45 protein-coding genes and 3 pseudogenes are annotated in these 40,785 nt (G+C 33.5%); 43 read left to right on the top strand and 5 right to left on the bottom strand.

Features of this window, described 5'->3' with window-relative positions:
- The first annotated feature begins 742 nt into the window (after positions 1–742).
- The 19 genes from ACQCT5_RS22015 (at position 743) to ACQCT5_RS22105 (ending at position 17,946) form a co-directional block, all read left to right on the top strand.
- Positions 743–1,510, top strand: a complete 768-nt coding sequence (locus tag ACQCT5_RS22015; protein ID WP_499645188.1) for a DeoR/GlpR family DNA-binding transcription regulator — start codon at positions 743–745, stop codon at positions 1,508–1,510.
- 87 nt (positions 1,511–1,597) lie between these two features.
- The gene (locus tag ACQCT5_RS22020; RefSeq protein WP_499645190.1) at positions 1,598–2,851 is read left to right on the top strand and encodes an MFS transporter; all 1,254 of its coding nucleotides are present in this window, start codon (positions 1,598–1,600) and stop codon (positions 2,849–2,851) included.
- Positions 2,852–3,160: 309 nt separating this feature from the next.
- Positions 3,161–3,577: a GNAT family N-acetyltransferase gene (locus ACQCT5_RS22025; RefSeq protein WP_499645192.1), complete on the top strand. Its 417-nt coding sequence runs from the start codon at positions 3,161–3,163 to the stop codon at positions 3,575–3,577.
- 773 nt (positions 3,578–4,350) lie between these two features.
- A complete protein-coding gene (locus ACQCT5_RS22030) occupies positions 4,351–4,530 on the top strand; it encodes a hypothetical protein (protein WP_499645194.1) in 180 nt (59 codons plus the stop codon).
- 176 nt (positions 4,531–4,706) lie between these two features.
- Positions 4,707–7,049 (top strand): AAA family ATPase, encoded by a 2,343-nt coding sequence (locus tag ACQCT5_RS22035; protein ID WP_499645196.1) that lies wholly within the window; start codon positions 4,707–4,709, stop codon positions 7,047–7,049.
- Between the two features lie 175 nt (positions 7,050–7,224).
- The gene (locus tag ACQCT5_RS22040; RefSeq protein ID WP_499645198.1) at positions 7,225–7,521 is read left to right on the top strand and encodes a hypothetical protein; all 297 of its coding nucleotides are present in this window, start codon (positions 7,225–7,227) and stop codon (positions 7,519–7,521) included.
- 301 nt (positions 7,522–7,822) lie between these two features.
- Positions 7,823–9,220 carry an HD domain-containing protein gene (locus ACQCT5_RS22045; RefSeq protein ID WP_499645200.1) on the top strand — a complete coding sequence of 466 codons (1,398 nt, stop codon included), beginning with the start codon at positions 7,823–7,825 and terminating at the stop codon, positions 9,218–9,220.
- Positions 9,221–9,379: 159 nt separating this feature from the next.
- Positions 9,380–9,715, top strand: a complete 336-nt coding sequence (locus ACQCT5_RS22050) for a DUF4406 domain-containing protein (RefSeq protein ID WP_499645202.1) — start codon at positions 9,380–9,382, stop codon at positions 9,713–9,715.
- Between the two features lie 63 nt (positions 9,716–9,778).
- Positions 9,779–10,333, top strand: coding sequence for a YdcF family protein (locus ACQCT5_RS22055; RefSeq protein ID WP_499645204.1), 555 nt, complete (start codon positions 9,779–9,781; stop codon positions 10,331–10,333).
- A gap of 216 nt (positions 10,334–10,549) precedes the next feature.
- Positions 10,550–10,837, top strand: a complete 288-nt coding sequence (locus ACQCT5_RS22060; RefSeq protein ID WP_499645206.1) for an NUDIX domain-containing protein — start codon at positions 10,550–10,552, stop codon at positions 10,835–10,837.
- Between the two features lie 301 nt (positions 10,838–11,138).
- Complete coding sequence (locus ACQCT5_RS22065) at positions 11,139–12,011, top strand: GNAT family N-acetyltransferase (protein ID WP_499645208.1); 873 nt, start codon at positions 11,139–11,141, stop codon at positions 12,009–12,011.
- Between the two features lie 123 nt (positions 12,012–12,134).
- Entirely contained in the window at positions 12,135–12,914 is a 780-nt protein-coding gene (locus tag ACQCT5_RS22070; RefSeq protein WP_499645210.1) for a class I SAM-dependent methyltransferase, read from the top strand.
- 489 nt (positions 12,915–13,403) lie between these two features.
- Positions 13,404–13,937, top strand: a complete 534-nt coding sequence (locus ACQCT5_RS22075) for a DinB family protein (protein WP_499645212.1) — start codon at positions 13,404–13,406, stop codon at positions 13,935–13,937.
- Positions 13,938–14,249: 312 nt separating this feature from the next.
- Positions 14,250–14,636, top strand: a complete 387-nt coding sequence (locus ACQCT5_RS22080; protein ID WP_499645214.1) for a GyrI-like domain-containing protein — start codon at positions 14,250–14,252, stop codon at positions 14,634–14,636.
- Between the two features lie 266 nt (positions 14,637–14,902).
- The gene (locus ACQCT5_RS22085; protein ID WP_499645216.1) at positions 14,903–15,469 is read left to right on the top strand and encodes a putative glycolipid-binding domain-containing protein; all 567 of its coding nucleotides are present in this window, start codon (positions 14,903–14,905) and stop codon (positions 15,467–15,469) included.
- Between the two features lie 184 nt (positions 15,470–15,653).
- Positions 15,654–15,905 carry a histidine kinase gene (locus ACQCT5_RS22090; protein ID WP_499645218.1) on the top strand — a complete coding sequence of 84 codons (252 nt, stop codon included), beginning with the start codon at positions 15,654–15,656 and terminating at the stop codon, positions 15,903–15,905.
- A gap of 226 nt (positions 15,906–16,131) precedes the next feature.
- The gene (locus ACQCT5_RS22095; RefSeq protein WP_499645220.1) at positions 16,132–16,515 is read left to right on the top strand and encodes a VOC family protein; all 384 of its coding nucleotides are present in this window, start codon (positions 16,132–16,134) and stop codon (positions 16,513–16,515) included.
- Between the two features lie 131 nt (positions 16,516–16,646).
- Entirely contained in the window at positions 16,647–17,348 is a 702-nt protein-coding gene (locus tag ACQCT5_RS22100) for a nucleotidyltransferase domain-containing protein (protein WP_499645222.1), read from the top strand.
- A 238-nt stretch (positions 17,349–17,586) separates the two neighbouring features.
- The gene (locus tag ACQCT5_RS22105; protein ID WP_499645224.1) at positions 17,587–17,946 is read left to right on the top strand and encodes a hypothetical protein; all 360 of its coding nucleotides are present in this window, start codon (positions 17,587–17,589) and stop codon (positions 17,944–17,946) included.
- 274 nt (positions 17,947–18,220) lie between these two features.
- Here ACQCT5_RS22105 and ACQCT5_RS22110 read toward each other — a convergent pair whose 3' ends face one another.
- Positions 18,221–18,550, bottom strand: a complete 330-nt coding sequence (locus tag ACQCT5_RS22110; RefSeq protein WP_499645226.1) for a hypothetical protein — start codon at positions 18,548–18,550, stop codon at positions 18,221–18,223.
- A 71-nt stretch (positions 18,551–18,621) separates the two neighbouring features.
- On the opposite strand from ACQCT5_RS22110, the gene ACQCT5_RS22115 reads away from it, so the two are divergent.
- From ACQCT5_RS22115 to ACQCT5_RS22130, 4 genes and pseudogenes are all read left to right on the top strand, one after another.
- A complete protein-coding gene (locus ACQCT5_RS22115; RefSeq protein WP_499645228.1) occupies positions 18,622–19,014 on the top strand; it encodes a MerR family DNA-binding transcriptional regulator in 393 nt (130 codons plus the stop codon).
- A 12-nt stretch (positions 19,015–19,026) separates the two neighbouring features.
- A pseudogene (locus ACQCT5_RS22120) lies at positions 19,027–19,125 on the top strand (YnfA family protein); the annotation flags it as partial.
- Positions 19,126–19,361: 236 nt separating this feature from the next.
- Positions 19,362–20,327, top strand: coding sequence for an ADP-ribosylglycohydrolase family protein (locus tag ACQCT5_RS22125; RefSeq protein ID WP_499645230.1), 966 nt, complete (start codon positions 19,362–19,364; stop codon positions 20,325–20,327).
- 176 nt (positions 20,328–20,503) lie between these two features.
- The gene (locus ACQCT5_RS22130; protein ID WP_499645232.1) at positions 20,504–20,962 is read left to right on the top strand and encodes a hypothetical protein; all 459 of its coding nucleotides are present in this window, start codon (positions 20,504–20,506) and stop codon (positions 20,960–20,962) included.
- A 112-nt stretch (positions 20,963–21,074) separates the two neighbouring features.
- Here ACQCT5_RS22130 and ACQCT5_RS22135 read toward each other — a convergent pair whose 3' ends face one another.
- Positions 21,075–21,872, bottom strand: coding sequence for a hypothetical protein (locus tag ACQCT5_RS22135; RefSeq protein WP_499645234.1), 798 nt, complete (start codon positions 21,870–21,872; stop codon positions 21,075–21,077).
- Positions 21,873–22,219: 347 nt separating this feature from the next.
- Between ACQCT5_RS22135 and ACQCT5_RS22140 the strand changes: the two genes are divergently transcribed.
- From ACQCT5_RS22140 to ACQCT5_RS22225, 18 genes and pseudogenes are all read left to right on the top strand, one after another.
- Positions 22,220–23,122: an alpha/beta hydrolase family protein gene (locus ACQCT5_RS22140; protein ID WP_499645236.1), complete on the top strand. Its 903-nt coding sequence runs from the start codon at positions 22,220–22,222 to the stop codon at positions 23,120–23,122.
- A 299-nt stretch (positions 23,123–23,421) separates the two neighbouring features.
- Positions 23,422–24,102: a YdcF family protein gene (locus ACQCT5_RS22145; protein WP_499645238.1), complete on the top strand. Its 681-nt coding sequence runs from the start codon at positions 23,422–23,424 to the stop codon at positions 24,100–24,102.
- A gap of 238 nt (positions 24,103–24,340) precedes the next feature.
- Complete coding sequence (locus tag ACQCT5_RS22150) at positions 24,341–24,757, top strand: bis(5'-nucleosyl)-tetraphosphatase (protein ID WP_499645241.1); 417 nt, start codon at positions 24,341–24,343, stop codon at positions 24,755–24,757.
- Positions 24,758–24,942: 185 nt separating this feature from the next.
- Positions 24,943–25,908, top strand: a complete 966-nt coding sequence (locus tag ACQCT5_RS22155; RefSeq protein ID WP_499645243.1) for a quinone oxidoreductase family protein — start codon at positions 24,943–24,945, stop codon at positions 25,906–25,908.
- Positions 25,909–26,180: 272 nt separating this feature from the next.
- Positions 26,181–26,378 (top strand): annotated as a pseudogene (locus tag ACQCT5_RS22160) (DUF4190 domain-containing protein); the annotation flags it as partial.
- Between the two features lie 149 nt (positions 26,379–26,527).
- Positions 26,528–26,968, top strand: a complete 441-nt coding sequence (locus tag ACQCT5_RS22165; RefSeq protein ID WP_499645245.1) for an NUDIX hydrolase — start codon at positions 26,528–26,530, stop codon at positions 26,966–26,968.
- A gap of 126 nt (positions 26,969–27,094) precedes the next feature.
- Positions 27,095–27,607, top strand: a complete 513-nt coding sequence (locus ACQCT5_RS22170; protein WP_499645247.1) for a nucleoside deaminase — start codon at positions 27,095–27,097, stop codon at positions 27,605–27,607.
- 147 nt (positions 27,608–27,754) lie between these two features.
- On the top strand, positions 27,755–28,303 hold the full coding sequence (locus ACQCT5_RS22175; RefSeq protein WP_499645249.1) for a nucleotidyltransferase domain-containing protein: 549 nt from the start codon (positions 27,755–27,757) through the stop codon (positions 28,301–28,303).
- Positions 28,304–28,527: 224 nt separating this feature from the next.
- The gene (locus tag ACQCT5_RS22180; protein WP_499639116.1) at positions 28,528–29,001 is read left to right on the top strand and encodes a DUF1203 domain-containing protein; all 474 of its coding nucleotides are present in this window, start codon (positions 28,528–28,530) and stop codon (positions 28,999–29,001) included.
- A 111-nt stretch (positions 29,002–29,112) separates the two neighbouring features.
- A pseudogene (locus ACQCT5_RS22185) lies at positions 29,113–29,628 on the top strand (nucleoside/nucleotide kinase family protein); the annotation flags it as partial.
- Between the two features lie 100 nt (positions 29,629–29,728).
- A complete protein-coding gene (locus ACQCT5_RS22190; RefSeq protein ID WP_499645251.1) occupies positions 29,729–30,643 on the top strand; it encodes a MazG nucleotide pyrophosphohydrolase domain-containing protein in 915 nt (304 codons plus the stop codon).
- A 273-nt stretch (positions 30,644–30,916) separates the two neighbouring features.
- A complete protein-coding gene (locus ACQCT5_RS22195; protein ID WP_499645253.1) occupies positions 30,917–31,534 on the top strand; it encodes a hypothetical protein in 618 nt (205 codons plus the stop codon).
- A gap of 132 nt (positions 31,535–31,666) precedes the next feature.
- A complete protein-coding gene (locus ACQCT5_RS22200) occupies positions 31,667–32,053 on the top strand; it encodes a DUF3888 domain-containing protein (protein ID WP_499645255.1) in 387 nt (128 codons plus the stop codon).
- Between the two features lie 265 nt (positions 32,054–32,318).
- On the top strand, positions 32,319–32,789 hold the full coding sequence (locus ACQCT5_RS22205; protein WP_499645257.1) for an RNA-binding protein: 471 nt from the start codon (positions 32,319–32,321) through the stop codon (positions 32,787–32,789).
- Positions 32,790–33,024: 235 nt separating this feature from the next.
- Positions 33,025–33,312 carry a TIGR04104 family putative zinc finger protein gene (locus ACQCT5_RS22210; protein ID WP_499645259.1) on the top strand — a complete coding sequence of 96 codons (288 nt, stop codon included), beginning with the start codon at positions 33,025–33,027 and terminating at the stop codon, positions 33,310–33,312.
- A gap of 237 nt (positions 33,313–33,549) precedes the next feature.
- Positions 33,550–34,365 (top strand): lipid II flippase Amj family protein, encoded by an 816-nt coding sequence (locus ACQCT5_RS22215; protein WP_499645261.1) that lies wholly within the window; start codon positions 33,550–33,552, stop codon positions 34,363–34,365.
- Between the two features lie 526 nt (positions 34,366–34,891).
- Positions 34,892–35,767 carry an aminoglycoside phosphotransferase family protein gene (locus ACQCT5_RS22220; RefSeq protein WP_499645263.1) on the top strand — a complete coding sequence of 292 codons (876 nt, stop codon included), beginning with the start codon at positions 34,892–34,894 and terminating at the stop codon, positions 35,765–35,767.
- A 307-nt stretch (positions 35,768–36,074) separates the two neighbouring features.
- Positions 36,075–36,920 carry an AraC family transcriptional regulator gene (locus tag ACQCT5_RS22225; RefSeq protein ID WP_499645265.1) on the top strand — a complete coding sequence of 282 codons (846 nt, stop codon included), beginning with the start codon at positions 36,075–36,077 and terminating at the stop codon, positions 36,918–36,920.
- A 204-nt stretch (positions 36,921–37,124) separates the two neighbouring features.
- Here ACQCT5_RS22225 and ACQCT5_RS22230 read toward each other — a convergent pair whose 3' ends face one another.
- The 3 genes from ACQCT5_RS22230 to ACQCT5_RS22240 form a co-directional block, all read right to left on the bottom strand.
- Positions 37,125–38,096 (bottom strand): arsenic resistance protein, encoded by a 972-nt coding sequence (locus tag ACQCT5_RS22230; RefSeq protein ID WP_499645267.1) that lies wholly within the window; start codon positions 38,094–38,096, stop codon positions 37,125–37,127.
- A 188-nt stretch (positions 38,097–38,284) separates the two neighbouring features.
- Positions 38,285–38,617, bottom strand: a complete 333-nt coding sequence (locus ACQCT5_RS22235) for a hypothetical protein (RefSeq protein ID WP_499645269.1) — start codon at positions 38,615–38,617, stop codon at positions 38,285–38,287.
- A 26-nt stretch (positions 38,618–38,643) separates the two neighbouring features.
- Complete coding sequence (locus ACQCT5_RS22240) at positions 38,644–38,877, bottom strand: hypothetical protein (RefSeq protein WP_499645272.1); 234 nt, start codon at positions 38,875–38,877, stop codon at positions 38,644–38,646.
- 72 nt (positions 38,878–38,949) lie between these two features.
- Between ACQCT5_RS22240 and ACQCT5_RS22245 the strand changes: the two genes are divergently transcribed.
- Positions 38,950–39,351, top strand: coding sequence for a MerR family transcriptional regulator (locus ACQCT5_RS22245; protein ID WP_499645274.1), 402 nt, complete (start codon positions 38,950–38,952; stop codon positions 39,349–39,351).
- Between the two features lie 175 nt (positions 39,352–39,526).
- Positions 39,527–40,561: a serine hydrolase domain-containing protein gene (locus tag ACQCT5_RS22250; RefSeq protein ID WP_499645276.1), complete on the top strand. Its 1,035-nt coding sequence runs from the start codon at positions 39,527–39,529 to the stop codon at positions 40,559–40,561.
- The last annotated feature ends 224 nt before the right edge of the window (positions 40,562–40,785 follow it).

Here is a 40,785-nt window from a genome sequence, read left to right on the forward strand (position 1 = left end):
GAAAACGGGAGAAAAAAGAGATGATCAAGGAAATATCACAGAAGAAAGCTTCGAAAATACAGCATCATCTGATTATCTGATTGAAGTAAATTTCGGTGAAGATTGATACAAATACAGATTTGACTTTCTGTAATGCGTTATTTAATATCCATCTTTAATCTATTTGAGTACGAATAAATACACTTAAAGTAACGGGTGCTTTTCTTGAATATCTATGCAGCATGGTTTTTCAAGTTCGATCTTCCATTAAAGGGAGCGATTATTGAGTAAAGCAAATAGGGAGAGTAATAAATAATGGAATATTTCCTCGTGTATATAACCCCAATAATAGCAATAATTTTCTTTGTCAACTGTGTTTCACTAGCGAAAAAAATACATAATGGTGATGGAAATACTGCTATCAATACAGGCTGTGGTGCCATTATGTTTGGTTATCTTATTTTTATCTTGATTACGGCAGGCTTACTCAATTAAATGGAGCTATTCTTCAAGAAGGAGAATAGCTCTTTCTTAAAAACATAAGAATTTAATACAAAGGTGAAGATTAAAAAAATGATCTTCATCTTTTATTTTTGTTCATATATAATATTTTTTCATTAAGTCAGTACTATCCTATAAACCATTAAACATTAATAAAACCTAATAAAGCTTAACAAAACAGAGATTTATATTGACAAAAGTAGAATAAACATGAAATAATATGGAAATTAATACCGCTTATTGATCTTATGAGGTGATGAATTTGTTTTCTGATGAAAGACGGAACGAAATATTTAAGATGTTGGAAGAAAACGGTCGAGTATTTGCAAAGGATTTAGCAAAGAAATTTGAAATGTCTATTGATTCGATTAGAAGAGATTTATCTATTATGGAGGAACAAGGAGTTTTAAAGAGAACGCACGGGGGAGCTATCCCAATTACTAATGTTAGAAATAAATCTCAACCACCTTCAATACGTTATGGTGAAGGAAGCGATTATCAAAATGCAATTTCAAAATTAGCTGTGTCCTACATTGAAGAAAATCAAACCGTTTTTATCGGTGGAGCTGGTATACACTATGTAATGCTAAAATATCTTCCAAGAGATTTTCAGTTTACTGTTGTTACAAATTCAGTTGAAGTTGCCTATTATTTAAGGGATTTAATCAATATACAAACTTATTTAATTGGTGGAAATGTAAAAGGTTCAGGGAATATTACTGATGCTTTAGCTAATGAATTTGCACGGCAATTTTATTTTGACTTGTGTTTTGCAACCGCTGGGGCCATATCATCTAACGGACTAAGTACTGCTACTCCAGAAGTATCAGTTTTTCATAAGACAATTTATGATAATTCAAGGAGTGTTATAGCTTTATTTGAACATCATAAAGTGGGCAAAAATATGTTTTCCAGTATGTATCCAATAAAGAAATTAAACAAAATAATTACTGATGAAGAGACTACGGATGAAATGATTGAAGTGTTAAAAGCTGAAGATGTAGAGATAATAGTAGCGAAAAAAACATAAAGTACAGGTATAAACCTAGTCGGGCAGCATGACTTACAGATATAAAACTTTTGAATTATTGAGAACAGGGAATTAAGGTGATGGTTGATGAAAACAAGAATTGAGGCAGATTTCCAATACCAAACAAATGCTAAATCGATCTGGTCAAATAAAGATTTTGTTTTTTTATTTATTGGTTCAAACGTTGGCCACTTAACATTTCATGTGTACTCTTTTATGTTGCCTATATATATTTACACGCTAACAAACTCTTCTCTAGCAATGAGTACAATGAGAGCAGTTGAAATTTTACCAACTATACTTTTAGGTATGCTTATAGGAGTTTTAGTCGACAGAGTCAATAGGAAAAATATAATGATATTAACTATCTCTGTACAAATTTTAGTAATATTTTTATTAATAATATTTATAATTTTTACATTAATAAATATTTGGATCCTTTATATTCTTGGATTCACACTCTATTTAAATAAATATTCGTTTGGTAATACGTCGCATACAATATTGCCACTTATTATAGAAAAGTCACAGCTTACTCAAGCCAACTCCGCTAAAACATTTATGAATACTTTTATAGGTATTATTGGTCCACCCCTTTCAAGTTTAATTTTCCTTAAACTTGGAACCAATTTTAGTCTCACTATAACCTTGATAGGGTTAACTATTCTTCTTTGTTTTGTCTTAAATGTCAACATACCTTCTAATTATAATGCAAAAATTCAACATATCGGTAAAAAGAAAAAAACTATACTATCAGATATTAAAGAAGGATGGATTGCGGTATTATCGAACAGAACAATAAAATTAGCCAGTTTAATTGTAATATGTGTTAATCTTGCCAGTTCTATGACTAGTGCCATTTTTATTTTTTATGCACTCGATAATTTAAAAATAAGTATATCTGAGTTGGCTTTAATATCCTCTTTTGGAGCCTTAGGTGGTCTTTTAGGAGCATTATCTGTAAAAAAGTCCTTACAATATATTAATCGAGGGGTTTTATTTATTCTATTTGTATTTATTATGAGTATAAGTAGTTATGTCTTTTACATTTCCGAAAATTGGATTATGCTGTCTTTTGGAATGTTGTTAACTCAATTTAGTTTATCTCAAGTAGTAATTCACTATAAAACAATAAGACAAGAAGAAACCCCTAATGAGTTATTAGGAAGAGTTTCAGGTACTACTTCAATGGCATTAAAGTTAATTGTTCCCATTTCATTTGTTTTAGCAGGGTGGGCAATAGAATACATAGACGGTAGTTATATCTTTTTAGTTAACGGTATTTACCTATTCGTATTAGGTACAGTAACGATATTTTCACCAATAGTTAGACTGAAATAAAAGGGATTTCCCAATTCCACGAGATCTTCAGATGATAAGTGGGGTAGTGCTGATTATCAATACCTTGATAAGGAACATGGAGTTATGAGAGAGAAGTTTAAAAATAAGATTAGAATTAGTCTGTGTAATAACAGCATAAGCCTAGCTCGATTCTTGGGTAATACAATTCATCTACATGGTCTTTAATAGCAGATCATATACAATTTATCTTGAAATCAAGTCTTCGGCTATCGGGCGCGATTGCAACATAGCGCCTCGCTCTTTACTTAGAAATGGACAGTATTTTGAAAACTAGAGGTGGAGATTCTTTTGCAAATAAGACTAAATAATGAACAATTGCTTGAGGTTAGAAATTATAGAGAAGAAGACTTTATACATATAAATAAGTTAAATTCAGAAGAAAAGTGGAATAACCTTGTGGGAAACAAAAGAAGTACAAAGGGAGCTTGGGATAGTTCAAATATTGCATATGTTGCAGAACTAAATGGACAGGTAATTGGATATGTTAGGGGACTTACAGACAAATCTATTACATTGTTCATTTGCGAAGTATTAATAAGTCAGAATTACCGTGGGTTAGGCATTGGAGAAGTATTGCTTAATTATGTCCATAGTTTATACCCAACGACAAGAATGGAAATGCTAGCAAACAGTACATCTCGTACTTATTATGAACAAAAAGGATTTAGAACGTTTTATGGTTTTAGAAAGACATATAAAGAGTAATTGAAAGTCAATCGATCACTTATCTGTCAAAAGGTAAGTGTCTTTTTAATTAATGAAAAAATGATTGAGTTTATTAATCTATTTTGAAATAATTGGTATTAAGTAATCGGGCAGGTTTGTAGAATAAGAATTTATGGTCAATTACATAGATGGAGAAGGTTAATATGAGGAAAATTTTTAGTGAAGTCAATTCATTTAGATGTTTGCACGTTAGGATGGTGGTGTAATTGAGAATTCCTGTTTGGGGGTTAATTTTACAATGCTTATTCATCTTATTTATTTCTGTGTTTAATAATTTTAGAATCTTTGTGATGGAACATTTCTCTATATATTCAGTAGCATTTTTTGAGTTATTCATTGGTATTGCCAGTTTTGTTTGTGGAATATATGGTGTTTTAAAAAGAATTAATCCAATACTTTCTGTATTCGTATTACTTTTTGGAATATTAATTTGTTTGTATTTCATCTTTATTTATCTTTTGCCCGAGGCAGGAATTCCACCAGCTATACCTTGGTTGTATTCTGAATAAATTTCTGACTGGAAAGTTTAAGTCTTAAAAAGGGATTATATGATTATAAGGCAAGGGAGACTGCACTTAGAAAGTTAAGGAGAAAAATAGAGTAAAATAACAAAAATGTATCTTCAACTAAATAGGAGCGATTGCAGCATAGCTTTTCGCTTCTTACCTAGGAATAGGGCAGAATAATTGAACAGTTGACATAGCTTTTTTGGAACGATGAATAGGAGCTCAGAAGATTCGGAGGTGATAAATATGAAACTCTGGTTTTTTATGCTTATTTCAGTTACATTCCTTGCCACACTAACAAAATATGTGTTAAATCACAGAAAAGATAGCAATAAAAAGTTTTTTGTGAACACATTTGGTCCAGCATTAGCATTAGGAATATTATTTGCTTCCCTGACGAGCTTAGCAATGTTTTTATTCAAGTAAAGGGCGCAATTCTGCAGCAAGAATTGTGCTCTTTCTTTATGTTAAGGGCCATTTAATGAAGCAAAAAGAAGATTAAAGCAACTATTTTATTGAAAGATTGTAATTTAAATTATGAAAAAAATGTAAAAGTGTGTAATGATAATAAATAAGTACATTTATTCAGGGGGGTATGATAAATGATAAAAAAAATAATTTCTATCAAAGGCGTAGGTAAATATGAAAATTTTAATGCTAGTGACATGAAAATTAATTCATTGTTAGAAAAATTAAATGTTATTTATGCTAATAACGGAAGTGGAAAAACTACTTTAACTGCAATCTTCAAATCCTTACAGAGTGGTAATCCAAATATTATAAATGATAGAAAAACTATTGGTTTTGCAAATAATCAAGAAATATCAATACTCGGTGATTCCAGATATGATTTTAAAAATAATAAGTGGAATAATACACTGGACAACTTAGAGGTTTTTGATACTTTCTTTATCAATAATAATATATTTTCTGGGTTCGAAGTCTCTTCTGACCATAAGAAAAAATTGCATCAATTTGTAATTGGTGAAAAGGGAGTCCAATTAGCGGAAGATATTAAACTAAATAAAGAAACACTAACTATAGAAAAAAAGAAACAAACAGATTCGGAATTAGAAATAACTAAAAATATTAAAGAATATAAAGTTAAAGATTATATTAAGATTCAGTCAGACGTAGGGCTAGAGCAAAAAATAGATTCCAAATGTAAAGAAATAGAACTGGCAAAAAAACAAACGGATATAAGACGTACAGAAAAGCCAAAATTGATTCCTTTAATAAATTTGCCAATAGATATTCAAGAATGTAAAACGATTATAAGTACTAGCGTAGAAGATATTGATAATGATTACATAAGAAAAGTTCAAAGTCATCTGCATGAATTGAAATTAAACAATATAGAGAATCCTGAAGGCTGGATAAGAGAAGGTTATTTTTCAATTGATCATGAGGATGAGAAATGTCCATTTTGTAGTCAAAATCTAACACATGTAGAAAACTTAATTACCTCTTATAGACAATTTTTTAATGAGGAATACAATAAAATAAAGGATAATTGCGAAAGAGTGCTTGAAAAAGCAAAAACTTATAATTTACAGTTTGAATTAGAGAAAACAAAGTCAAAACTGTCCAAAAATAAAGAGCTTTTCGATTTTTGGAGTCCTTTTATTGAAATTGAGTCCGCTGCTACTTTGTCTGTAGAAATTGATAAAGATTTAAATGAGTTATACAACCAAGCGCAGCAAGATTTACAAAAAAAATTGGCAAATCCTAATATTTATATACCAACTGAAAAATTTGATATGCTTGAAAAAGAAGTAGTTTCCTTTAACAACTATATTGGAGAAATCAATACTCTATTAGAATTTACTAATAATCAAGTTGATGACTTAAAAAATTCAAATAGAGATTTAGAAAGTCTAGAAAAACAATTAAGAGAACTAAAAGAAATTAGAAGTAGGTTTGAAGAGCCTATTTTAACATATTGTAATGAATACATAAGGTTAGAAGAACAAATAAAAGAATTAAATAAAAAAAATAAGAAGTTGCAAAAAGAATTGAATGATTACTCTAGTGAAACTTTTCGAAAATATGGTGCAAAGATAAATGAATATTTAAAGCAATTTTCCACCCAATTTAAAATAAAGGATATAAAAAGTTCAATTGTTGGTCGGAGTACAGAACCTTCTGTTCATTATATTTTAACATTGAATGATGTGGAGATTTCTTTTGAAGATGTTGAAGGGAAAATCCAAGCATCAAAGGCATTAAGTGATGGGGATAGAAGTACTCTAGCTTTAGCATTCTTTTTAGCAAAGTTAGATATAGAAGAAAATATGGAAGAGAAAATTATTATCTTTGATGATCCATTATCTAGTCTTGATAGCAATAGAAGGAATAAGACTGTTAATATTTTGATTGAGAAAAGCAAACAAGCGAAACAGACTTTTATCTTGAGCCATAATGATTCATTTGTGTTTACAATCTATGAAAAAGCCTCCCCCAAAATGCTTAGAATAACATTTGATGGGAAATTAGATGACCTTGATCAATTTGACATGGAAGATTTAATGGAGTACCGATATTTCACTCAGCTCAAGAAAATTGAATCCTTTTGTAAAAATCCGGATTTTAATGAGAGCATTAAAGAACTACAGGGGTCAGTTAGAATAGTCCTTGAAGACAGTCTTAAATTTAGGTACAGAAAATATTTGAAAAGCCAGTATTCTGACAATGTGGGTAAGTTAGTTGGACCATTAAGTAATAAAGAAGGTTTAGGGAAGATGATAAATATTTTGGAAGTTTCTGATTGTAAATTTAAAGGATCAAAAGAGTCAGTATTAGCTGAACTTAGGGAGCTAAATGAATTTTCCATGGCCCCTCATCATGGAAACATTGAAACCGCACATAGAGATGAACGATTAACCATTGATGAGTTAGTCACATTTTTAAATCAAACCTTACAAGTAATTTATGAAAAATTGTAAATTAATCACCAGGTGAATAGCATCTATTTCCTAATGGTTTTATAGCTCAGATTATTTAAACGTTTATTCCATTATCGGGCGCTTTCCTTGAACAAGGATATGCGCTTATCCTCATTTTTGGGCTAGATTGTCTAATAAAGTTACTAAATTAATGGGAAGCAATAAAGGAGTAATTATGAAAATAGTAAATTTAGGATTATCGTTGCAACTCATCTACATTTTGTTCTATTTATTACAAATAAGAACATTTGTCTTACAGCATTTTGGTATATATGCGGTTGCATACACAGAATTAACTTTAAGTATTATTAGTTTAATTTTGGGGATGATCGCTTTATTTCTTAAGGTCTGGTCAAAACGAACTATATTTGTAATTTCATTTGGTTTATTATCGTGCCTATGGTTTATAGTGATTTATTTATTGCCTGAAGCTGGTATTCCACCTGCCATTCCTTGGTTTTATTCAAATTAAGATAGATTAACTAAAACATTATTCGGCAATCGGGCGCTATCCTGGAACAAGGATTAGCGCTTATTTTAGTTAACCAGGGCGAAAAATAACATATTGTAGGAATTTTTAGATTATGAAATAATTGGTATTAAGCAATAGGGCAGCATTCCTGTAAATGAAGAAAAATTCTTTGTTATTAGAAAACCTTAAAAAGGTCTTAGAAATATGAAGTTGGTAACTTATGTCGGAGATATGGGATGGTATAGATTAGAGTTTTGTTATCTACACGTAACGAAGATATTAATAAAATAGGAGAAGATGTATGGAGAAACAGCTATTACAAAGAGCTTCTTATTTAAATAATCGAGATAAAGATTTATTACTTAAGGCTATTGTCACTGCAAAGAAAGCTCATGATGGACAGTTTCGCAAGTCGGGGGAGCCTTATATCGTACACCCTTTTGCTGTTACAGATATATTACTGGACTATAAAGTGGATGTCGCTACATTGATAGGTGCTCTTCTGCATGATGTTGTAGAGGACACAGAGTATACCCTAAAGGATATTCAACAGTTTTTTGGAGAACAAATAACAACTATTGTTCACGGACTAACCAAAATCGATAAGAATGAAGTACCTGAAAAAGATAAATATGAGGCAGTCAATTTCATGAACATGTTAGTGGCTGCACAGGAAGATATACGAGTTGTGGTTATTAAAGTGGCAGATCGTCTACATAACATGAGAACGTTACAAGTGAAAAAGATTAAGAAGCAAGTTCCGTATGCAAGTGAAACATTAAAAATATTTACCCCGTTTTGTCAAAGATTAGGTTTGCTCCGTATACTAGAAGAGTTGGAGGACCTATCTTATGCTTATCTTCACAATGGCCGCTATACACAAATAAAGTCTTTTCATCAAAATTGTAAAGAGTTGTTCAATTCCTATGCGAACAGGGTTCGGGAAGAATTCCATAAAGCTTCACAGGGTTATATAGATATAGACTCTTACACAATACATGATGAAGTAGAGCCCCTATACACCGCTATGACTTATCCTGACATTATCGATCATATTGGCCGGGTTGTCATTTCGGTTCCTGACAAAATGTCCTGCTACTCTGCAATGGGTATTGTCCATCAATTATATAAACCTGTTTCAGGAAAGTTTATAGATTATATATCGATTCAATCTCATCCATTTTATCGATATCTTAGGACAACAGTAGACATAGAAGGTAACGAAGTGGTCATATGCATACAAGATATGGAATCAAAAGAGATACGAGAAAAAGGAATTTGTTTCTTTCTAACAGAACATAGGGAACAAGAGTTACAAACCATTCTTCCAAAGATATTAGGTGAGGTTATTACCACTAATAAGGCAGCCACAGAAGATCCTTTAGAATTCTTAAACTTTGTTTCTCATGAGTTGCTTGGGAACCAAATAGCTGTGTTTACACCTAAGTTGGATGTTATACATTTACCGAATGGAGCAACTGCAATCGACTTTGCTTTTGCCGTAGATGCTGAGAAAGCGAAGCAAATGGTAGCTGTAAGGATTAATGGGAAAATCCATCCAGTTTCAGCTCCTCTATCCCAATGGGATATTGTAGAGATTTTAATAAGCCAATATCCAGGTGATAAGTCATATTGGCTAAATTTTGCATATACCTCTAAAGCACAATTGGCAATCCGAAAAGAGTTAGGAAAAGGATGACTGAAGTAAGAAGGTTATTCCATTAAAGGGCGCTTATCTGTAACAAGGTAAGCTTCTTTTTTATGTGAAAATATATATTGAGTTAATGGTCTATATTTGAAATAATTGGTATTAAGCAATAGGGCATGATTAATGAATAAGTGTAGATGGAGTGAATATATGAAGGTAATTACATTATGTGGATCTACTAAGTTTAAAAATCAGTTTAGAGAAGCAGAAGCATCACTTACTTTACAAGGTCACATAGTAATTAGTCTTGGTTTTTTTGAGCAAAGTGAAGGAATAAAAATTACCAAGGAACAAGAAAAGTTATTTGAAGATATGCATTACAGCAAAATTGATATGTCAGATGAAATATTTGTTATTGATTTAGATGGTTATATAGGCAATAGCACTAAGAAGGAAATAGAGTATGCCAAGAAAACAGAGAAAATCATTCGTTATTACTCTATGGGAATGGATACAAATAATCAAAGTAATACTCTACAAATATGATGGTTGAGGACACCGGTGAGCCCATTCCAATAGAAAACTATAAATATAAGGGGAATTTATCAGATGTCTAATCCGTTTGATTGTATTACTGAATTTATTTTTGTGGAAACCGCAGTTTCTCCAGCAGATGTAATCTTGGTTCCTGGTGCAAATCATCCTCAATTAATGGAGAAGGCGGCAGACTTGTATAAGCAAGGAATGGCTCCTTATGTACTTCCATCTGGCGGATATAAACCACACGTTGGAATCACTGAGTGGGAGTATTTACGAAAAATTGCCATTGAAAATGGAATACCTGAAGAAGCAATTTTAAAAGAAGACAAAGCACAACATACATTAGAAAATGCCCGTTTTTCGTTAGAAGTTCTTCATAGGAGGAGTATAGTTCCAAGAAAAGCGATTGTGGTCTGTAAAGCAGGGCATGCTCGACGTTCATTATTATGCTATCAAGCTGAATTCCCAATAGATTGTGAGTTCCTGGTTTCACCTTGTGATGATAGATATGGAATAACAAAGGAAAATTGGTTTTTATCAGAAGTGGGAATAAATCGTGTAATGAATGAAGTTAAGAAAATTGGTACATATTTCGGTGAAATTATTCCTAGTTGGATAAAATAATTATTTGGTTATTATTCCGTAATCGGGCGCTTTCCTGGAACAAGGATAAGCGCTCATTTTCTATATTTTAGGGACATATTTTGTAGTGATAAAGGAAATTAGATGGTTCCTCTTGAATTTGTAAGTTATACCAGAACAGGGCAGGATTAAGGCATAGGGATCTTAGAGTCTATTGAAGTATACTAAGTGTATTGCACTTACCGAGGAGGAAACCATTTGAACTTAACTAAGAATAATGGAATAGAATTTCTTGATTTCATTAGTATGTCTGAAGAAGATATGTTTAATTATCAACCATTAGCTGGTTCTTTTGCGGTAATTAAATGTGAAGGTAAATACCTTATGTGTTACAACGTATGGCGTAAACAATGGGAATTACCAGCTGGATGTAGAGAAGGTGATGAAACTCCAAAGGAATGTGCAATTAGAGAGTTATTTGAGGAAACTGGACAAATAGTTAGTGATTTAGAATTTAAGGGATTATTAAAGTCAAAAAAACAATAAGTTGCGAAGTTAGATACAATCCAGTTTATTTTACAGAAATGGAAAAACTACAACCATTTATAGAAAATGTAGAAACCTCTGAAATAAGACTTTGGGATTTAACAGAAGAATTAGGGTACTTAGATTCGGTGGATATCAGGATATTTGAATTTATTTAGTATATAACTGCTGAATGATTAATGATTACGAGTACATATGATTAACACAAGCTATATGAAGCTATTTAGTTATTTCATTATTGAGAGCGTTAATTCAAGAAGGATTAACGCCAATTGTATTAAAAATAACAGTATAGGAGCAAATGATGGTTGTTATCGATAAGAAATCATTAAGCTTGGTTCAACTTGAGAAAAATGATGTTTCAGATTTGATTGATCTATCCGGTTCTATTGGATGGGATTATGATGAAAATGAAATTGGAACAATTATGGCATCTGGTAAAATCTTTGGGCATAAAAATCGTGAAGGTAAAATTGTTTCAAGTGCTGCAATCATTCCGTACGACACTGAGGTAGCTTCAATAGGTATGGTAATCGTTGATGAAGTGTATAGAGGATTGGGATTAGGTAAAGATGCTACACAAAAGTGTATTGATTCTGTCCCCAACACCGTTTCAATTATGTTAATTGCTACTGAAGAAGGTAGACCTCTTTACGAAAAAATGGGTTTTAAGGCTGTCGACAGTGTACATAAGTATCTTTGTGAAAACTATAAAACTGCAATATCTTCAAATATCAGCGGTATTGTTATAGAAGATTTTAAGGATATTCATTTTAATAAAGTTATCAAAATTGATGAGACAGCCTTCGGAGCTAGGAGAAGCAACTTCCTTTATAATAGGATAATTCAATCGGAAAATTGTATTGTAGCGAAGGATAATAAAGACAATGTTATTGGCTACGGAGCAGCTATTTTAGGTCCTGTAAATTTGATATTGGGCCCTATTGTAGCACCAGACATCAAAGTAGCTGCCTTAATTGTAGATAGTCTGGCTTTTAGAAATCAAGGGAAAATAAGAATAGATGTACCTTCAGGTAATGAGGAGTTTATGATTTTGTTACAGCAGAGAGGATTTATTATGGTTAGTAATCCTCCAATAATGATTATTAATTCAGCCAATATGCTACCAAGAGATAATACATTATTCGGGATTGCAGCTCAGGTATTCGGATAGTTTTTGATATTCCGTAATAGGGAGCATTCCTTGAATAAAGTATGCGCTCTATTTGGACTTAAGGGCCATTTTAATTAGGTTAAAGGAAAGACTTAATTATTTGGATTGGAGGAATTTTGATATATGACTAGTTATAATAAGATCGGAACAACATACGATGTAACTCGCAAACCTGATTTCAGAATTACACAAAAGTTAATTATTGAACTGGATAAAAAGGCTCCAGCAACAATATTAGATGTTGGGGCCGGAACAGGAAATTACAGTTACGAGTTAGCTAAGAATGGCTACGATGTTATTGCGGTAGAACCGTCTGATGTCATGATACGTCAAGGGAAGCAACATAGTAATCTTACGTGGAGAAAAGGGAAAGCTGAACAACTCCCGATTGACGATCATTCAATAGATGGTATTGTTTGTACGTTAGCTACACATCATTTTAATGATCTAAGCAAAAGTTTTAATGAAATGAATCGAGTGTTGAAACATGATGGTAGAATTGTGATTTTCACATTGGATCCAAGACTTTGTTCTAAAAATACGTGGTTACTAGATTATTTTTCTGAATTAATGGAAGATGCTTTTAATATACATCCACCTATAGAAAGTTTTAAATCATTATTAGAAAAGCAGATAAAACGTCCAGTTAATACTAAGCCATTTCCTTTGCCACATGATTTAACAGATCTTTTTTTCTTTGGAGGGTGGGCTCGACCTGAATTATACTTAAACAAAAATTTTCAATCTGGGACATCTCCTCTTTCCAAAAACCCACCAGACATGGTTAATCGGTGCTTAGAACGGCTGAAAACCGATTTAGACAACGGAAATTGGGATGAAAAGTATGGTGAGTTGTTAAACAAAACAGAGTATGAGTGTGGCCACTTATTTGTAACTGTGTAATAAAGCATTAAATTCTTTTGATAGACTAATTCCGTAAAAGGGAGCGATTGCAGCATAGTGGGTCGCTCTTTACTTAAGAATTGGGCACAATAATCGAACAGTTGAAATGGCTTTTTTGGAACGATAAATAGAAGCTCAAAAGATACGGAGGTGATAAATATGAAGCTTTGGTTTGTTATTCTTATTTCAGTTACATTCCTTGCCACACTAACAAAATATGTGTTAAATCACAGAAAAGATTGCCATAAAAAGTTTTTTGTGAACACATTTGGTCCAGCATTAGCATTAGGAATTTTATTTGCTTCCCTGACGAGCTTAGCAGTCTATTTATTCAATTAAAGGGCGCTTATCTGTAACCAGGTAAGCTTCTTTTTTATATGAAAATATTTATTGTGTAAACATCCGATATTTGAAATAATTGGTATTAAGCAAACGGGCAGCATTGTGGAGGATAGAAAATATATGTAATTTAGGGGAGGATATTAATAATTGAAATTAACAGATGATAAAAGATATATCGTTGAAAGAAAAGTGGACTACACTCCAGAAATCGGAAGATTAGTATCCATGATGGAGTACACTCGTATGACTACGCTAGAAGCTGTAAATGGACTAGCAGAAGAACTTGATTACCGTATAGAAGGCAAGGGGAATTCGATAGGATGCTTGTTATATCATATAGCATGTGTTGAAGAAGTCTATCAAATTATGACATTTGAAAACCGGAATCCAACCGATGAAGAACTGCGAAGACTTGAGGTGGGACTGGGTCTTGGTGAAAAGGCTCATCAAGAAATCAATGGCAAAGGGGTTGATTTCTATAATGAACGCTTAAAGCAAGTTCGGGAAGGCACGTTAAAACGGTTCAAGCAAAAAGAGGACAACTGGTTAGATGAAGTGTCACCATTCGGTCCAAGTCATGAGGCTAATAACTATTTCCGCTGGTTTCATGTATTTGAAGATGAATTAAATCATCGCGGCCAAATCCGACTAATTCGTAGTCATATGCAAAGAAACAAATAGGTTAAAGTATTGGTGATATAAGAAAGAAAATACTCAATTAATGTTGCTTGCCAAATCACGGCTCAGATTGTATAAACGATCTTCTATTATCGGGCGCCATTCTTGAAGATGGTGTTCTTTTTGAATAGGGCAAATTAATGGAATAAGAAGGAAATTACTTCTGTTCATAGAATAGATAAATGAAATAGATGGGAAGGAGAAAAGTAGTCATGTCTAACACAATAACTAAAAGTAAACGGATAGAACGTAAAGGATTTAGTTTCCTTGGTAGTTCAATACGAACAAGTAATGAAATGGAGATGAAAGGGAAAGGTGGAATTTCCACAACTTTGGGAAAGTTTTTATGAAAATAAAGTATTAGATTCTATACCTAATAAAAAGGAATCAACTATTATAGCCTTATATACAAATTATGAATCAGATGAAACCGGCACCTATACATATGCTATTGGTACAGAAGTAATAGATAACGAAAAGACTTCTGAAGGTCTGGAGTCTTTTGAAATCGCTGATGATAATTATATTGTTTTTACTACCCGAAAGGGACCTATTCCAGAAGTAGTCATTGAGGCTTGGCGGGAGATATGGGATTGGTCAGAAGATAGAGAAAGAGTTTTTAAAACAGATTTTGAAGTATATGGTGAAAAGGCAATAGATCCTCAAAATAGTCAAGTTGATATTTATTTTTCTATTAAGTAGTACCGCAAATATAAATAAACATTATTAAAAAATGGCCCAAGAACTGAAGATTGACCTAAAAAAGCCTCAGTCTTATTATGAATTGAAAAGTCATCACATTATTGAAAAGTGCTGGTAAAAATTTCAATTCTACATTATGGAAGGGAAATTATTAAAAGGTGAATCTGGTTTAGTAAAAAGTTCTGGTTATGATATTATTTCACAATTGAAAAAAAAGTGGAGAGGCAGAAGGAAATGGCAGATATGTTATTAATAGGAGGGTATGCATGACTCTAAAAGTAGTTTGGAAAAATGAAGAAAAATATGGTTGCGAATATTTTATAATAGTTGAAACTGATAATAACACTTTGCTTGCAGAAGGAACAGTAATTTATGTTGAGGAAGAGGTACCTACTGCACATGAAGTAGAATATTCAATTGAGTTAGATAAAAATTGGATCACGAGAAAGTTAAGTATTTTGGTTGATAAACAGACTAGTTTGGAAATACATTCTGATGGTGAAGGAAACTGGTTTAACACGGAAGGAGATTTACTTGAATTTCTTAAAGGAGCAATAGATATAGATATATCAGCTACACCGTTTTCAAACTCTTTACCTGTTAATCGATTTAATTGGATTGTTAATCAAATAGAGCATATTGAAATAGTCTACATATCAGTACCATCACTAGAACTGAAAAAGGTTTCCCAATCGTATAGGTACATAGGGAATAATGCTAATCAAAGATACTTCAATTACTGCTGTAATGATTATGAAACAATCATTACCGTAGATTCAGATGGATTCGTGATCGATTATCCAAATGTATTTAGCAGGAAGTACAAACTTTAAGCTTGAGTCCAAAAATCACCTTGATTGCTGGAATTTTTAAAACTGTTTTAGAGATAGATTCGTATGATCCTCCCCTATAGACTGATTTAGATAAATATAGATTAATTCGTTTTTCAACTAAAGGCGCAATTTTGGAACAAGGATTGGCGTTCATTTTCAGATAGTTGAGCAAGGGAGGTGTCTTTTGGAAAAACTAAGAGGGTTATTGTATTTGAGTGCTGTATTATTGGTAGGTATTCCAACGCTAATCGTTATTGCATCCGATGACTCATTTAGTTCAACTTTTAGTAACATATTAATATCTATAGCCATTGTAAATGTAATGCTTGCTAAGCTGGTAACTGTATTCGAAAAGAGAAAAGAGAATAGAAGATTCTCCGTAGATATTGGAACAATTATCGGATTATCCATTGTATTAATCATTAGGTTTATTTAAGATTTTATGCCTACTTGTTAGACTAGGGGGGCAATTCAGTTTAGAATTGCGTCCGTTGTTCAAGAAAAGGGAGCTTATCTGGAACAAGGTAAGCTTCTTTTTTGTGAAATTATATATTGAGTAAATGGTCGAGATTTGAAATAATTGGTATTAAGCAATCGGGCAGTTTTTCTAAAGAAAGGCTATAAATTGTTGAGAAGTCAGCCTATAGTTAAGGAGAATGAAGATGAAGAACCTTTTAATAGAATCACACTGTATATTTCCAACACAGGATATAATAAAAACTGCAAGTTTTTATGAACAGAAATTGGGATTTAAGGCTGTTCATTATTTGAATACGAATGAACCACATATTTGTTTGTATCGTGATACAACAGAGATAATCTTAACCAAAACTAATGGCCAAAAGGTAATTCCGAATAGAGACTTATATGGTTATGGGTATGATGCTTACTTTATTACAAAAAATCAAGAGGAACTCCAAGAAGAATTGATCAGTTCAAATGTTAGGATAGTCCGTTCCTTAGATAATACAGATTATAATAATAAAGAATTCGTAGTTGAAGATATCGATGGAAGATGGCTAGCTTTTGGAATTAAAGTTGGTTGAAGGTAGTAGTGAAGGGTAAGAAGAAATGTACTTAAAGTAATGGGGTGTTTTCTGAACAAGCAGCCACCCTGTATTCAAGTAAAGGGCAGGATAGGGAAGTAGATACATAATGAGTTTGAGAGGAGATTTCAATGAGAAAGTCAGGAATTGATGCTGCAAAGAGCTTTGTCTCAGAAGAGTTTCCAAACTGTGATTTTGCAATATTAGCTGGTAGTGCATCTAGAGGTGAGGAAACACCTTCTTCCGATTTAGATATCGTTATTTTTCAAGGGAACTCTAAGGGTTATAGAAAAAGTTATGAACTATTTGATTGGAGAATTGAAGCATTTATTCATAATTATGAGTCTTACCTTATTGAGTTTGAACGTGAAAGAAATATTGGAAGACCCATTTTAGGGAATATGATTACAGAAGGAATACTTCTTAAAGAAAGTAATGACTATCAGAACGTTAAAGAGAATGCGTATTGCCACGTTACAAACGGTCCGACACCTTTAACTGATTCTTATATTACTGCTTCGAGATACTTTATTGGCGACTTATTAGATGATTTTATTGATGCCAAAAGTAATGAAGAAGCATTGCTCACTATAAATAACCTATCATTACAGGTTCCAGATTTTATTTTAAGACTAAATAATTATTGGTCTGGCAGGGGTAAGGGACTAACAAGAGCTTTACATTCTTTTGATGAGAAGACTTACAATAATTTTTTCAAATCTTTAGAAGAGTATTATAAGAATAATGATAAAGAGCCTTTTATAAAATTTGTAAAGGAAGTCTATGATCCCATTGGCGGTTTTTTATTTGAAGGATACACTACAGATAAATAAAGTTTTGTTCCAGAATAGGGGCAAAAACGGAAAATCATTATGAGTGTCTTTAGATTATCTCGATATCGAGTCTTCCAGAAAAGGGCGCAATCCTGTAACAAGGAGCTGCGCTCGTTTTATTTTTACCAGGGTGAAAACATATTGTAGGAATTTATAGATTATGAAATAATTGGTATTAAGCAATAGGGCAGTTTAATTGAGCAAGACTATATAAGGGGTGAGGAATATATACAAAAAAATGATATTGTTTGTATTAATTGCAATGTTTTCAACCAACTTTGTAGCTTGTTCTGGTTCCACAACATCGGAACAAGATGTAGGATGGAGTCTTTTAAAACCTAATATAGATGGCGAGGAAAATGACCCGTTGTCATTGTTTTCAGTGGGAAGACAAGTCACCTTCAAGGAATTATCTGAGGAAGGGATTGAATCCGTTATTAAGTTTATTTATCACACGGAATCATATAAAAGTGCGAATGAGACATATCCAATTCTTGAACTAGAAAAGGAGCCTGCTTTCGTCGTATTTGATAAAGATGGTATGGTGTATAAAGGTTATAGTTATGAGGAGTTATTAAAATTTTTAAAAGCAGATTAATGTAATTAAAAACTGGCGTGGCTAGCCTGCTTCTCAGCAATGGGAGGCTTTAATCGAAGTTACTTATTGAATTTTTATGTGATAATTTACTCATAACGATCTTAAACAATCGGGAGCTTTTCTGTAACAAGCAAAGTGCTTTATTTATGTAAAAGCCCTATTCTTTAATAAGGATTGATCCAATATTAGGCAGCTAGTGTAATAATCAAATATAAGGTCAAAATATTTCGTAAAATAAGAAACATCCTGCATCTCTTTAATGCAGGATGTTTGTTTAGAATAAACTAAATTCTTCTCTTAGAAGATTTTTAACTGCTTCATTACCAGTTAATTCCAATCTTATTAAATCTGCTTCACCACTTACATATAGTGAGAATTTTATGAATGGACAACATTGATTTTCGTAAGAAATCCATTCAGCAATTTTCAATAATAACGAGGATTGATTGGGATATAAAAACGCAAAGCCACTTGGAACTTCTTCAATAGACAAAACAGCCGTTAATTCTTTTCGGAGTTGATTATAACGGCTTCTTTCTTCGGGATTAAATGCTAACAGGTTGCAAGCCACCGCTGATGTACTATCACATTGACACCTAGACATATTATTAAAACCTCCTTTTTAAGTTGTTTAAAGTGTAATACTTAAAGTGAACTTTAAGTCAAGAGGTGATAATGATGGATTCTTTTCTTTCGATTGGGGAGATAGCCAAAAAAGCTGACATTAGCGCTTCGGCTCTTCGGTATTACGAATCAATTGGCATGATACCAGTTCCTAAAAGAATTAGTGGAAAAAGATGTTATACCATTGATGTATTGAACCAATTAAATTTTATAAGAATTGCTCAATTTACTGGTTTTAGTAATCAAGAAATTACAGTTCTTTTAGAGGGTTTTGATAATCAGGCTCCTCCATCAGAACGATGGCAACAAATGGCTAATACAAAGTGTTTGGAATTAGAGGAAAAAAAGAGGCAAATTGATACCATGATCAATATTTTAAACAATGGCTTAGAGTGTGAATGTTTGAACTGGTCAGAGTGCTTTACAAAAGTGAATTCAAAATAACTTTGTAGTTAAATAGTAGATAAGAAAACACCAGATACATATGATTGGTTGGTTGCAGCAATATGTTATCTGGTTGGAGTGTCAGTGATGTTGTGGGAACCTCGTAATTAACGTCTTATACAGCTAATAGGATCCCACGGATTATTCCAGAATCGAGCGCCATTCTTGAAGAAGAATCGGTGCTCATTTTGTATTTTAGGTCCAGATTGTTGAATAAGTTTTTAACGAATCAGTTTAATTTTCATATAAATTAAAGGTGTCAGAAGAATTGCTGGAATATTATGATAAACTGAAATTAGAGGATAATGAAAGGCCTTCCTTAAAAACTATATGAGGTGGTTGTTAAGATGGAAGATAAGTTACATCGAATCATTGGTTGTCTTAAAGGTGTGGCAACTGGTGATGCGATAGGTAAACAAACTGAGTCTTTAAATTTTGAGGATATCAAACAGTGGTTTCCAGATGGCGTTAAGGGTTTACATGGTGAACCAGGCAGCGTCATGCCCCGTTATGAGGGTAGACATTATTTGTGGAGATTCGGGGAGACGACGGATGACACTGAGCAGACAATTTCTATTGCCAGAGTAATAGCAAACGATGGGAAAATTACGCATACTTCTGTAGGACAAGAACTAATGCTCTGTAAAAAATCAAACCGCCCTACATTATTATTGGGAAAATTCCAACAAATTGGAGATCCCAAAAGAGTGGCATTTGAAGGTGATGGATGTGGAGCAGCAATGCGATCAGCACCAATTGGTGTACTATACTCCACTCAGAAATTAAATGATCTTGTGTCAAGTGTTTTTGAAGCAAGTATCCCTACACATGGAGGAAGAATCGCTATCTGCGGTGCAAGTGCAATAGCGGCTGCAGTATCTGCAGCAATTGAAGAAAAGCAACCTAATGAAATACTACAACATTCTGTTTTGGCAGCTAGGGCTGCAGAAAAATACCGTCCTGCATCTTCTGATGAGAGTGTAGCTGATCTGATTTTACGTGTATATGAAGATCTATCAAGCCAAGAATCTTTATCTTTAGAATTTATTAAAGATAAGTACATGCCTTGGAAAACTCCAAATATTGTCGCATTAGCGATAAATTTCGCTGTTCTTACCCAGTCAGCTGAAAAAACAACTTTACTAGCAGCAAACCTTGGTGGAGATACTGATTCAGTAGCTTCAATGGGATCTGCAATTGCTGGAGCAATGTCTCCTCAAACTGTTAATGAAAAATGGTATGAAGCAACTAAGTTGGTTAATGGAAATGAGCTTATTGAATTAGCAGAAAAGATAGCCTTACTTCGACGATAATCTCCTTTTACCATAGGAATGTAATGAAGCGTTTTTCGAATTTAACAATCGGGAGCGAGAGCAACATAAAGATATCGTTGTTTACATACTTAAGAAGTATCGGGCAGATTAACCCAATTATATTTACAAGCCTTATAAAGGCTTGCGAAATTTAATTAAGGAATAAGGTGGGTTTTATGAAGACACAATTGAAAAATAAACTACTTAACTATGGTATTGTATCTCCTATATCAATACTATTAATTACTATATTAAGTATAATGACTCCAGTTTTTGATCTGGGTAACTCTGAGATAGAGAGCGTACGTGACGTTGTTACACTTGTTTCGTACATTTATATTCTTTCTAGCCTTTATGCAATTCCATTAGCTATCATTACGGAGATTTTTATTATTAAAATTCCAGCTGGGGTTAAAGCTTTTAAATTTATATTATATGTCTTATGGGCATTATTGTTTTTTCTATTCTTTCTAATTCCTACGTTTGGATTTAGCATTTTTGGATTTATCCCTTTTCTTTTACTTTTCATCTATGAAGAATATAAAACTAGGTTTATTAATAAATTTTACATACTGGCTTCTGCAACAAGTGTAATAGCAATACTTATAATTTATTTAGTAAGCTTATTCTATTAAAGGGAGCGAATATGGAAGATGTAGCCACTAGTCTAAGCAGGAATAGTGGCTGTTTTTGTTGAATTAAAGGGAGAATAGTTGAATAAGAATCGATATAAAAGTAGCAGTCTTATCAATTTACTTGATAAGGCAAAAGCTCACATTTTTCACGTTCATTTAATTTTTGTTTTTGTTTTAACCAAAAATCTGGTGGTTGATAACTAATTAGAGAATAATCTAGTTCGGCTCCATTCGTTGCTAAATGAACCAACAAAAGCTTCTCCTTATTACTTGGGTGTATATCTGCTGTTTTAATGGCAACAACCTCTACTCCAGTTCGTTTAGGGGTTCCAACAACAACAACTTGATTTCCTTTAGTATAGACATCTGTGATATTTGTTTGAAAAACAACTATATATAAGTCAAGGTCTGTTTCATTTATATCAGTAGGAAAATCAATACCCACATTCTGTTGAAAATTTAATTCACCTGAAATCCCTATGGCATAAAAAGGGAATATACGGTGGAGAGCATAATGAATTCGAGAAGGAACATAGCTCCATCTCCCACCCCAAAATGTGCTATGCCAGTGTTCTTCATATATTGGTCTAATATAGTTCGGTACGCTTTTTATTACTTTGAAAGGAATTTTTGATCCTTCTATTAACACTTCTCCGATTTCGGTGACATCGGTAGGGAAATGTATTTCTGTTCCTTTTTCAAATGGGAAAGGCGAATCAAGAATAGTAATGGGTTCAGGTGGTTCAAGGTTATCTAAACGTTGTTCTAATTCCTGAATTCGTATGTGTTCACTTTTATCACTATTCGATTTCGAAAAGGATAACTCCATTGCCTTTATGGACTCACCGTTAACAAATAAGCTTAAAATAATGGAAAAACAAATAATAAAACCAGTCTTTGTTTTTAACATAATCTAATCACCTCACCATATTTTCTGCTTTAACAATTGAGATATGCGTAAGATTAGTTATTAAAGTAAAGGGAGCTTATCAGGAGCAAGGGTAAGCTTTTTGTTTTGTGAAATTATTTACTGAGTTAATGGTCGAGGTTTGAAATAAATGGAATTAAGCAATAGGGCAGCATTCTGTTTTATAAAGTTTTTTAATCTGAGGGAAGAAACAGTCCGTTATTATGAAAATAATGGTCTGAATTTGTAGGTAGAAAAAAATTTGAACTTATGATGAAATACTTAGACATTACAAGTTATCTCGCTTTGATGTTGGAGTTACGCGTTATAAGAGATGAGGGACAAGAAAATTGTATAAACTGGAACAAGCCGAAGCATTAAGTTTAAAGATGCAAGATGGTGTTAATCTAAATGGTCATTTATTTAAACCTGATGGACTTACTAAGTACCCATTAATTATTTTTGTAAATGGTTCTGGTGTACTTTCATACGAGACTGATATGCAAGAGGAACAGTTCTATTTTTGTCGCACCCTTGTAAACATTTGTATGGCAGAGGGGTTCGCTCTCTTACTAGTCAATAAGCGTGGAGTCGGGCGTTCGGAAGGAAACTGGAAAACTCAAACCTTTTATGACAGAGCAAATGACATACATACTGTTATTTTGACTATGATGAAACGTCCTGACATTATAGAAAATCAGATAAGTGTATCTGGGCATAGTCAAGGTGGTTGGGTGGTTCAAATGCTTGCTTCTCTTTATCCTGACTTACTAAAATCTGCTCTGAGCATTGCTGGTCCATCATATAGTGTTAAAGAGCAAATTGTGGACAATATTGACTCAATCCTGATTAAAAATGGTTGCATCCGTTTAGTAAAGTGGATGCGTCCTATTAGTAGATTAGCCCTTACTTCATATCATTATTTATCCAAGATAGTAAAACTCGGGTACTTGAGTCACATCTTAGATTATGATGCCAGAGGAACCATTCCTAAAATAAAGATTCCTATCTACTTTGCTTTTGCAGAAAACGATGAACTTGTTCCTTTGGAACACAACGAACCACTAGCACGAGAATTGCTGGCAGGAATAACGGTTCCATATAAAATCACTATTTCTCCAGGCGTAAATCACAGTTTTGCAAGGTCGAAAAAATACCAACCTTGGGATGTAATCGAATCAAAAGTAAGTCCAGAATTAATTAATTTAATCAAGGATTTTTGTAAATGGACAAGGGAAGATTTTGTAGATTAAAAGGGAAAGATTTAAATTGCTAATCTTGGCAATGAGTTTGGTTTTTGGTTTTCTTTTTTGCAAGTTTGGTCTAAAACCAAGGTATCGTGCAAATGACATACTTTGGTGAATTCATTTAGTGTAGCAATAAAAAAACAGGTTATTCTTCCACGATCGGGCGCGAACCTTTAACAAGGATCTGCGCTCGTTTTTTATTTTGAGGTTAGTTTACCTAAACTAACTTATTGTGGAAATAATGGAAATTTGAGATGATGTAGTAAAGATTGTTTTGAGTTCATTATGTAAAAAGGGGGTACGTTGTGGGAATACCTAAATATCCTGAAGTTCCTAAGCTTACAGATAAACAAATTGACGAGATTACAGAAATAGTGTTTTGGAAAGAGGTTGAGCCTATAAAATGCGATGCAATATTTGTGTTTGGAGGTTCACACCCTGGTAATTGGAAGAAACCTTTAGAAGCTTATCAAAAAGGTTTAGGTGACTGTATTATTGCAACTGGAGGAAGTAGTTTATCAAAAATGCGACATCCTGAATGGGATAATATAGGTTTCTCAGAAGCTGAGGTCATTGTTAAGAACTTACTTGAAAATGGTGTTCCTAAAGAAGTTATTAGCTATGAAACTTCATCTATGCACTCCATTGCAAATGTAACGGAAGCCAAGAAAATATTTGATTTTACATCAATAAATAGCTTGTTATTTGTTTGTAAAAGTATCGCTACGGGTAGGCAGTACCGTACTTTATTAAAATATCTCCCGCCGAATATTAGATTTATATCGTATCCTTTTGATACAAGTTTTGATGGTCAAACGACTATAAAGAGAGATAACTGGATGCTAAATGAGAGGAATAAGTCCCTAGTGTTTGGCGAGTATTTAAGGAATATTATTTATGGAATGGAAGGGATGATAAATGCTCCGAGAAAACACGTTGTAGGACTGGAAGACATTGTATTACATCACTATAAATCATTAGATTAATCTTGTCTCGTTAATCTAAATGAGACAAACTAAAGTCCGGAGTCCAAACTTTGATCTTGCACAACTGTTCTTAATTTTGTAGATAAAGCTACAGGGCAGAAAATGAACAGGGTATTAATTGATATTAAAGTTAATTCCAGCTGTTGCTTATAATAAGTTGTCCAGCAATCCGGTGCATTTCTTGTGAAAGAAATGCATTTTTTGTTCGATATGTTAACTTGGAGGTGATTATATACTAATGAAAAGCGAAAGATCATGTGGTGTAATTATATATTTAGACAAACCAGACACTAGATATTTAGTTGTAAAAAGTAAAACTAATGGTCACTGGGGCTTTCCGAAAGGTCACATAGAGGAAAATGAAACTGAGATTGATGCAGCAATAAGAGAAGTTAAGGAAGAGACTGGCTTAGAAGTTCTAATCCATGAAGATTTTAAGACAAGTATGGAATTTATGATTTCAGAAAGAACAATTAGAAAAGAAGTGATCTTATTCTTAGGGACACCTATGAGTACCCCAGTAACCATTCAAGAAAGTGAAATTGCGATGTATAAATGGGCTACATTTACCAATACATTAAACTTGTTTGAGTATGAAAATCAAAAACAAAGCCTTAAACAAGCCCATGAATTTTTAAATAAGAAATTAGGTTAAGGCATTTTGGCTATTCAAGAATCGGGCGCGATAGCTGCATAGGTAATCGCTCCTTCCATACTTAAGATTCAAGAGGTTAATTAAATGACATAAGATAAACTTATGAAGTAAGATAAAACTCTTCAAATTTTCTTATCAGCAGCCACATGATAAAATTTAAATAAGATTTGAAAGGGGATATAGAGATGAAAGCGGTCATTCAAAATGAATTCGGTGATGTGAATGTACTCTTATATACTGAGGTAGAATTACCTAAAATGAGCGAAAATGAAATTTTAATTAAAACAGAATATACCAGTGTGAATTATGCTGATGTAAAAAAACGCAAAGGTAACAAAGGGAGAAGTAATTTCCCAGTAATACTTGGATTAGATGTTGCAGGAACAATTGAAGAGGTTTCTGGTAATTCAACATTTTCAAAGGGAGATCGGGTAATAGCTTTTCCGAAAGATGGTTCATACGCAGAGTATGTAGTAGCAAATGAACAACTAGTATTTAAAATTCCAGATAGTCTTTCCTTTAAACAAGCTGCTACAGTACCAACCGTATCTATTTTAGCTTATATTCTAATCTATGAAATTGGGCAAGTTAAAAAAACAGATACCATTGTTATACATAGTGCTGCTGGTGGGGCAGGTTCCATGCTCGTACAATTAGCCAAACTAGCAGGTGTTAATAAAATCATTGCAACAGTTGGAAATCTTAATAAAGAAAATTATGTGAAGGATTTGGGAGCAGATATAGTATGTACTTACGAATCGTTTGCAAAGGAAGTGTTAAAACAAACAAATAATTTAGGAGCAAATATTATCTTTGACTCTGTTGCTGGCGAAGTTACAAGTATGAGTTTAGAGTGTTTAGCCTTATATGGCACTCTTGTACAATTCGGCAATAGCAGCGGTAAACCAGGCAACTTTAAAACAAGTGATGTTCATAGTAGTTGCAGAAATATTAAAGGGTTTAGCTTAGGTACTACAAGAAAACATGATCCAGCAAGATTAGCAGATATAGCAGAGAAAGTCTTAGAACTTTTTGCTACAAAAAAAATCACCCTTCCAATTGCACACGTATTTAATTTAGTTGATGTTGCACAAGCACATAAACTAATCGAGAGTCGGAACTATGAAGGGAAGATTTTGGTTAGGATTTAGAGTGGAAGGACAATAAATTGGTCTTACTCAACAATCGGGCGCTTTCCTGGAATAAGGATAAGTGCTCTTTTCTTATTTTAGAGACAGATTTTGTAGTAAAAAAGGATATTAGATGGTACATCTTGAATTTGTAATTTATGCCAGAAAAGAGCAGGGTTATTGAATAAGAGATTATTGAAAAACAGGTAAATGATAAAAGGGTGTGAATTGAGTTGACAGCAAAACTTAATGTTAAATAAAGCCCAAAAGTAAATAATAAAGCAGTTTTAACGTTAGTGTTGGGGATGTTTTCTATTTTGATATCAATCATAATGGCTTTTGGTTTCATACCAGGGATTATTGGGATTGTAGTTGGATTTTTAGGATTGCGCGAAATGAAGATGTTTAATCAATATGGAAAGTCACTTGCAACTATTGGGATTTTGAGTTGTGTTCTTGGAACTTTTTTACCTGTTTTGTTTATGATTTAAATCATAAATATACAATTTTAAGAAAACAGAGTTGAATTAAGTAATCAAAATAACGGGTGCGATTGCTTCACAGTGTACTCGCTTTTAACTTATTAAAAATCTCTAGGCCGGTTGATGAAGATGGACTATTTCTAAGGGGGATTGTTTTTATGTTTGTGGTTAATGTAGAAGGAGCCATTCACAGAAACGGAAAATGGCTTTTAATCTTGAGAAGCGAAAAGGAAGAACACGCTGGAGGTGAACTTTCTTTGGTCGGTGGAAAATGCGAACTAGAAGGTTTTTCATCTGATATTTTAGAAAGAACTTTAATACGAGAAATTATTGAGGAAGTAGGATGCGAAGTTATAGATCTTAAATATGTAAATAGTTCTTCCTTTGTTACTGACTCAGGTATGAATGTAATTGATATTGTTTTTCTTTGTCATCATAAGTCAGGAGAGCCTTATCCCAAAAGCAGAGAAGAAGTTGATGATGTTATTTGGATGACAACTTCAGAGATTCTAGTTAATAAAGAGCTGCCTGGATATTTAAAGGACAACATCAAACAAGCAGAGAAAATACTACTAGATAATTTCAATGTTAAATATTGATAATACATATTCAATAAAAGGGAGCATTTGCAACATAATGAAATTGCCCTTACATATTCCAAAATTGGCCTTTTAGTGTATTCATATAAATGAAAAAAGTGACACTCTTTGAGAAAGGAAGAAACTATGAATATTGATAAAGATAGATACTTTTTAGAGTTGGCTCTTGAAGAAGCAGAACAAGCATTGAGAGAAAATACATATCCAGTTGGGGCTGTTATAGTAGATGAAAATCACAACTTAATTGCAACAGGGCGAAATAGAGTACACCCTCAACAAGATGCAACTGCCCACGCAGAAATTGACGCTATACGAAATGCTGGACAATCAATTCTAAATGCTAAAATTAATCGTGATAAGTTTACAATATATACTTCTTTGGAACCTTGTCCAATGTGTACTGGTGGGATACTGTTTGCCAATATAAAAAAAGTTGTTTGGTTACTAAACGACGACTTAGGTTTTGGTGGTTATAGAAAAATTAAAAGAACAAAAGTATTTGATAACAGATTTTATGAAGTTGAGGTTGTCGAAGAACCATATAACGATTTGAAAAACAAACAACTGGAATTAATGAATAGATGGTCCACAAATCCTAATAACGTAATAAACTTGCGAAAAGCAGTTATTCCAGAATAGGGCGCAATCCATGAATAAGGATTAGCGCTTATTTTCATTCTAGAGCCACATTCTGAATTACGAGTTTGGTTAGCAAGTAGGTTATTTCAATTCTCATGCAGAATAAATCAATAGTAAAGTTGTATTAAATTAAAGGTGTGGATAAGGATGGATTTTAAGGATCTTACATTAGAAAATGAACATAATTCGAGCAAACAACAGTTAAATATACTTCAAGAAGTAAATGGAATTTGCTTATCTTTAAATTTGAGCTTGTGGCTACGAGGTGGATGGGCGATAGATTTTTTGCTAGAAAGGATTACACGGTCACATTCAGATATTGACTTAGTTACATGGATCCAACATCGTGAACACGTGGAACAAGCACTTGTAAAAGCTGGTTTTCAAAAAAAGGTAGTTAGTGAGTTTCAAACTGATTTCCTCAAGAACAATGTCGATGTGAGTTTTGTATTTGTTAGGATTTCGGATGAGGGGGAAATTGTCGCTAACGGTTTTCCGAACTGGGTATGGAGGAATGATGCCTTTACTTTAGAACTTTATACAATACATGGCATAGCGATAAATGTTCTAAACCCATACCAATTACTTGAGGAGAAAAGAGTTTATGAAAAAGGAACAGGAAGAAAACTTCGTCCGAAAGACCATAAAAGTATAGAAATTATTCAGCAGATTATTGAGGGGAAAGTTAGAAATTAGATTCTTAAACGAAGGCTTTTGTTCAAAAATATTAGCAATCTGGCGCGATCCAGGAACAAGGGTCAGCGCCATTTTTGTGGTGGCCAAAGAGAATTTCATATTGTAGGAATTATTAGATTATGAAATAATTGGAATTAAGCAATCGGGCAGGATTATTGAACAAGTTTTATGAACTTTAGTGGTGCATCATTAGTGAAATGCTTTAACAACTGGAGGGGTAGAATATGAGAAATAACTTTCAAATCGTTGCGTTACAAGAGAAGGAGTTTAATAACCTTTTTCTAATGAATGAAGAAGCATTAAAAAGTATCGGGGCAGTCAAAATAATAGCAAATAACAATCCTGGATATCCTTGCAGGATAAGTTTGAAGGATGCAGAGGTAGGAGAAGAGGTAATCTTACTGAATTACCAATATCATAATGTTAATTCGCCTTATAAAGCAAGTGGTCCTATATTTATACGAAAGGGAGCAACTACCGCTAAGCTAGATGTAAATGAAATTCCGCAAATGTTACATCATAGGTATCTATCTGTACGCGGCTACAATGATGACTCCATGATTGTAGAAGCAAGGGTTACAGAAGGTGTAAATTTAAGAGAAAATATAGATGAGATTTTGGATAATAAAGAAGTAGAATATATTCACATTCTTAACGCTAAACCAGGATGCTATAACTGCCTTGTTAATAGAGTGTGAAAATCTTTAAGTATAATTTGCCATATGATAATTGGGTCTAATAGCTAAGTAAACTATACCATTTACATGGTTCCTTATCTTCTTTTAAACGCCTAAGCTGTAGGGGTATGTGGAGGTTCAGGTTGCGGTAAATCAACTTTTGTTAATAATTTGGTTGAGAGGATAGATAGGGAAAATGTTGTAGTAATAGAATTGGATAATTACTATAAAGACAGAACAGGTGTAAGCCAGGAAGAATTAAAACATATTAATTTTGATCACCCTAGTGCTTTTGATATCAATAGATTAATTTCAGATATAAGAAACCTTATTGATAATAAAACCACTCCTACGCCAGTATATAGCTTTAAAACAAGTACAATTATCAGGGAAGAAGTTAAATGTCCCAAACCAATCATAATAATCGAAGGATTAGTTTTATTTTCCATCGAAAAAATTTTTGACATGCTTGACTTGAAAATATTTCTGGATCTCGATGCAGACTTAAGGCTTATTCGGAGGTTAAGAAGAGATGTTCTTGAAAGGAGTAAGAATATAGAAGAAAATATTGAAAGCTATATTCACCAAGTTAAACCTATGCATGAAGAAAATATTGAACCCTTTAAGAAAAAGCCGACTTTAATCTAAATGCGGGGAGAGTATCTAATACCTCTATAGATATTATAGCTACATACTTAGAATGTTATATAGAGAATTACGAATAATCTAAAGGAGCTGAAATCACCTTATGAATCTTTTTGAAATGCAAAAGAAAGTAGATTCTTCAATTGAAATCCTGGGCGGTTACTGGAAACCTCTTTCAGCATATGCTCGTGTGGTTGAAGAGTTGTCAGAAGTTTATGAAGAACTAGATAATGAATCACTAGCAGATTTAGCAGATGAATTAGCAGATTTATTTGTAATTAATTGCTGCATCGCTAATCAATATGGAGTAATTTTTGATGAAGAATTGGAACGATTAGGCTTAAACTTAGATACATACAATGTTATGGAAAAGAATACGGATGAGGCTCTAAAGGGGTTTCTTTATAGAGTAGGTCAACTTGGCCGCATTCTAAACCACTATGATGGTGATAAAGTGAAAAAACCGTCTGAAACCGAGCAAACCGTTTCTAGAGAAACTACCCTTGTAATGCATGAAGTCTTTAAACTAGCAATTATGTTGGGAGCGCCTGTGTTTGACTCTGTAAACAATGTATTAAACAACTCCTTGATGAGAGATAAAAACAGATTTAATAATAAGTTTGATCCATCTAATTCAGTAGTATTAAAGAACATTAGAGGAGTACTTAAGGAAAGAACAGCGTGGAAATTATGGGGAGCAAGAGTTTGGGATTCTTCAAAAAGTGTAGCAGAAAACATTCAGAATAGTTCAGATCATATCAAACGTTTTATTAAGTGTAATGAGAAGGAAAACCTATTAGGATTTGCTTTTGAAGTGCCGACAAAAACGCCAGTAAATACTGATGAATTAGAAGTATCAATTGAGAGTCTTTACACATCAAACTTAAAAATTGAAACATTGTATCTGGACCATACTAAGTTTTTCATCTTAAGGAGTCCTTCGTCAATTAAAAATTATGGTTCTATTAAGAGTGTGATTCGGCTAAATCAAACTCTCTCAATAACTCAAGAAGGATGAGAAAACATAAAGAGAGAAAAAGCTGAGGGTTAGCCTTCAGCTTTTTCTTTATTCCATTATTGGGCAGTTTAATGGAAGTTGCAGGTAGTAAGAAGCTAATATTATGTCTATCTAAGAAAAACGACAAACTTGTTGTATTTGGAATAAGTCAACTCTATCCAGGTGTTCTTGGTAGTAGAAAGATGTCTCTTCTCGACAGATGTAACTTATGAAAAGTTAAGATTATAAACCTTTAGTAAATAAATACAGTGATTCGAAGGGGAGGCCAGTAAATTGGATATAGAAGTTGGATATTTACCAAAGAGATACTATGACTCAAATCCTGATGCTGGAGGTTTTTTTCCTTTTGCATTAGAAGGCACTACACCATATGTTTTCTCAATGGATGGTTTTTATCTTCCAGAATGTGATGAACACTTTCTGCCATTGTGGATGAAAAATATTAAAGCATTTCCAGTTTATTTTTGTGCTGAAGTTCCTTCCTATTTGAAAGATCAGATTGAACATAATTGCCAGGAATTCAATATCGGTTATAGATACTTAACTAACAAATACGACCGTTCAGTAATAGTTACTGTAATCCAGAATGAAAAGCAGTTTAAGGAGATTTTCCCTTTCTATATTACTCTTGGTAGTGGAAATGACTTAGTTTTATGGTCCACAAATAAAGATGTATTTAGATTAGAACAAAGAGAGTGGAAAGGAAATTGGGAAGGGAAAGTTGCGGAAACAGTAGTGGTCAAAGTAGAAGTTGATACAAGTATTTTTTGGATTGGCTATGATGGAGATAACATTGCGGTTATTTCAAATCAATCGAATTTCTCAACATATGAAAAAATAATCAGGACTTTTCCTGATTTTGTAGTTCCAAAGCTATGTGAGTACGAGTAATAGGTTATTCTTTGTTCCACTAAATGGAGCTATTCTTCAAGAGGGAGAATGGCTTTTTCTTATTGAAAGTAAAGATGCAGTTATTTGAATAAATCACTTTAGTTAATTGGAAACTAAAATGAGGTGTTCATTATGAGAAGATTAGTAGTCCTGGTTGTAGTAGCAATATTTTTTATATTCTCTAACACAACCATATTTGCAAAAACAAAAAATGAAGCTGATACGGAATTATGTGAAACATTAAAATATGCACTTATAAGTAGCCTAAGAAATCCAGTGGATAAAGCCATCAGCGAAATATATCAAGAAGATAAAAATGCACCTGAAGGTCTTACCTGGGCTTCATATGACACAGAAATCCTTGAAATTAAACAGTTGTACGGGATTGGTGGATTATATGAAATAACGCTTAAGGTGTATCCTTACTACCGTGCTCATATGAGTTATGGGGAAGATGAAGTTGTGATAAATACAAGAGGCGAACTCATTAGTTATAAACACCTAAAAACATATCCTTAACTTCAACTAAACATTTACTACACTTTCAGTTATTCCGTTAAATGGAGCTATCCTGGAACAAAGGATCAGCGCTCATTTTTTATTTTGGGACATGTTGTGGAGAGCAGCTTCTTTTAAAGATAAATAGTAAATATAATAGGGTGTTTAAAGATCTGAAGAAGTGTATTTAATGTAATTGGTGAAAATTTAGAAGGTAGTTCCAAGTAAAGTATTGTTATTTATAACTTGTGACAAGATAACCCTATAAATATATAGGGGGGATTAAATGAATCATTTAGTGATATTTTTATCCTTATTGAATGTATTAAATCCGGTTGGTACCAATACTTTGGAATTTAAAGCCAGTGAAACTTGTATAGAAATTTCCCATAAGTTCAAAGATCAATACGTTAATGAAATTAAACAAGATCTAATTAACAGCTTTAAATTGGATATATCTGACTACACTGAATATAATTCCCACGATGATACTGAAAAACTGTATCAAGATTTGGGTATCTACGATAAAAGGACTTCTAGTTTGACGGATATGCTTGTAGGCGAATACTACGGCGTGAAATTTGTATTCATTAACAAAAATCAGACTGAAGGGTACATTGTTTTCAAAGATAAAAACGGAAACAATAGTATAGAGAAAGTAATAAAGACAGAAAAAAAGTGGATAAAAGTTGATTTTAAAGAAGTAAAGTCAGTACCTCCGAACGAGTTTGATTATAGAGGTTTTTTCTGTCTCTAAGTCCCAAGTTCACTCTTGATTATATAAAAGAGTAACCGACAAACCTAATTATGTTATAAAGAGAAGAAGGAATATGTTAATTTTATTTATCAATAGGGTGCTATCCTGGAACAGGGGTTAGCGCTCATTTTATTTTAGGCAAGATGAAAAATAATTTATTGTAGGAATTTTCAGCTTATGAAATAATTGGTATTAAGCAATAGGGCAGGTTAATTAAAAAGAAGGTGGTTTTATTTTGCAAAAGTGTAAGAACTGTAGTGAACAATTTAGATGGAATAAAATTAATAAATCGTTATGGTTAAATTATAAGCCTATTAAATGTAGTGAATGTAAAACGACTCATAAGATAACGATTCTTGGTAGGTTCACATTTGTCTCTTTAACCATCCTGCCAATGTTGATATTTGGTTATTTTCTCTCACCTTTTAGCAATATTTTTGCGACTCTTGGAATAGGAATTTTTATTTTGATTTTGGGTTCATTAATAGCACCTTTTTTTATTACCTATAAAGCGTCTTTGTGAATAACTTCAATTAAACTAACTGGAGCTATAGTTGAAGAAATGTATAGTTATCTTGAAATCGAGTCTTCGGCAATCGGGCGCGATCCAGGAACAAGGATCAGCGCCTTTTTTATCGTGGCCAAAGGGAATTTCATATTGTAGGAATTATCAGGTTATGAAATAATTGGAATTAAGCAATCGGGCAGGATAATTGATGAAGAAATTAAGGTGCTAAATACATAAAAAGAAGGTATCTATATGGAGTTCTTGACAGAAAAGTTAATATTTATAGCTTTATTTATTTTTATTATACATTCTGTAGAAACACTCGCATATGCTGTGAGGTTATCAGGTGCAAGGGTTAGAATGATAGCGTCAGCTTTATCTCTTTTTAACATAATGGTCATAGTCTCCAGGTTAGCAAATATGTTGCAACAACCTTTCACTGGTAGTTTAATTGATACTGCTCCTAATGAAAATGCACTAGAGTTTGTAGAAATACAATTTCGAATTCTTATTGGAGCTTCAACCGTTGGAACGGTATTTGGAATTATTCTACTGCCAAGTTTCATAGCCTTATTTTCAAGGGCGATTATTCATTTATCAGAGGAAAGAGGTTCTGTCCCCTCATTAATGAAAAGAATACTATCCATACAGTACATAAAGCGTGGCATTACCCATTTTAGTCTACCGAAGTTTTCTTACTTGCAGGGTACCAAGGTGAAGGATATGCCAATCAAACTATTTTTTGTAAATATGATAATAACAGCAATATATACAATAGGTGTATTAGCAGCACTTTATGCTGCTTTATTAGTTCCTGAAAGAGCATCTACGGCTATTATGGCTTCAGGCTTAATAAACGGGATAGCAACAATACTTTTGGTAATCTTTATTGATCCAAAAATATCTGTCCTCGCAGATGATGTTGTTAATAAAAGGGGAAGTTATAAAAAGCTAAAAAGCATTTCAATAATGATGGTTACTTCAAGGCTTTTAGGCACTTTGCTTGCTCAATTCTTGTTTATATGGGGAGCAAAATATATTGCTTGGTTTACAAAGTTCATTGTATAAGCGTTATTCAATTATCGGGAGCAATTGCAGCTTAATAATCGCGCTTCATGGTAGAAATGTGCAACAAGTTGAGTTATAGGGAGAGGATCTAACTGGAATGGTTTAAATTTGTGTACATTTTAGCGTTAGTCTTTTGTCTTCTTGCTTCTATTCAGTTTTATTCGTTTTGGAAACGTTTTAAAAATCTTAAAATTGGCCATACACTTTCAAATGAATTCGTAAATAAAAGCAGGAAGAATATTAAAGTTGCAATAGCTTTTTTAGTTATTGGTTGTTTTTTAGGTTTAATAGGAGTTCTGATAAGCCCTTTTTAATTTATTTTATAGCTTCCTTATTCAAGTAAAGGGAGCATATCTGTAAAAACGGCCAAGATTACAGCATAAGACTTAAAAACAAGTTTTGTGGCATGTAATACTCCAAGGGGGGTACAGTGTAATGAATTTTACGGGCTGGATACATCAGAACGTTTTTGAGGAAAACGGCGGTTGGAAATTTAACGTCAGAGATACGGAAGGGGGAGCGTGCGATGTGTGAGAAGATGCACGTTGACGAATTGGAAATTGACGAGCGCCTTGTGCGTAGTTTAATTGTCGATCAGTTCCCACACTGGGCAAAACTGCCCCTACGACGTGTCGAGCCAATTGGCACGGTAAACGCCGTTTTTCGACTTGGCGATAATTATTCTGTTAGGCTCGCACGAAGAGCAGGACCGACGACACCAGGAAGTCGCGAATTCACATGGCTTCCAAAACTTGCATCATTAGTATCGCTTGATATCCCTATCCCTATCGCTCAGGGGCGTCCCAATAACGAATATCCGTGGTTTTGGGAGGTACATACCTGGGTTGAGGGTGATACGATGCCTATAGAGGAGATTGACGAGATTCAGGCAGCACGTGATCTTGCAGTGTTCATCGCAGCACTGCAAAAAGTCGATTCATCGGGAGCGCCGTTAGGACGTGGCATTCCTTTGGCGCAACGGGACAAGGACTTTCGATACTGGTTGGCGCGATTTGATGGCGACCCTGCAGTTTCTGCTGTGTGGGAGTCGGCTCTTACTGCGCCTCCGTGGAATGGCGCTCCTATTTGGCACCATGGCGATCTAGATGTACGTAACTGGCTTGTACGAAATAAGCGAATTAGCGGTGTGATTGATTGGGGTTGTATGGGCATCGGCGATCCTGCGTGCGATGTAATGGTGGCATGGAAGTTGCATTCGCCAGCGGCTCGAGATGCGTTCCGTGAGGCTCTTCCTATTGATGACGCTACGTGGGCAAGGGCACGTGGATGGGTCGTGTCACAGGCAGTTGGAATCCTCGCTTACTACACGCCGCAAAACAATCCGATTCTTTACAATGAGGCTAAAGCCTGGCTCGATATAGTGCTTAGAGACGAATTATAAAAGTGGGGGGAGTATCCTTAATTGTTTATCACCGAAAAGGATGCTATTTAAAGATAAGAAGGTAATGTTCAAAGAACAATTTAGTGATTTTAGATTAAGACATTTTGTAGTTATGCCATAAAAGGGAGCAAATATGGAAGATGCAGCCACTAGTCTAAGCAGGAATAGTGGCTGTGTTAGTTGAATTAAAGTGCAGCATTCCTGAATGTAAATTAAACTTGCTTTCGTGAAACCTACTTTTTTAGGCAAATAATATCGGACCAAACTTTTCTAATTCTTTTAATATTGGTATTGAAAGGGGGATTATATGGACTGGCTTGTTAGAATGAATAATGTATTAGATTATATAGAGGATAGTTTGGAGCATGAAATTGATTACAAACAATTAGCAAAGATTGCTTACTGTTCGGAGTTTCACTTTTCTAGAATGTTTGCATCTATTACAGGAATTTCACTGTCGGAATATATAAGGCGTAGGAGATTGACACTTGCTGCATTCGAATTGCAAAAAAGTGATATTCGAATTTTAGAAATTGCGAATAAGTACGGTTACGAATCTGCTGATTCATTTTCCCGTGCTTTTCAAAAAACCCATGGAATAAAACCGTCTGAATGTCGTCATCAGGGGATACAATTAAAAGCTTTTCCGAAAATTTCCTTTCAATTATCAATAAAGGGAGACACTGAAATGGAGTATAGAATTGAAAATTTAGAATTTGAAATAAGAATTGTTGGTAAGAGTAAACCAGTAAAAACAAACAGCGCCTTTAAAAGTATTCCAACACTTTGGAGCAAAGCGAAAAAAGAAGGATTTATGCAGGAATTAATAGATATGTCGTGGGAGAATCCGAAGTGCTCACTAGAAGGAATTTTAGGTGTATGTGGAAAGGAGGCAGCCATCACTGATCAAGAATTCGATTATTTTATGGGAGTACGGTATGATGGTGAGTTTCCTGAAGAAATGCAAACTTTAATTATTCCGCCAAGTACATGGGCTGTTTTCCCAAATATTGTTGAGGCATGGAAACGTTTATATTCTGAATGGGTTCCTACATCAGGATATGAACTTGCTAATTTACCTTGTATTGAATGTTATTATGGATCAGGACATAAACCGCGTCATGAATTATGGGTTCCAATTATTCCTAGATAATTCTTCAATAATTCATCTTTAACAACGGGCGCAATTCTGCAGCAAGAATTGTGCTCTTTCTTTATGTTAAGGGCCATTTAATGGAGGAACAGTAAATAAAAGCAGCCCAGAAAATAAAATAGACAAGAAAAAGAAACACCCCCTGAATCGTATTAGATTGACTATGCGATTCAGGGGGTGTTTCTTTTTAGAAGACATATGAAATTAAGTTGTTTCTTTACGTAAAAGTATATTTGGTACTAATCGAATATAAATGAGCTCACCTGCAAGTTCAACGATTGTTTGTGTCACAATTATAGCTGCTACTAATGTGCTCAAATTATCGGGTACGGCTAAAGCAAGAGGAAGAACTACAAGCGAATTACGCGTAGATCCACTAAAAATAAGTGCGCGACCTGAACCAATATCAAGCTTGAACCACTTTGCAATAAACCTAGAAATGATAGGCATAATAATCATAAAAGCAATATATATAGGAATTACTTTGATAATTAGGTCAATATATGTTGATAATTTCCCTATTTGAGACGATACAACAACAAAAAGAGTAAGAGCCATGAATGGAACGGGAAGCCATGTTGATAGATCTAATATTTTATTGCCGACAGGTGCTTTTCTTGCAAATAGCTGTATGGCAATAGCGATTCCCAGTGGAATAACGATGAGACCGAAAAATGCTTCCAAGAACGGAGCTGGTTCCACTATTCCTTTTGCTTCTTCTCCCATAAACAGCCATAAATACAGAGGCAAAAGGAGCATTTGTGTAATGAAAAGAATTGGTGTAGACATAAGGATAACCTTTTCATTTCCACGCCCTAGAGCTGTAAAAACAATGACATAATCAATACAAGGGGTAAGTAAAACTAAATAGACCCCCAGCAATAACGGTGGATATTCGGGTAATAACTTTGATAGAATCCACACCACAATGGGTACTGCTAAATAGTTAACCGTCAATAGAGCCAAGATAAAACGTCGATTAGCAAACGACTCTTTTAAAGATGTAAAAGGAATCTGTGAAAACATACTATACATTAAAATAGCGATGACAGCAGAAATCGTTACATCTAATTGTCCTGCAAAGTCTGGAACTATTAATCCAAATCCAGCTGCTATCACTAGTACAATGACATATAGCCAAACTTGATTATTTTCTAATTTTTCTCTAGTAAACATTATTTGGTTACCCCTTTTTATTGCCCCTAAAAAAGACTTTTTACATAGTTGTTAAATAAGGGGCTTATGTAATAAGTCATATCTAAGAAAATATTTAATTTGAACAGGAATTCTTACTTAATATATCATAATTATTGTTTAGTTTAGTTTAAAAACCCCTAAATCACAAAATGATTTAGGGAGGATTTTTATCCTAAGCGAAACTCTTCTTTTAGTAGATCTTTAACTGATTGATTTCCTGTTAGATCTAACCTAATTACATCTGCCTCACCACTTACTTTTAGTGAGAATTCTATGAATGGACAGCATCGATTTTCATAAGAAATCAATTCAACAATTTTTAATAGCAACGTGGGTTGATTGGGATAAATAAAAGTATAACCATTTGGAATTTCCTCAATAGACCGATTTACATTCAAATCTTTTCGAAGTTCGTCATAACGGATTCTTTCTTCTGAATTGAAAGAACCAATATTACAAGCAATATTTGAAGTGCTTTTACAACAATTACATTCAGCCATAAAATTAAAACCTCCTATTATTATAATTATTTATATTTACATGAACCCGAAGAACAATTACAGCCTGTATTTGCATTACATGTACTCTTTTTTACAAATAGAAAAACAAATAATGCCAAAGCCAACAATAATAATCCCCATTTCCAAAAACCAAAACCTATTCCAACTATACCTGCAAATCCAGTAATGCCAATAACGGGTAATGCACAACAAAGTGCGCATAATCCAACTACCCCAATTCCAGCAAATAATTTTTTCAAAGAAACTCCCCCTTAATAATATTATTTAAAGTATAATACTTAAAGTAAACTTTAAGTCAAGGGGTGATTATTATGGATTCTTTCCTTCCTATTGGAGAGCTAGCAAAAAGGGCTGACGTTAGTGCTTCTGCTATTCGATATTACGAATCGATAGGCATGTTGCCGATTCCTACAAGGGTAAGTGGACAAAGACGCTATACAATTGAAGTATTGGATCAGCTCAAGTTTATAAAAACAGCTCAGTTAGCTGGTTTTAGTAATCAAGAAATTATTGTACTTTTGGAGGGTTTCGATAATCAGGCTCCTCCATCAGAGCGTTGGAGATACATGGCCAATACGAAGTGTCTGGAATTAGAGGAAAAAAAGAAGCAAATTGACGAAATGTTGAATGTATTAAAAAACGGATTGAAATGTGAATGTCTAACTTGGTCAGAATGTTTTCCAAAGGTAAATTCAAAGGGTATTTGTTGTTAAAGAGTGATGGAAGGGTGAGTGTATTTTGTTTTAAGCAGGTTTGATGGTAGCCTTATTAGAATAAAGCAACTAATAGAAGTTCCTCTGTTATTCAATTATAGGGCGCAATCCTTTAACAAGAATTTGCGCTAGTTTTCATTTCGGGGGCAATATATCTCATTCGAGGGGGGAAAATATGAAATTCAAAAATATAGATATTAAAGAACGAATGGAACATTATAATGTACCAGGTTTAAGTATTACATTAATTAACCAAGGTCAAGTCAGTGGTACATATGATTACGGCTTACTAGAGGTGAAAAGTGATAGAAAAGTAAATAAGGATTCTGTTTTTAGTGCTTGTTCAATTAGCAAGTTTCTAACAGGTATGCTTGTTATGAAACTAACAAAACAAGGGCTTCTTGATTTAGATGAGGATGTAAACAAAAGGCTTGTGTTGTGGAAAGTACCTGAAAATGATTTCACTAAATATAAAAGAGTTACATTACGAAATTTGCTTAGTCATCAATCTGGGATTAGTGATCATGAAAATAGTTTCTCTGAGCTTAATATGGATACAGAAATCCCTTCGATGGTTGAATTATTGGAAGGAAAAACTCCATATTGTAATCTTATAAAAGTAACATACGAACCTGAGAGTGAATTCCACTATTCAGATGCAGGTTTTTGTATTATCCAGCAATTAATAGAAGATGTAACTGAAAGACCGTTCCACCGAGTTATGAACGAACTTATATTTGAACCATTAAGAATGGATAATAGCAGTTTAAACACAACAATGTTAGAAATGGAGCGAAAAGGTTTCTCTTGTGGTCATAACAAAAACGGTGAATTGGTGGATGGAAAATATCCTATATATCCATATCCAGCTGCTTCTGGACTTTGGACAACCTCTTTAGATCTAGCCAAATTAGTCCTTGAGTTAATGAATGCTGTAAAAGGAGACAGTAAGGTTGGTATTCCGGCAAGTATAGCAAAGGAAATGATATCCCCACAAAGAAGTAAGAATTGGACTGGATTAGGTGTGTTTCTAGAAGGTTCTGAAAAAGAACTAGAAATTACTTCACTTGGTTGGGGAGTAGGTTTTCAATGTATGATGGTGGCGTTTCCGTATTTAGAGAAAGGGGCAGTCATCATGACAAATGCAGAATTAGGTGTTCATCAAATGGAAGGGATTATAGGAGAAATTTATAAATCTCTTTTATCATAAGAAACTATTAAGGGGGAGGGAGCTTATCCAGTACAGGGTAAGCTTTTTTTGTATATATTTTTCTTGTAGAAGTTACACTAGTTTGAAATAATTGGTATTAAGCAATCGGGCAGGATTGTTGAAGAAGAATAACATAAAAAGAGGGGGGTTATTTTGGTACAAAGTACACAACAAATTTACACACCACCAAAACATTTTGTTTCAGCAGCAACTATTGTAATCAA

Origin of the sequence: Sutcliffiella halmapala, from assembly GCF_050107295.1 — a bacterium.
Taxonomy (GTDB): domain Bacteria; phylum Bacillota; class Bacilli; order Bacillales; family Bacillaceae_I; genus Sutcliffiella_A; species Sutcliffiella_A halmapala_A.

What these genes read in the sequence shown, in the direction of transcription:
- ACQCT5_RS22215 (WP_499645261.1), top strand. Translation starts at nt 33,550, where the DNA reads ATGGAGTTCTTGACAGAAAAGTTAATATTTATAGCTTTATTTATTTTT.
- ACQCT5_RS22135 (WP_499645234.1), bottom strand. Translation starts at nt 21,872, where the DNA reads ATGTTAAAAACAAAGACTGGTTTTATTATTTGTTTTTCCATTATTTTA.
- ACQCT5_RS22125 (WP_499645230.1), top strand. Translation starts at nt 19,362, where the DNA reads ATGGAAGATAAGTTACATCGAATCATTGGTTGTCTTAAAGGTGTGGCA.
- ACQCT5_RS22205 (WP_499645257.1), top strand. Translation starts at nt 32,319, where the DNA reads ATGAATCATTTAGTGATATTTTTATCCTTATTGAATGTATTAAATCCG.
- ACQCT5_RS22190 (WP_499645251.1), top strand. Translation starts at nt 29,729, where the DNA reads ATGAATCTTTTTGAAATGCAAAAGAAAGTAGATTCTTCAATTGAAATC.
- ACQCT5_RS22085 (WP_499645216.1), top strand. Translation starts at nt 14,903, where the DNA reads ATGACTCTAAAAGTAGTTTGGAAAAATGAAGAAAAATATGGTTGCGAA.
- ACQCT5_RS22180 (WP_499639116.1), top strand. Translation starts at nt 28,528, where the DNA reads ATGAGAAATAACTTTCAAATCGTTGCGTTACAAGAGAAGGAGTTTAAT.
- ACQCT5_RS22230 (WP_499645267.1), bottom strand. Translation starts at nt 38,096, where the DNA reads ATGTTTACTAGAGAAAAATTAGAAAATAATCAAGTTTGGCTATATGTC.
- ACQCT5_RS22055 (WP_499645204.1), top strand. Translation starts at nt 9,779, where the DNA reads ATGTCTAATCCGTTTGATTGTATTACTGAATTTATTTTTGTGGAAACC.
- ACQCT5_RS22020 (WP_499645190.1), top strand. Translation starts at nt 1,598, where the DNA reads ATGAAAACAAGAATTGAGGCAGATTTCCAATACCAAACAAATGCTAAA.
- ACQCT5_RS22105 (WP_499645224.1), top strand. Translation starts at nt 17,587, where the DNA reads ATGATATTGTTTGTATTAATTGCAATGTTTTCAACCAACTTTGTAGCT.
- ACQCT5_RS22065 (WP_499645208.1), top strand. Translation starts at nt 11,139, where the DNA reads ATGATGGTTGTTATCGATAAGAAATCATTAAGCTTGGTTCAACTTGAG.
- ACQCT5_RS22245 (WP_499645274.1), top strand. Translation starts at nt 38,950, where the DNA reads ATGGATTCTTTCCTTCCTATTGGAGAGCTAGCAAAAAGGGCTGACGTT.
- ACQCT5_RS22235 (WP_499645269.1), bottom strand. Translation starts at nt 38,617, where the DNA reads ATGGCTGAATGTAATTGTTGTAAAAGCACTTCAAATATTGCTTGTAAT.
- ACQCT5_RS22220 (WP_499645263.1), top strand. Translation starts at nt 34,892, where the DNA reads ATGTGTGAGAAGATGCACGTTGACGAATTGGAAATTGACGAGCGCCTT.
- ACQCT5_RS22100 (WP_499645222.1), top strand. Translation starts at nt 16,647, where the DNA reads ATGAGAAAGTCAGGAATTGATGCTGCAAAGAGCTTTGTCTCAGAAGAG.
- ACQCT5_RS22035 (WP_499645196.1), top strand. Translation starts at nt 4,707, where the DNA reads ATGATAAAAAAAATAATTTCTATCAAAGGCGTAGGTAAATATGAAAAT.
- ACQCT5_RS22155 (WP_499645243.1), top strand. Translation starts at nt 24,943, where the DNA reads ATGAAAGCGGTCATTCAAAATGAATTCGGTGATGTGAATGTACTCTTA.
- ACQCT5_RS22150 (WP_499645241.1), top strand. Translation starts at nt 24,341, where the DNA reads ATGAAAAGCGAAAGATCATGTGGTGTAATTATATATTTAGACAAACCA.
- ACQCT5_RS22115 (WP_499645228.1), top strand. Translation starts at nt 18,622, where the DNA reads ATGATGGATTCTTTTCTTTCGATTGGGGAGATAGCCAAAAAAGCTGAC.
- ACQCT5_RS22250 (WP_499645276.1), top strand. Translation starts at nt 39,527, where the DNA reads ATGAAATTCAAAAATATAGATATTAAAGAACGAATGGAACATTATAAT.
- ACQCT5_RS22040 (WP_499645198.1), top strand. Translation starts at nt 7,225, where the DNA reads ATGAAAATAGTAAATTTAGGATTATCGTTGCAACTCATCTACATTTTG.
- ACQCT5_RS22200 (WP_499645255.1), top strand. Translation starts at nt 31,667, where the DNA reads ATGAGAAGATTAGTAGTCCTGGTTGTAGTAGCAATATTTTTTATATTC.
- ACQCT5_RS22110 (WP_499645226.1), bottom strand. Translation starts at nt 18,550, where the DNA reads ATGTCTAGGTGTCAATGTGATAGTACATCAGCGGTGGCTTGCAACCTG.
- ACQCT5_RS22130 (WP_499645232.1), top strand. Translation starts at nt 20,504, where the DNA reads ATGAAGACACAATTGAAAAATAAACTACTTAACTATGGTATTGTATCT.
- ACQCT5_RS22095 (WP_499645220.1), top strand. Translation starts at nt 16,132, where the DNA reads ATGAAGAACCTTTTAATAGAATCACACTGTATATTTCCAACACAGGAT.
- ACQCT5_RS22030 (WP_499645194.1), top strand. Translation starts at nt 4,351, where the DNA reads ATGAAACTCTGGTTTTTTATGCTTATTTCAGTTACATTCCTTGCCACA.
- ACQCT5_RS22170 (WP_499645247.1), top strand. Translation starts at nt 27,095, where the DNA reads ATGAATATTGATAAAGATAGATACTTTTTAGAGTTGGCTCTTGAAGAA.
- ACQCT5_RS22165 (WP_499645245.1), top strand. Translation starts at nt 26,528, where the DNA reads ATGTTTGTGGTTAATGTAGAAGGAGCCATTCACAGAAACGGAAAATGG.
- ACQCT5_RS22225 (WP_499645265.1), top strand. Translation starts at nt 36,075, where the DNA reads ATGGACTGGCTTGTTAGAATGAATAATGTATTAGATTATATAGAGGAT.
- ACQCT5_RS22045 (WP_499645200.1), top strand. Translation starts at nt 7,823, where the DNA reads ATGGAGAAACAGCTATTACAAAGAGCTTCTTATTTAAATAATCGAGAT.
- ACQCT5_RS22175 (WP_499645249.1), top strand. Translation starts at nt 27,755, where the DNA reads ATGGATTTTAAGGATCTTACATTAGAAAATGAACATAATTCGAGCAAA.
- ACQCT5_RS22050 (WP_499645202.1), top strand. Translation starts at nt 9,380, where the DNA reads ATGAAGGTAATTACATTATGTGGATCTACTAAGTTTAAAAATCAGTTT.
- ACQCT5_RS22070 (WP_499645210.1), top strand. Translation starts at nt 12,135, where the DNA reads ATGACTAGTTATAATAAGATCGGAACAACATACGATGTAACTCGCAAA.